We start from the raw sequence: 57671 nt of genomic DNA on the forward strand, positions 1-57671 counted from the left end.
ATTTGGGGTGCCGCGAGGCGGCAATTGATGCACTTAGTAAGTCGTTCTTCCGCCGCTAAGATCGAATGTGGACGCCGTCGTGAACGAGTTTTCCTCCGACAGGAGCCATACCGTCATCGCCGCGATCTCCGTAAGTTCGGCGAAGCGATCTCGCGGAATCCTGACCAGCATGTATTCGATGAATTCCGGCGTCAGGCCGTCGAGTATCGGCGTCTTGGCTGTGGCGGGCGTAATGGCGTTGACGGCAATTCCGGTCTTCGCAAGCTCTTTGCCTAAAGACTTGGTGAAGCCAAGCACGCCTGCTTTGGCAGCACTATAGGCCGCGATATTCGGGTTGCCTTCTTTTCCTGCCACCGATGAGATATTGACGATCCGACCGTAATTTCGTTTCAACATGACCGGCACGACATGGCGGCAGCAGTTGAAGGTGCCCGTCAGGCAAACGTCTACGACACTGCGCCACTCCGAGACATCGTATTCGATCGTCGGTTTGACCTTTCCCGTAATCCCTGCCGAATTCACCAGGCAATCGATCCTCCCGAAGACCTCCTCTGTCGCCGACGCCGCCCTGCCGATGAGCTCGAAATCTGTTACGTCGACCTCGAATGCGCGGGCATTCGGTCCAAGTGTCCGGGCACTATCGGCCAAACGACTGCCATTTGAATCCCAGAGAGCAACTTTCCCGCCGGACTGGATCACCCTTTCGGCGATGGCATAACCTATCCCCTGTGCCCCGCCCGTGATGACGGTCACCCTGTCTTTCAAGTCAATCGAATTCATAAAGCGCTCCTCCAGCACGTTCTGAATACACCCGCCGAATTGAACAGAACAAACCTCATTTCGGTCCCTGCCTTGAAATCAAAACCTGAACGGAAACCCAGTCGGGGCGGATGTGTCACGATCCTAGCGATCTGGCGACATCTCGCCAGCGCAAACTCGACCTTCCGCCGGAAAGCATTCATCGAGTTGTCGGGAGGGAGGGGACCGCCGACATGCTCGAGAGAAAGCGTTGCCCCTCATCAAAGAAATCAGAATAGTTTGCGTGATGCGTGAAAGCTGAGATCCTCGGCGGCCGGTCGAGGAAATCGCGGCGACTGTCCGGGACGCGCGTGGTGCGGATTGGAAAAACTGACGTGCGTGTTGGCGCCTTCAGGCCAGAAGCCTTGATAATGGCTGAGCGTTGGTCCGAACCTTCTCAAGAGCGTGAATTGAAACCTCACCATCAGTTTGACAAACTTTGCCATCAGCACCTATCTTGAGGCAACAAGGAGACTCCAATGGCGACGATGAATGTATCTCTGCCAGCGCCCATGAAAGACTGGGTCGAAGCACAGGCCAAGACGGGTCGATACTCAAACGCGAGCGATTATGTCAGGGACCTGATCCGTAGAGACCAAGCCCGTACGGATAAGATTGCCGAGATGCAGCGCTTTGTCGACGACGGGATTAGAAGCGGCGTTGGGAGCCGTTCAAGGGACGAATTGTTTGCTGAAGCCACCACTCGAGCCGAGATCAGCCGTGGAAGCGCTTGATGCCATTCACCCTTTCGATCCAAGCGGAAGAGGACGTTGTTTCCATTGCAGAAGAAGGCATCCGCATCTTCGGAGTACTCGTTGCCAAGCAATATCACGATGAGCTTTTTGCCTTGCTCGAACTCATCGCCACCAACCCAAGAATGGCGCGCGAACGCTATGAGATTTCTCCTCCTGTCAGGATCCATCCGTTCAAGGCGCACCTTGTAGTGTATCGCATCATTGAAGACGGGAGCATATTCGTGATCCGTATCCGGCACGGCCATGAAGATTGGGCGGGAGACTCTTTCTAATCAATGCCTTCGCCGAATTCATAACGTGCTGGTCGCGAGTGCGAATCCGATCAAGACCGCCAACGCGCCTCAAACTGTGAACCAGTAAAACAGCTCGGGGAGCTCAGACATTGCAATGCTTCGCAACCTCACGGCTTCCGAGGCGTCGATCGATCGGTAAGGAAACCGCAGACGAGTCCCCACGGGTCCCCAATTGCCGATCGCGCTCAGCAATTTGTCGAGCGCGGCGTTCGAGTACCCATGGTTCTGGCGGAAAGGAACGATGTGCCTGTCCATGAACGCACAGATCCGCCGCTCAAGATCGAGAGCGGCGTCGATATCGTCGCGCATTGAAGCCGTCCACGTCTGCGCGCCACGAGGACTGAGGCAGGCGACATTAGAAAACGAGCCTGCCGCCACACCCTCCTTCGTGCCGGTTGCGAGATGATGGCCGGGAACGAAGAGCGATAGCCCCGACAGATGTTGGCGGACTTCGGCATACCATGAGCTGTTGCCATCGGCGAGCTTGATGCCGGCAATACCGGGCACTGCCGCGCAGACGGCGCCCAGTTCCTTGGGCGTGAGGACGCGTTTTGCGTGTGGCGGATTGTAGAGAATGAGCGGGATGCAGTCGGCTATTTCCGCAGCACGGCTCAGAAAATCGATCGCCTCGGCATCGGTGAGCGGCCACCAGTCCGGCAATATTACCTGAATGGCTAGGGTATCGAACTCAGAAGCGCGCCGGACGCGGTTTAGCATGATCAGCGGGTCCGGCTGGCAGGCGCCAATCACGAATGGCGTCGAGGATGCGCCGCAGCGCTCGGCTAGCAACGCTTGTATCCTGTCGAACTCCTCCTCGGTCTGATTGTGGAATTCGCCGGCGGTGCCGTTCGAATAAATGCCGTCGACGCCGGCCTCGATGAGGATATCGATCTCTTCACTCAGCTTGTCGAATTCGATGCTGTCGTCGGCCGCAATCGGCAGAAGCAGGCTCGCCCAGTTTCCGCGCATGGCCGGATGCGACGTCTTCGCGTTCATCTCTTGTTTCCCTGTGACTTCAGTTCAGTTGAGATCGTCGCGAATGCAGGCCTTGAACTGGCCCGGCGCGACTTCCCGCAGTTGAGGAACTGCGTCGGCGCAGGCATCGAGCGCACTCGGACAGCGCGTGCGAAAGACGCAACCGCTCGGTGGGTTGGCCGGACTTGGAATATCGCCCTTCAGGATCTGCCGGTCGCGCCTGGCATCCGGATCCGGCGAGGGAATGGCCGAAAGTAGGGCGCGCGTATAGGGATGCTGCGGTCTCGCATAGAGGTCTGCGCTCGGCGCGATCTCCATGATACGGCCGAGATAGAGCACGATCACCCGGTCGCAAATGTATTCGACGACGGCGAGGTCATGCGAGATGAACAGCATGGTAAGGCCGAGCCGTTGCTGCAATTCGCGGAGAAGGTTGATCACCTGCGCCTGGATCGAGACGTCGAGCGCGGAGACCGGTTCATCGGCCACAATGAATTCCGGCGACAAGGTCAAGGCGCGGGCAATTCCGATGCGCTGGCGCTGCCCGCCGGAAAACTCATGCGCATACCGATTGATCGCATCGGCCGGCAACTCGACCTGGGTCAAGGCTGCTTGCGCTCGTTCTAGCCTTTCGCGCGCCGATCCGATCCCCTGGATCTTCAAACCTTCAGTGAGGATTTCGCCGATCGTCATACGCGGTGACAGGCTGGCGAAGGGGTCCTGGAAAATATACTGCATGCGTGGCCGTTGCCGTCTCAGCGCCGAAGCCGAAAGGTCAGTCAGCTCCTTCCCGTCGAAGCGGATGCTGCCTGATGACGGTTCGACCAGCCGAAGCACGGAACGCCCGATCGTGGTCTTTCCGCTGCCGGATTCGCCGACAAGCCCGACGACTTCACCCTTGCCGATATCGAAGGAGATGCCCTGCAGAATATTCAGCCGCGTGCCGCGGGAAGTATAATGTTTCGAAAGGTCGCGGACAGAGAGCAGTGGTTCGCTCATCTAGATCTCCTGCCATCTGATGCAGCGGCTGCGATGCTGCGAATTGATCTCTTCAAGGGCGGGAACCGCGGCGCGACAGGCATCGACCGCGAATTTGCAACGCGGGGCAAAGGCACACCCGCTCGGCATGTTCATCAGGCTCGGAACCATACCGGGAATGGCAGAGAGCTTTTCACCGGCCTGTTTCATCCGCGACGCATCGCCAAGGCGCGGCATGGAAGCGAGCAGGCCCATCGTATAGGGATGCTTCGGATTGCGGAAAACCTCGCCGACCGGTCCTTCTTCGACGATCCGTCCGGCATACATCACCGCGACGCGATGGGCGATTTCGGCGACGACGCCGAGATTGTGGGTGACGAACAGCATCGCCATGCCACGCTCGCGCTGCAGCTTGAGAAGCAGATCGAGAATCTGCGCCTGGATCGTCACGTCGAGCGCCGTGGTCGGTTCGTCGGCAATCAAAAGCGCCGGATCGCAGGCCAGCGCCATGGCGATCGTGGCGCGTTGGCGCATGCCGCCGGAAAGTTCGTGCGGATATTGGCCGGCGCGGCGCCTGGCGTCCGGGATGCCGACACTTTCAAGCAATGTGACGGCAGCATCCAACGCGGCTTTACGGTTTGCACCGCGATGGATACGGATCGGTTCGGCAATCTGGTCGCCGATCGTGAAAACCGGATTGAGGCTCGACATCGGCTCCTGGAACACCATGCCGATGTCGTCGCCCCTGATCCTGCGCATGCTCTCCTCGTCGAGGGACACAAGATCCTGGACCGCGCCGGAGCGTGTGGTCAGACGGATGCTGCCGGCTGCGATCACGCCGATGTTGCGGGTGAGCAGCCGCATCACCGACAGGCTGGTCACCGATTTGCCGGAACCGGATTCGCCGACGAGCGCAAGCGTCTCGCCGGCGGCAACAGTCAGATCGATATCGTTGACCGCCGTGATCTCGCTGCCGCGGATGCGGAAGATCGTTCGCAATCCCCTGATGTCGAGTACGGGTTCGGCGGTCTGTTTCATCTGCTTGCTCAGTTCAGCAGGCCGGTTGCACGCAGGATCTCGTCGATGCGTGCCGTCTCGGCTTCGTTCAGAGAGGCGCGCGGCCGCGGCATGACGGCGGAATCGATGATGCCGAGGCTGTGCATGGCGGTCTTGAAGGCACCGATGCCTGAAGCGCCCCCGCTGACGCGACCCTGCGCGACCCAAACGATTTCGAAGAGGCGGCAAAGCCGCTCCTGCTCCTTCTTGGCCGCGACCCAGTCGCCACGCTGGGCGGCATCCCAAAGGCGCACATATCCGTGCGGATCGACATTGGCGATGCCGGGAACAACGCCATGGGCGCCCATCAGGAGGGCGTTGTCGACGACAATCTCGGAGCCGGTCATCAGGAAGACATCCTTGTGTTCGGCAAGGTCAAGAAGCGCATAGCGGAAATTACCGTCGTCACCGCTGGAATCCTTGAGACCGATGATGGTGCCTTCCTTGGCAAGGGTCACGACCGTTTGGCGCTGCAGCTTGACGTGCACGCAGACAGGAATGTCGTAGGCGACCAGCGGAACATCCACCGCGTCGCGGATATACCGGAAATGATCGAGGATCTCGGGCTGGCTGGTGACGGTATAGAAGGGTGCCGTCACCACGACCGCATCGGCGCCGGCTGCTTTTGCGACCTTCGAATGAGCGATGACACGATCCGTGGTCGGATCGATGACGCCGACGATTAGCGGCACGCGCCCGTTTACCACCTTGGCGGAATGCTTGATGATTTCCCGCCGGGTCTTTTCGTCATGGAAGATGACTTCACTCGTCGAGCCCAGCACGAATACGCCGTGGCAGCCGGCATCGATCAGATGTTCCAGCACCCGTGTATACGAGGGGTAGTCGACGGTGAGATCCGGATTGAGCGGCGTGACGACGGGGGGAACAACACCCTTGAATTTGGTCATATTCTCTTTCTTTCGATTGTCAGTTCAGTTCGGCACGTGGGTCGAAGGCATCTCTGAGGCCATCGCCAATGAAGTTGATCGCAAGCACGGCAAGAATCAGCGCGGCGCCGGGGAAGAGCCATTGCCACGGGTATTGTTCGAGCACGGCCGTCGAACGGGCCGCATTCAGCATGTTGCCCCAGCTTGCCGCCGGCGGCGCGATGCCCAGGCCGAGGAAGGACAGGCCCGCCTCGAGCAGGATGGCATTGGCGATCTGCAGCGTTGCGTAGACCACAAGGATATCGATCGAGTTCGGCAGGCCGTGACGGAAGAGCAGGTGGCTAATGCCGGCGCCCATGCCGCGGGCGGCCATGACGAAGTCGCGCTCGCGTAATTCCAGCAGTCGAGAGCGGATCATGCGCGCAAGCAGCGGCCATGAAAGCAGCGAGATGACGATCACGGTCGGCCAGATGCCGGTGCCGGCGATCGAGGCAAGCACGAGTAGAAAGATCACGGGCGGCAGGGTCATCACCAGATCGACGAAACGCATGGAGATAGCATCAGCCCAGCGCCCCGCGAGCGCTGAGATGGCTCCGAAGAGAAAGCCGATAACAGCGGAAAGGGCGGTCGACGCGACGGCGACCAGGAGCGAAATCCTGCCGCCTTCCAGCACCCGTGCAAAGACATCACGGCCGACACCGTCGGTTCCGAACCAATGCGTTGTCGTCGGGCCGCTGTTCATCGCCAGGAGATCGATGTCATTCGGCCGGAAGGTCCACCACAGCGGATAGGAGAGGATCAACAGCAGTACCGGGATAGCGATGCAGACGCCGGCAACGGCGGCACGGTTGTGCAGGAAGCGTCCGAGGGCGCGGGCAAGTGGCCCTGGGCTACGGCGCTGAGGAGAACGTGCCAGCATGTCAGCCCACCTTGATGCGCGGGTCGACGACCGCATAAGTGATGTCGGTCAGAAGATTGACGACAATAACGCAAGCGCCAATGATGAGCGTTGCCCCCATGATGACCGGATAGTCGCGGGTCTGCACAGCATCGACGAGCAGGAGACCCATGCCCGGCCAGTTGAAGACACTCTCGATGAAAATGGCGCCGCCGATTGCTAGGCCGATGGTGGAACCGACCAGCGTGACGATCGGAAGAAGCGCATTGCGCAACGCGTGTTTGGTGATCACCCAAAACTTGTGAACGCCCTTTGCGCGCGCCGTACGAACATAGTCTTGATTGAGGACTTCGAGCAGCGACGCGCGCATGTAGCGCATGATCAACGCAGCTTGCGCGACGGACAGAAGGGCGGCCGGCAGGATCAGGTGGTGAAGGAGATCGCTGACGGAGAATTCCTCGCCCGGCGTCAGCATGCCTCCTGAAGGCATCCAGTGCAGCCGCACTGAGAAAATATAAAGGCCGATCAGTGCACTGAGAAATGCAGGGCTAGATATGCCGGCGAGCGCGACCACAGACAGCGAGAGATCGGCAAAAGAATTACGGCGGACGGCGCTGATTACGCCAAAGGCGATGCCGGCGACGATAGCGAAGGCGAGTGCGGTGCCCATCAATAGCACTGTCGGACCAATCCGCGACAAAACAAGACCTAGAACCGGCTGATCGAGACGCTTGATCGAATAACCGAGATTGCCCATCAACGCTTGCTGCAACCAGCCGAGATACTGAAGGGGCAAAGGCTGATCGAGCCCGAGCCTGCTACGCAGATCGGCAAGGTCTGATGGCGACATCGGTATGTTCGGATCGATGTAGGCATCGATCGGATCGCCTGGCGCCAGGCGCAGCATCAGGAAGATCAGCATGCTCAAGGCGATGAGCATGCCTATTCCTATAATCAGGCGTTTGAGACTGTATCGGAGCATCGTAAATCCGTCTGTCAGGGTGGCCGAAGCCACCCTTTAACTTTGCGGAATCGCCTATTCGGCGATCGACCATTTCTGCGGATCGGCCTGATATGGGCCGCCACCCGGCGCGGGCGTCCAGACGAAATCCTTCACCTTGGCCGAGACGACACCGTAGCGGTTTGCCACCCAGAGCGTCGCCCAGGGAAGGTTCGTGTTCATGACCTTGCAGACGTCCTGATAGGCGGCAGCCCGCTTTGCACTGTCCGGCTCGGCAAGTGCGGTATCGAGCGCCTTGCTGAGGTCGGGCATGCGAACCCTGGCGACGTTCGGTCCGGCCGGAGGGATCTGGCTCTCATTGAGGCCGACATTGATGCTTCCCGCATCCGGCCCGTTCTGCAGCCCGGCGTAGACCATCTGAAACTGGGCAACATCCGGCTTCGGGTTAAGGACGATGCTGTTATAGGTCGGTGTATCAACGGCGCGGGGCACGATGTTGATGCCGACCTGGGCGAGCATCGCCTGGACAGCGGCAAGAACGTTGGTTGCAAGCGGTGTCGTGTAATAGGTCAGAAGCGTGATCGGCTTGCCGCCGTTGATCTGCTCCCAGCCCGCTTCAGTCAGAAGCTGCTTGGCCTTTTCCGGATCGTAGGCATAAGCGTCGATGCCCTGCGGGATCAACTGTTCGGCGACATAAGCGCAGTTGGCGGGCTTGGCTGCGCCGCCGTAAAGGCTCTGGATGATGGCATCGCGATTGATCGCATACATCACCGCCTTGCGGACCCGCACATCCTTCCAGATCGGAGAATCGTGGTTGAAGCCGAGATAGTTGACGACGAAAGACTCGCCTTCGATGACGTTGAAGTCCTTGTTGTCCTTGAAGGTCGGAACGTCGTTGGAATCGACATAGGTGAACTGGATTTCGCCGGATCTCAGCGCCGCAATCGCTGCGGCCGGATTGGCGAAATAGCGATTGATGACGCGTTCCAGTGCGGGCTTGCCGCCGCGATAATCGGTGTTGGCTGCAAGTTCGACATACTGATCCGAGACATATTTGGTGAACTTGAACGCTCCTGTGCCGATCGGCGTGGTGGACCACCACGTGCTTTTTGCCAACTGGTCGGCCGGTATCGAAGAGAGAGCGTGCTCCGGCAGCATCATCACCTTGGTCATCGTATCGAGCAGACTGCCGCTCGGCGTGCTGAGCTTGATGACGACAGTGTGGTCATCCGGCGCCTCGACGGACGATACGGCCTTCAGCCGCGCAGCGAGAACCGAGCCGGTTTTCGCATCCATCGCAAGGCCCATCGTGAATTTCGCGTCCTTGGCGGTGAAGGGCTTGCCGTCATGCCATTTGGCATCTGCCAGCTTGAACGTATAGGTCATCTGATCCGGGCTGACCTCGTAGGAGCTTGCCAGCGCACCGACGACCTTTTGCAGCTTCTGGTCATAGGTGACCAGCGGCTCGTAATAGACGTTGAGCCAGGTGAAGCCGGAGGTCGCGGCAAGCGGATTGAAGTTGCCCTGGAAGCCGCCGGGACCGACATCGAAGCCCCCGGACAGAGTGGCGGCCTCGGCCTGGGTTACGACACCCGAAGCGACAAGAGCCGGCACGGCAACCGTCGACAGCATGGCGCCAAGCGCAATAATGGATAATCTAGACAGTCTTTTCATGTGTTCCTCCCACGTTTGAACTTGTCTTGTTGTTGGCAATCACCCGGGCAATCCCCTCGTAGTGACGATCCAGACGCCTGCGCGCCTCCTCCAGATCCTTTGCCTCGATCGCATCGACGATCGCGGCATGATCACGCCAGGTCGCCATTGGATCGGCATTGTCGAGGTTGACGAAATCCGACGCCTTGTAGAAGGCGAGCCAGAAGACATCGATCAGCCGCACAAGCGTTTCATTGTCCTGGCARCGAAACAGCAGCCGGTGGAACAGCTGATCGTCCTCGGCGAAAGTTTCACCGCGCTCCGCATGGGCGCGCATACGATTGACGGCCGCACGCAACTCGGCGATGTCTTCCTCGCCGATCACCTCGATCGTTTTGCCGATCAAGCCCACCTCAAGTGTGCGGCGGATTTCGATCACTTCCTCGATCTGTCGCAGCGCCCCGCCAAGGCCGTAGGCGAGGTTGTCCAGAAGCGGCTCGAAGGAAAAAGCCTTCACGAAGATGCCTACTCCGCGCCGCGTCTCCAGGACGCCGAGTGATTCCAGCGCCTTGATGCCTTCGCGCAGCGAATTGCGGCTAACGCCGAGCTGGGTGGCGAGCTCTCCCTCGGCCGGCAGCAGCGTCCCCGGTGCCAGGCCGTTATCATGGATGTAAGCGCGCAGGCTTTCCTGCACGGATACATGCAGCAGCGGTGCGCGTGTCAGCGGCTTCATCGATTTCAACGCCATGCCTGATCTTCTCTTCGCTTCGCCGATAAGATGAAAACCACATATCCACTTGTAGGATATCTGTCAAATGGGCAAGTTCGGATTTCCGGCTTGGATCCGATCGGCAGCCAGGGAATTGCCCTCGCACTTTAATACCAGTATAGATCCAGACGGGTTGCGCAGAAAAAATTTGAGGGCACCGGAAAAGTCATGGCTACGGATGAACTGATCGACGTGATCGGCAGGGAATTACAGGCATCGGCATCCGATCTGCCGCTCTACAAGCGGCTGAAATTGGCGATGGAAACTGCGATCCTCTCAAATACGCTCAAGGCCGGTGCCGTTTTGCCGGGAGAGCGCGTGCTTGCGGAGACGCTGTCGCTCTCGCGTGTGACGATACGCAAGGCATTGGCGCTGCTTGAGGAAGAGGGCTTCCTCAATCGCCGCCACGGCTTCAAGACCGAGGTCGGATCGCGTGTCGAAAAGTCTCTTTCCACGCTTACCAGCTTCTCGGAAGACATAATTGCACGTGGGCTTACTCCCGGATGTATTTGGCTTTCCAAGCAGATAAGCCGGCCTTCTCCCACGGAAATGATGGCACTCGGGGTTGCTGGAAACAGCAACATCCTACGCATGAAGCGCATTCGCACGGCCGATGGCGTGCCAATAGCAGTCGAGATATCGACTGTCCCGGTCCGCTTTATCCCTTCGGTGAATCTGGTCGGCGACTCCCTCTACCAAGCGCTGGAGGCGCGCGGTTTTCTTCCCCAGCGCGCCGTTCAGCGCATGCGCTCGCGGGCGGCCTCGGCGGAGGATGCGCAATATCTCGATTGCGATGCCGGGGCACCTCTGCTGATGACGGAGCGCCGCTGCTTCCTTGGCGATGGTCAGATCGTCGAATATTGCGAGAGCCGCTACAAGGGCGACGTTTACGACTTCGTGTTCGAGCTGACGCGATGATACCAGTTATAAACTGGTTGTAATCTGGTACTTTCCAATTATCGTGATGCTGAAATGGAGTGTCACGATTGCAGCGCGACGACATCAAGAAAAGCCTTATCGTTTCCTGCCAGCCGGTTCCCGGCGGGCCGACGGACACCGCTGACTTCGTTATCGGATTTGCGAGAGCCGCCGTCGATGCCGGTGCTAGCGCATTGCGGATCGAATCTGTCGGCTACGTAAAAGCTGTACGTCCCGCCGTGAACGTGCCGATCATTGGCATCGTCAAGCGCGACCTCGATGACAGCCCCGTGCGGATCACACCCTTCGTTGCCGATGCCGAAGCTCTGGTCGATGCCGGCGCCGACATCATCGCCTTCGACGCCACGGATCGTGTGCGGCCGGCGTCCGTAGAGGCTCTGGTGAAGGCGGTCAGAGCACGCGGCAAGCTGACAATGGCCGACTGCTCGAGCCTTGAAGATGCGCGTAGCGCCTTGGCGGCCGGGGTCGACTTCGTCGGAACGACGCTTTCCGGCTATGTCGGTGGGCCCGAACCGATCGATCCGGATATCGACCTGATCACCGCGATGCGCACGCTCACACCTTATGTCATTGCCGAGGGCCGCATCCGCACGCCTGAGCAGGCAGCAAGCGCAGCCGAGGCCGGGGCTTTCGCCGTGGTCGTGGGCTCGGCGATCACGCGCACCGAGCACGTCACGTCGTGGTTCCGCGATGCCGTTGCTACGGCCTATGATGCCGAAGGTACGCAAACGACCCTTGCCATCGATATCGGCGGCACGAAGACGATGGCAGCGCTGGTCAGAGGCAGCGAAGTGCTGGATGAAATGACGGTGCCGACAGCACGGGAGGCTGCTCCCGATACATGGCTTGCCGCGATCGCCAGCTCTGCTCAATCATGGGCCGATCGCTATTCCCGCGTCGGCATTGCGGTTACCGGCTTCATCCAAGACGGTTGCTGGTCTGCGCTCAATCCGGCAACGCTCGGAATTCCCGACCGATACCCACTGGTTGACAAGGCAAGGATTGCTTTCGGCAAACCGGCTTTTGCGATCAACGATGCACAGGCGGCGGCTTGGGGAGAGTATCGGTTCGGTGCCGGCGAGGGTGGGGATCTGGTATTCCTCACCATCTCGACCGGCATCGGCGGCGGCATTATCGTCAATGGTCGCGTACTGACCGGGCTTGCCGGCCATTTCGGGCTGATCCGCGGTCCGTCCGCGGGGCAATCGCCGCTTGAAGATCAGACGTCCGGCCGGTGGATGGCTGCCGAGGCCTCAAAAGCAGGGCATCCGGGAACTGCCGCCGAGGTTTTCGAACATGCCAACAAAGGCGAGGCTTGGGCTGCCACGATCGTCTCGCAATCGGCATTTCGTGCGGCTACGCTCTGCCGTGACATCCAGATGATGCTCGATCCGAAACGTATCGTCATCGGCGGCGGTATCGGCCTTGCAGCGGGTTATCTCGATCGCATGCGTGATTGCTTCGTGGGTGTCGATATCAGGCTGACGCCTTCTCTCGTGCCCGCCAAGCTCGGTAACCGTGCAGGCATCATTGGCGTGGCGAGCCTTGCAGTGCTGGGTAACTGATGAATTCCGGAAGACATCGATCCTAACCTAACAAAAAAGAGGGAACTACGATGACATTGAAAAGAAAGACCTTATCCGCGCTTGCCCTGCTTCTGGCAAGCGTTGCTCTACCAGGGACCTCGAATGCGACTGTGACCGTTCTCGGCTGGCCTGGCGGCTCGGAAGAAACGGCGCTCCGCGCAACTGTCGAAACGTACAATAAAACAGCCGGCATCAGCGACGCCGACAAGGTCGAGCTCCTGTTCTTCAATCGAGAAGGTTTCTTCGACAAATTGCAGGCCGACATGGCAGCGGGATCGACCGCGTTTGACATCAACCTCGTTGCCACCTACTCGATCGGCCGCTACGCGCCCTACATGGAGCCTGTCGATCTCGGCGATGGCGCTGCGAAGACGTTCGGCGATTCCGTTCTGAAGACGATGCAGTTCGACGGTAAGCAGTACGGCGTGCCGACGGACCTGTCGCTGCACTTCATGTATTATCGCAAAGATCTGATCGATGCGCTGATGAAGGACGATGCGGCCAAGAAGAAGTATGCAGAAATCGCCAAGCAGTATCTCGGCAAGGAATTGCAGCCGAAGGATCCAGACAGCTGGACCTGGGACGACTGGGCGGCGACGGCTCTCTATTTCTCCAAGCAGGTGAATTCCGAAAGCCCAGTCCGTTACGGCACCGTCCTGCAGATGAAGAACCTGCTTTTCAACATGATGGTGTTTCAGTCCTTGCCACGCTCCTATGGTGGAAACTGGACCGATGAGGAGGGCAATGTCACTGTCGATTCCAACGCTTACAAGACCGGTCTCGAACTCTACAAGAAGCTTTACGACGCTGGCGCTTCGCCTAAGGATTCGTTGAGTTACGAATATGCCGAGACAAATGCGGCCTTCGGTTCCGGGCAGGCCGCAACAGCACTTCAGTGGAACGCTGCTGCCGCAGATCTCACCAGTGCGGAGAAAAACCCTGCCGTTGCTGAAGTCACCGGCATCGTAGCACCGCCGGCCGGGCCGGATGGTCGCGCCGATCATATTCACGGCCTCGGCCTCGGCCTGAACAAGAACGCAAAGAACAAGGACGGCGCAGTCAAATTCCTGAAATGGCTGACGACCGAGGATGCCGCCTTGCTCTATGCCCGACAGGGCGGTTCTCCAGCCCTCGCGCCTGACGTGGTGGCGAAAGTGGCCAAGGAACGACCGGATCTCGTCAAGCTCGGCGAGTTCGCCAGCAAATACGGCTACGTGATGAACGGTGCGACGTCGGCCAACGCACTCTCCGTCTATGAACTGCAGGCGAAGGAGTTCACCGGCTATTGGTCAGGTCAGCAGAACCTCGACGACGCGCTGGCTCACACCAAGGCCGGAATGCAGGACCTCCTGAAGAAGTGATACCCGCCGGACGCCTTGCCTCATTGCAAGGCGTCCGGCCCATCCGGCGGATCGAAATGGCTATCATAAAACGTGCCGAGGCAAGGGCCTATCTCACGCCGCTCGTGGGGTTCCTGTTGCTGTTTCTCGGCTTTCCTGCAGTCATCAATCTCATCTATTCGGTCTCGACCGTCGACTTCCAGACCCTGCGAAGTCCGACGCTGAGCGGCTTCGGCAATTACCTTGCCGTGCTTTCCGACCGAGATTTCTGGCGCGCCACGTCCTTTTCCCTGCGCTTCGGCATTCTCACGGCGCTTATCGAATGCCTGCTCGGGCTGTTTCTAGCAATCTTCCTGGCGCCTCTTCTTTCCAAGCGATCTGTATTGATGGCGCCACTTATGCTGCCGCTGATGGTAGCGCCTGCCATGATCGGCCTAATGTACCGGCTCGTTCTGCACGAATTTGCCGGGCCGGTGCCCTATTATCTCTTCGCGTGGTTCGGCGACAGTCCGGCTTTCCTCGATGTCGCTCATGCGTTCTGGACGCTGATCGTGGTCGAAACACTGCAATGGACACCATTCGCCTTTCTGCTCTTTTACATGGCCTATGTCGCAGTGCCGATCGACGTGCGGGAAGCCGCCGCGCTCGACGGTGCCTCGGCCATCAAGGTTCTCTGGTTCGTCGAATTGCCGCTGATGCTGCCGACGCTGGTGATTGCCTTCTTCATCCGTTTCATCGACGGCTTTCGCGTCTTCGACAACGTTTATGCGCTGACCGGCAGCGGTGCAGGCGGCTCGACAACATCATTGTCGATCTACATCTATCAGGCGTTCTTCAAGGAGGGCGCGATCGGCAAGGCGGTGGCGGCTTCCGTCGTCCTCTTCCTGACGTCGCTGGCCGTACTCTATGGCCTCAACTGGCTTGCCCGCCGCAGGGGGACATAAGCCATGATGAACGCGCTCCGCTGGATCGTCTTTGCTGTCGCCGCTCTCGCAATGAATTTTCCCGTCATCGTCACGCTCGTCACGTCGTTCAAAAGCGCGCGCGAACTTTCAATCAATCCCGGTTTATGGATCAACCAGCCGACCTTTGAAAATTACCTGCGGGTTTTGACACAGACCGATCGTTTCAACATCTATTCCTACCTCTGGAACAGCACCGTCGCTTCCCTGATCGGCACCGGACTTGCGATCCTGCTCGCCTTTCCGGCGGCCTATGCGATTGCAAGGAGCGAGGTGGGCAAACACACGCTGCTGCCGATCGTCATTAATCTGCGTGCCGTACCGCTCATCATATTCGCAATCCCGCTTTATATGATGTACCAGTTTCTGGGCCTGCTCGACACTCAGCTTGGTCTCGGCCTGATCCTGACCATCGTCAACACGCCGCTGGCGCTCGTCATCCTCGTCAATGCGATTTCCGACGTTCCGCTCGAACTGGACGAGGCGGCGAGGGTAGACGGGGCAAGTTCGTGGCAGATCATGCTCAGCATCATCCGGCCGGTTGTGCGGCCTGCACTGGTGACGACTTTCATCTTCGGCTTCATCACCGCCTGGAACGAGTTCCTCTTCGGTTTGATGCTGACCACAAACAAGGCTGTTCCGATGACGGTCGGTGCATCGTTCTTCTTTGCGGCAAGCGGCGGCGGCGTCCAGTGGGGCACAGCGTCTGCGGTCATGGTCCTCGGCGCCTTGCCTCCAGTCTTCCTTGGCCTGCTGATGTATCGGCAGATTTCGGGTTCGATGACGGCGGGGGCTATCAAAGGCTAGGCAAGACATTTGAATGACAAACCGGAGGAATTGCGCGCCTTCCATGGTTGTTTGCCCCGACTTGAGTGAATCAGCATAAAATCCACGCGTGTTCGGAGTTTGAACAACTTCAATAGCGGCATGACATCCCAGTGCCTCGCCAATTGGAGCTGATTGTCAGAATCCTGTTTCCCGACCGATAGAACGACATGGGTCCCTTTCCTGCGTTATTGCGTATTCGAGTTGATGGTCCCTGACCTTAGACGGGGGCGCCAGTTCGTATCTCATCAAGGCGATCATCGCCACGATCGATAAAGCGTCGGAGGTATGGCCTCCCAAAGCCGGTTGACCTTCGAGAGAAACCCGGGTGTCGCCTGCCCTGCAGGAAGCAATTGGGAAATGACAGGTCAATCGTTCAGCAAGACGCCGAGTGGCGTCGGCGAGGTGGAACACTCAACCGAAATTTCTTGAGACTTCGGCCGGTGCTCATCCTACTGGAAGAAGACGGCACACAGACCCAATCGTCGCGATGGCGACATAGCACTTTTGTATAAGCCATTTCGAAATCGCGTCCGTAAAACGTACTAGTCCGAAGGTAAAGAAAGTACCTGTCTTGGGCGAATGGTACGAAGTTGTATTCGAGTCTACAATCGTCTTTATGGTTGTGGGAGATTTTTGATGGATGGTGCGTCTCTGACAAGAACGGCGTGGCTCCGCCCGGTCCTCAGCATAATTTGCCTGTTCGCTATTCTGATCTGCCACCCCGTGAATGCGCAAGCAACCGATGTTCAGCGCATGCGTATTCCGGTCGGGACCTACTGGATTGGGGGTGGGGGAGGTGGAGAGCCTCCCAAAGGCTCGTTTCCGCTCGGACATGGAGAAGGTCCGGATGATTCTTACACATTGCCGGCCTTTTGTATTGATAGAGGCCGTAAAGCCCCGTTCGAGGAGACGGATCTGCGCGCGTTTTCCGGAAACGTCATGGTGTCACGCTATCAGGGAAACAAGAAGATCGACGAGCGCAGTCTGAGTCAGGCGGTGTCGGGTGCCGATCCTTGGTTAGCATTCAGTGGCATAGGTGAGGACGAGGATGACGGATCGGCTCACAGTCTGGCCGTGACGCCGCTTGACCAGACCTATTCCTATTCCCTCGCGGTGGCTGGTCTGGCACTCGCAGGCACTGACCAAAGCGACGTTGACACCATCGCGACACAATGGTCTGAACGTGCGGATCTACAGGAGGCTGCTGCAGCTTTCGATGGGTTGAGGCAGGTTATGCTGGAGACCGGCTCGGAGGGCCAATCGGCAGCAAATGCGCTCGAAAGACAAAGGCAAGAATTCGAATGGAGCATCTTCGGCGACGCGCCGGAAGGAGCCCAGATGCCTTCGGCTCCCATCGATCACGTAAATACGCGAGTTGCTTTGGCATTGTTGCCAGCCAGAGCATTCCGCCTGTCACCTGAGCAGATCGACAACGAACAAATTTTCGACTGGTTCAGGCTTTCCACGGCACTTCTTCCAACGCAACAGCAGCTGAATACGGTTGCTAAATCACTCAAAGCCGTTGGTTTCAATGGTAATTGGCAAGTCAGTGAAGGTGGCGCGACCGCGGCACTGCTAAAGGCCTATCGGAGCGGGAGCAGACAATCGGAAATGGATCCAAACTGGTCAGCCTTTCCCGCTATTCGAGACAGTGCAAAAAGCGATTTTGACGATGCGCTCCGTATCCTCGCCCTATCGGACCTCGGTGAACTGGCGCTGACATCCGGGCGAATCGATATATCTGTCCTCAAGGAGTTGCACTGCGAACGCTTTTCGGGCGCGGACGCCGGTCTTGCGGAAGAGGCCCCTCTCATCGAGGTTTGGAAACAGCGGATCGGTTTGGCGAAAGCCCTTGACGTTGCTCGCCGCGAGGACCGTCTTGTCAAAGTCACCGCGAGCGAGGACAAGCTCTGCTTCCAATGGATTGAAAATGGGGAAATTGAGACCCGAATTCTGGATAAATCGGAGGTTCGCAAGGACAAGCTTGCGCCCATAAGCGGCAGACTTTGGCTGGTTGATGACGAATTGAAGGATACGGACGATCTTCTGGCAGACGCCGGCGTGAAAGCGGAGACCGCACGCGCCCTGGAGTTGCGCCTCGCGGCCGGAGCCCAGGTCAAAGCCAAGAATAAAGAGGACGTGCATATTCGTTCAATCCAACGCCAGGGCGACAAGGGGCTCGATGTCGCGATCCTCAACCTCTCGACCAACGGTGATGCGAACGTTGTGAGCCTGCCCGACGGCAGCTTGATGATCATTGACACCGGTCTTGGATCCGACATCGTCGATAGAGTGAGAGGGTACGTTCGCCGCAACTACAAGAAGGATGAGCCTCCGATCCGATTGGTTGTAACCCACACAGACCAGGATCATTTAGGCGGTTTGACCGCTCTGCTGGCTGCTAAATTTCAAATCCAGGAAGTGATCATCGGAACGTCGCTCGCCGATGCGCGGCGACCGGAGAGGGTTAATCCCGTTAAAGATGCCTTCAATGCAGCAGGCTACAAAGTCGTCTCCACGGACAGCCTTATTCACATCAAACGACCCGAAATCACCCCGTTGATCGACCTCGACAAGCCATTACCTGGGTATTTCGACGGCATTGAGGGATGGAGGCTTAATCTCGGCGATGAGGCAGAAATCTCACTTTATCACGCCACCGATGCAGTCTCGCCAAACGATTCCGGTTTTTTGGTCAAGCTTGCCCATCGCGGTACAAGCGTGCTCCTGACCGACGATCTTAGTGCAACAACCCTGCGGTCAATGATGATGGCCCTCGGCCCGACTGTCCTCAGGGCCGGTTTCTTAAAATGGCCCCACCACCTCTGGTTCCCGCAAGGGTTGACGCATGCGCGCGACGTTTTGGCCGCTTTCTTAAAAACAGTCTCGCCGCACACAGTTGCGTTTTCAGGGGTCGGACACAAGAGTCATGATGAGCAGCGATACAAGGATATCTGCAAATATCTCCGCGGACAGTTGATCGAGAGTGTCGTTTGTCACTGGACACGTGAGGACATGGCAAATCTAGCGTTGGAATTATGAAGGTACGCTTAGTATCGGCGCTGATCTCCGATTGAAGAACAGCTTTCACGCTCATGGGTGGACACGCAAACAACGCTCTCACGACCTCTATGACTTGCCGAACGGGAATATCAGCCGACGAGCAGGCGCGTTCCTCTCGGGTGTTTGCGGGCTTAGTCGATGTAAACGCGTGCGGTCTCCGACGAAAGCGATTTACCAACGCTTACCTTAACGGTCATTGTGTGGCGCGGAAGAATCGTAATGGTAGCGGGCGGTTCGGCCTCTTCGCCAGCCTCGCGCACTTCGTCGATTAGTTCGCGGATGGCCCGTTCGTCCCCGGTGACGATGCGCCTGACGCGATCATTGTCGTGTTCGACGATAGCCGAACCATTCCGTGTCAAGCTGGACCCATGATGGGAGCGCGGCATAAAATGCTCGATGATAAACCAGGTGAACGGCAGAGCCGTACGAAATGCCTCCCCGTGCAGCCCGAATAGGTCCTTGGGCTTGCTTCTTATCGGTCGCAGCCAGATACCAGCATCGATTCCACCGGTGGCTATCAACGTGTCTCTAAGTGCAAGCCCGGTGCTGTAATCGAAGATGTGATCATTCAAATTACGTGTGTGAAGGGCGCGAATTTTGGTGCGGATTTCGTCTGGCACATCCGCGGTTGAGGGGCAATAAAGGCCATAGAGAAGCGCACCTTCGCCGAGGATCGAGGCGAGGCGATCGAGGCGCGTTTGTTGTTCGGCATTGACGGCCTGAAAACAGGAACGCAGGCGTGCCCGGCCGAGACATCACCATTTACGAAGCGGATGAGCACATGGGAGGTGGGCTCTCATTGGACGGGGGCCGCAAAGCGGCTATATCTTGCCGGCCGGTTCCGTCTTCGATGCCGAATTCTGCTGTACCTTCGACTTGCTTGGCAATGTCCCCTCGACACGCGATCCGACGGTTTCCGTCAAGGAGGAATTCTTCGCGTTCAATAAGCAGCGTGCTTTTAACAACAGGGCGCGGCTTCTCGATCGGGATGGCCATCGCATCCACGGTCCGCGTTTCGGGCTTGGCTTGCGCGACGGCTTCGACCTGGCTCGGTTGATGCTTACGCCAGAGGCGAGATCGGAGGACCGACGCATTGACGAGTTCTTTTCCTCGAGGTTCTTCACGACCGAGTTTTGGCTCATGTACTCGACGATTATGGGGTCGTTACCCCAGCATAGCGCCGCAGAACTGCGGCGCTATCTGAACCGCACGCTGCATCAGTTTCCCGACCTATCTGATATGGCCAATATATTGCGCACCCCCATAATCAGTATGAGGCGTTCATCGTCCCGCTGGTCGACTGGCTTCGCAAACACGGCGTGAACCTGCAAAACCGCGCCTTCGTCACGAACATTGGCCTGGCACCATTGCCGGACCGCGTCACCGCAAGCCGCCTCGACTATGAACAGGACGGCGTGCCGACGACAATCGAGATCGCCCCCGACGATCTCGTGCTGGTCACCTTCGGATCACAGGCGACTGACCTTGCTGTGGGATCCATGACAGATCCTGTATTGCCGATGCGCAAGGGCCGATCCTGGGAGATCTGGAAGCGTTTGGCCAAGGAGCGCACGTTATTCGGACGGCCCGAAATCTTCTTCGGGGAGGACCGTGTGGCAGATTCACATTGGTTGACCTTTACCGTCACCACGTCGGATACCGCATTCCTCGATGAGATGTTTGTCCTGACGGGTAGCGAGACAGGGCGTGGCGGGCTGGTGAGTTTGGTAGATTCGAGCTGGCTGCTATCATTGTCGATCTTTCACCAGCCAGAAATCATCGCTCAGCCCGAAGGTAGCCATCTGTGGTGGGGCTACGGCTTGTTTCCGGAGCGCGAGGGCGATTTCATCTTCGACCGAGAGTGCGATCAGCGAATTGGTCGGGCCGGATTGCCTGCTCGTGGCTGCGACCGACCGCGACAGTCAGGGGGAGGCCTATGCTGGTCGATTGCGGTCTGTCGCTGCGGAAATCGAGTGCGGTTTTAAAAGGCTGAAGCCCGCCGGCGTTGACTGGAATGACGATCTCCGTGCCGTCGCCTCAGCGAAGGCTCCGGATTGGTGCCGAACTCGGTCAGGCTCTCCGAAAAGTGGTTAGCCAGCTCTCGCGTTCCCCATATTTGAGCACCCTCGGCGCTGTCGTCATCCCATTCACGGTAGGCTATGCCAGATCTCGGTCGTGAGTAGGCGTCGCGCACTAGAAGCCCGACCAGCTTGGCACGTGCCGACTGAAATTGAGGGTGCGAGAATCCCGCAATAGGGGGATTAGTTCACCAGTACAGCGGAGGTTCGTCGGAGAGTATCTTCATTTTCCTGAAATATTCTCCAGCGCCCTCGCGCATGTTTTCAGGGACTGACGCCGCTTGCGCCAATTTCAACGCGTCATAAAATCGGGGTGCATCAACGAGCTTGATCCTGTATCCACGAACCTTTCCAAGCGCGGTTGTTCTTTTGCCCCCACGCTGGAATGAGGACGTCGTGATGAAAATTCCCTCCGTCATTCCTTTCAAAACAAGCGCTCCGACAAGGCTGCGTATTTGCTCGACGTTGATAGAGCGCTTCGTGCATTTGACTTGTACTCCGATCTGGCGGCTGTCCTTCTCAAGCACCACATCGATGCCTTCGTCACCGGAGTAGGCTGTGACCAAGGCCTCATAACCAAGGCTTCGAAACACGCTGCCAACAGTGTGTTCGAACAACCGGGGATTCATTTCGAAGCGAGATTTATATTTTGCCACGAGGTATTTGCGAACCTCGTCCAGCGGAAGATTGAGATCGCTGAGATCGAGCTCTCTCAGACTGCCAGCTGCGCCCTCCACCACGCGCCTAATTGCGAAAGGCAAGGTCACCCTTATTTCGCGGTCATAGAAATCGGTGGCCTTCCACCAGCCGCACAATCTGCACCACTCGATGGTCCTTAAGCCGCTGACGCGGTCACCGGGATTGGTGTAAAGCATGAAGGTAGGGGGGTCCTCTTCGTGATGCTCCGAAAAGACTTGCGTCATCGGTGATGAGCAGAACCTGCATTTGTGAAACCACATTTCATCACGCGATACGTCGCCATACTGCCAGATGGTCATTGTACCCCCCAGTTACCGCATGGCGAACGCTGCAATGCGACCTCGAAGCGACTATAAAGACTCAACGCTGAAAGTGGATGGAGCGCACCGTGTCTTGCGATCGCATCATAGCGGCTTTTGAAAATTAGCATAATCAAAAGTAGTCGATCTCTCTCGCTAGGAATCAACCATGGGATGCGGCGGATGCTGACAATAGACGATCTATAATCGCTTCTACCGGTGACGTATTCGAAAGCTGGCGTCGATGTATCGTCACCGTCAGATAGGCGGGGTAAAGCTTCCAGGTTGGGTCACATGGATCGGCCTGTCGTAGATCGTCCGTAACGCCAGCTCCGGAAGAATCCGTTGAAAGATTTCATGATAGCCGACGATCAGTGTGCTCGATATTGATCGAACGATCCTTCAATGACTTCCTGCCATACGGCCGGGCGGTATGCGGGGCAGCTGTTTTCGGCAAAATGCCGGTCAGCCGGGGATCGTCCGTAACCTCAACCATAAATGCCTAAGGCACAAAGCCTGCCTCCTGATAGAAGGCGAGGCGTTCGGATGATCATGATGGCAAGTGTGCAGCCAAAGGCGATCGATAGGGTGCGCCCAGGCGGTCGACGACACCCAGGTCGCCGCTCGGCGACCTATTCCGCGGCCGATTTCATCCTTGACCAAACCAAACAACAATTCACATTCGCGCTCCTTTCGAAAATGCAGTTCGACTTAGAATAGATCTCTACCAACGGGTCGCTGATGATCGCAGAGACCTGCTCGTCCTCCACTAACAGCCGGGAGACCCACATCCAGGCTTCGCCAACCATTCGGAAAAGCCAGCGGTAAACCTCCAGCGCAGGACTAACCAACCGTTCGAACGAGAGGTCATCTTCGTGTTCAGCTTCTGGCCGGAGTGGAGGACATTTAAGCATCTCGGGACACGCCACGGCATTGGAAAGTTTTTCTCGCAGAATGTCGGAGTAACCCATCCGCAATTGGGGTGGTCTGTCAGATGTTTTCAGTTGGGCATCGATCTTTTCCCGCGCGAGTTCCTCTGATGAACGGCGAACAGGACCACGATCGCTACGCAGTCAGTGCGTCGCATTTGGTTGTTGCCGCTAGAGAACTATGTCGAGATCGACGATCGCACGTGGAGCGAACTTGTAATAGCGCGGCGGTGAGGTGAGTTGAGTTGACGAGTCGCCTCTTTTGTCGCCTGTCGCCTGAATGAGATAGGTTTTCTCGGGCTCGACGACATAGCCGCCGTTCTGCGGAAACCGGTTGAGGTTGCGCATCAGGAGTTCCTTGAGCGCCGGCCGCCGAAATTTTACGGAACCGGCAAGCGCAAGCGGTGTAATCCCGTCTGGCGCCGGGTCAAGCTTCTGCACGCTGACGAGGACGGGACCGTCAACGGTCCTGCGGGTAACTGATACCGACACCCACGCTTCGCTCTGTTCGGGTTTGGAAGTCGTTTCCGTGTCCCGGTTGCTCCTGAAGCCGAGAGCGTACATCATGTTGTGGACACCGCTGCTGCCGCCGGCTAGCACCAGAGCAGTTATGAGCTTCGACACCGTATCGGATGTCTCCTTGACCTGGCTTTGCAGGCTCGCTGCAACGCCTGCAGCATCAGCGCTCGGATTTGGAACGCTGAAGGCGGCTATCAGGCTCGCAAATACGTCAAGCTTGAAATAGAATACGACGATCGCCGAGATCACGATCATGACGATGGTCTTCACGCCCTTTGTGTCGAAATAGGCGAGAAAGACGCGCCAGTTAAAGATGACCGCAAATGCGCTCTCCAAAACAACGGCGGTCACAAAGAGCATGGTGAGCGATTTGGCAGATGCCGTATAGACCAGGTTCGACAACCCCAGTGCCGGCGTTGCTTCGTCCGCCGCCCATGCGACGTCGGCCATAGCCGCCATATAGAGTACGGCCACTATGAACGCGGCACTCGCAGCATGACGCAGGTATCGTACGTTCATTCTTCCCATCGCAGATTTCCAGGACGCGTCACGCAATGTCGAACTCCACCCAAAGCGGCGATCCGGAACGGACTGCCTGCAACGAGCCGGTGGGGGTCTGCAGGGCAGGGGGGAAGGCACCGGTACCCAACCATGCGTCGTCCGCGCGCACCGTTCGACCGCTCGTCTTCTTCTCAAGTGCGTCGACGATGCCGTGGAAGGGCATCTCGCCCCATCCGACTTTCTTCGCGTCCTTCTGGTTCGTCGGAATGAATGCCGACAGATCAGGACTGGTCATCAGCTCCAATCCCTTGGCTTGTGCGGTTGCGTTTTGGCTGCCGTGATGGCCCACCTTGTAATAGACCGTTCTCGCCAGAAGATCGGACCCGGTCACGGAGTTTGCTCCGATATCCCATTTTAGGCTTTGCCAGCTCAACCAGCTTCCAATCTGCGCATCGGCGGCAAAGAACATAACGCGCCCTGTCTTGGTATTCTCGAAGGCGAGGACGACGCTGGTGTTGTTGGTCTGGTCGTCAAGCTGCATTGCAAGCGTCGAACTCATGGCAAGCCAGTCGTGGTCGATACGCCGCCAGGATTGGTCCACTAGATTGGTATCCACCGGCTTTCGTTGTCGCTTGGTCCGTGGCGGCGCGGGGAGCTGACCGCTATAATGTTGCGCAAGGAAAGATACAGCGGCGCGATCGAGCTCGCCATCCGCTTCAGCCGACATCAGGCTATCGAGAGGAAGTCCAACATTCCAATCGAATGGCGCGGCTGGGTCGTCGACGAATTGATCACCGGCCATGGTCAGAGCGAAGGAGCCTTGCAAGGCAGCTGCAATCGGCGCGGCCGAAGCGCTTGCAAGTGAATACATTTCCGACTGCCGGTCGGTGACCTTCAAAAGAGCTGCATCGCGCGGAGGCCCGAGGACATAGATCCTCAAGTCATCCAGACCGGGGATGGTCGGCCGCAGCGTGCCGGGTTCGAGATAGACGGGGGGCCGTGTCTTGGCGAGTTTTCCCGCCTCGTCGCGCATCCTGCGAACCCGTTCCCCCTTCACGCCAAAATTGAACCCAAGGATACTCTGAACCCCGTCCCGGACGTTCGCCATATATCCGTCATTCCCGCCAACCGCTGAAAGGCGTTGACTGGCTTGGCTGAGCAGGGCAAGCGCTTGCCCCTTGAATTTGTCGAGCTGTCTTGCTTGCGGATCCGCGGAGTTTTCGGTCCAGCCCATCCAGACTTCACCGATTTCTGCGAACTGCGCAAACTTATCGGCGGCTGAGAGAAAGCCGGAAACATGATCGACATGTTCATGCGTCACGACAAGCACGTCGATCTTCTTGGTGACGCTCAAAATGTCTGAGACGATCGCGTTTATCGTTGCGGGGCCGCCGCTGACGGAACTATGGACGCCGCAATCGATCAGCATGAAAAAGTCGTCGAGTTTATCGCGTTTAATGCGGATCAGGTGGCAGTCACCGAGACCCTGGCAATAATGTCTGACCGTCATGACGGGTGCAACGGGATCAAGTGCACCTGCCCTTGTTCCGTCGACGGTCGCAGTCGCCTTGTGTGTTGGTGTCTTAGCCATGGTCGAGCACCTCGTGTTCGGCATGAAGAATTGCGAACGGCTCGGCCTCCGTTCGTCCGAAGTAGAGGCTTCTCAAGGGCGAGCCGATGTTGTCGCGAACGGTCTCCTGTTGCCTCTGATCGCGGGAGGCACTCGCACTGTTTTTCAGGACGATGTAGCGGATGCGCTGCCGGTTGGGGCGTTGCTCGATGATGACCGTGGCGCCGCCGCGGAACCAGTAGAAACCGTTGTCGACATTCTGCCCGTCAAAGGCTTTTGCTTGGCGCTGCGTCACAACGGCAATGATATCGGTCAGGAATGTGCCGTCCGGGCCGAGCCGCCGTGCGGGGCGAATGCTGTGGACCTCAAACGTCGTGGCATCCTTTGCCTCACGGCGTATATGGCCATTTTCCTCATAGCGTGGGACGTCGGTAGCCAAGCCAAACTCCTGCATGACATCGGGATCGGCCGCGAAAATCTTATGCAACCTGTTCCAGACCGCCCAACAATTCTCCTGGTTCTGCTTGAACAACTTGCGGCGGTCTGCCCCCTGGTCCCAACTTAGATCGAGACCCGTAAGAAGCGCAGACAGCCACGCCGGCTGACTGTCGGAGGCAGAATTCCAAACAAGGGACTCCTGAGATATTGTCCTGACGTTCCGAGGTAGGATCCCGCGATTTCGGAATGCCTCCATGAAAGCCGTGCGGTAGCCGAACGGATCTTCCGGGACGACGTCGACATCGGCAGTGATCAAGGCTCTCAAATACTCGCCAAACGTGACATCGACGGGTGGAAGATAGTCGAGCGCCCGAATGCACATCCGCAGAACCTGCTGAGCCGTCTTACAGGTTTCCGTCGTCAGCCTGTCGACAAGATCTGGGTGGAGCGCGCCCTCAGGCAGTATGCCAGTCCCATTGCTCGCAATCCGGAAAAGATCGCTGACACGGCGGTTGACGATGTTGAGAAACGCTTCATAGACGGCGAAGACGAGGATGGATCCGCGTTCGTGGGGTTCCGTCGTGTCCTCATAACGCATCTGCTTTTGACCGTTATCCGCATAGTCGCGAAGCGGCCCGCCTCTGCTCCCACCCTCACCGAACTGTTTTGCCAAGCCGCTCAACAATTCGAGGGCTTCGAACTTGCCTTTGGCTCGTGCTATCTCGAAGCGGACGAGCTCCGCTACGTTGAAATGCTGAAACAGGGCGACGATGTCAGCGAAGGCTTCGTGAAACGCCGGGACGTCGGGGTTGGACGCCTCCTGGAAGCGGCGATGCAGGCCATCCAGGAGGGCATGGGTCGTCTCATGCGCGATGATGTCGCTCGACAGGCACGAAAAGACCATCGATCCCGTCGGCGTGGAATCGCCCTCGCGTGAGTTCGCGATAAAATAGCCGAACAGCAGAGCCTTCTTTTCGGGGCTGTAATAAGCATTCTGGCCACGAAAGGCGTGAGGATAGATCCTGAGTTTTGGAACCTCATACATCTCCTGCCGCTCGTTCTCCTCGCCGACATTGATCTTTGCGAACCGTGGAGACCAGAGCGCGCGCCTGCCGAGGGCAAGCTCGAAATGGCGTATCGTTGTCATCGCGACCGCATAGACCATCTGCTGGTGGAACTGCGGATTGCCTTCAGATGGTGACCACCCGTCCTGTGCAAGCAGGATCTTTGAATTGAGGTCGACGGGCTCATAGAACCGATTGGAGGCGGGGTCGACATCGACCACCTCGATATATTCACCGACCGGGCCGGGACGCAGCGGCTCAATCGTCTCCGGTGCGTCGTCCCACGGGATCGACAGGGTCGTCTCGTTGACCGCAACTGACGCAAGCGACTGGGCAATGCTCGGATCGAGAGCGAAAACGCGAAGCCGCCTGTTGGGCACAGGCGGTCGCCATGCCTTTCGCTTCACCGGCGTTGCGCTGGAGCCCGGCTTCGCGGCGATTGAAACCGTTGAGGATCGCCCGAGCAGGGAAGTGAGGAAGGCTTCGAGCCTGCGCGATGGCTTTGCATCGAGGGCAGCTTCCAGAAAGCGATTACGCGCATCGACCGGGATCTGATCGATTGGAACGTCGGGATCGTCGATCGCGCAATCCACTTCAATGGATCGCTGGCAAAGCTGCGTCAATTCGAGAGCCAGCATCTTTTGTCGTTTGGTCGCGACATCATCCGGCGCAACGGATACGCCGCCGCCAAAGAGGCCGTCCAGCCAGCCGAGTGTAGAGGATGCCGGCGGAAGTTTCCTGTTTTTGAGCTCCGCTTCTGAGAGCGGTTCGATCTTCAGGGCGTCGGCCGCCATCATGATGCCTTGACCGATGGTTTTCCTCGTTTGTTGGGTGTCCATTTTGGCCGTGGTCTTGGTTGCAGCTGTAAACAGCGCATGCCTGACCGCTTCAACGCGCATCCATCTTTCGGAATAGTTCTGCACCTTGTCCCAGTGCTCAGCGAGCCAGAGAGCGGCAGCAGCAGCAATCTGAGGCGTGGCCGCCGAGGTTCCCGCGCCATCCATGTCAACGACATTACCGCAGCTGATCTGCGCCCAGGGAACATTGGGCGTATAGGCGCCAAGGGCGGTGTCCATCTTGCTGTCAGGCCCGTAGTTGCCCTGCATGGTCCCAAGTGCAAGATTGGTATAAGCGCGACCGTCAGCCATCACGCCGCATGCAGCAAGGACCCGTCGAAAGCGGGCCGGGTAAACAATCGAAGGCACTGGCAGGTTGACGAAGTTGTTGCCGGCGGCCGTAACAAGCACCAGACCCGCCTCATAGGCCAGGTTCACGGCGTCTGCGAGCGCTTGTGACGAAAACCCGCCCATGCTCATGGACAGCACGTTCGCATCTCGCTGACGCGCATAATCGAGACCCTGAACGATTGTGCCAGTCGTGAAGCGTACGACCCAGTCGGCGATACGTACCGGCAGGATATTGGCGAGCGGCGCGCCTCCCACGTAGTCACTGAAGGACTTCCAGCCAGGAGAATTGCCGTTCAGCCTATTGCCGGCAAGCAGGCTGAGCGTGCCGGTTCCATGTCCATGATTGGCGAGCGCTGTGTTTGCCGGAATATGGTCGCCTGCGTCATTCGCATTGCCCCCGCCAGACACAAAATTTCTCTGCCATTCCAGTTTCAGGTTCTGCGGCTGGGTAAGATGATGTGAGGGATCGTAGCCTGTATCGAGGTGAGCGATCAGGATCTTGCTCATCTTGACGCCAACAGCCTGCCGGGCAGCCGCGAGTTGGCTGTAGTCGTCGCCGAAGTTCCAGGCGACATCGGGACCGACCGCCTTCCTACCGCCGCCGTCCTGATCATCAAAATTGCAAAGGGTTGCCTGATCGGCTGCGGCCGCGAAAGGGCTTCCTGGTTTTTGGCGATCGACCGGCCACTGTTGCGGAAGGTCGGGTTCGATTGCCTCTACGCCAGGAAGCCCTGAAAACGATAGCGGTTGATCCGCATCGAGAATTGCGTGTGCCTGGTCCCACGGGTTTCCGGCCGTCGAGTCGGCCTGGCTGATGCGCAGCCATGTAGAGGGGCCGGCGGGTGCGGCGGCAAGTGGGGCTCCGGGCGTGCCTGTTGCTGGAACCGTAAGGATCGGTTCTGCCCGCATTGACGCAACACCCTTGGATTGCTGCATCGATTTGATGAACTGACCCCCATCACCGGACACTTTGACCAGTAAAGTTGGAGCGTCTGCCACAGGAACCTCCTCATGTTGCAAGCGGACTGAAATTGGCGTCATTTCATGTATGGAATGCACGGATATGCGTACGCGTGGTCGTGATCACTTCGCGCGTTGGTCGGGTGCATTGGCGCGGAGAGCGTAAAAGTCGAGTTTCCAGCGACGCCCGCCCACTCGCTTGAAGTATTTCAAAGTACCAAGATGCGTCTTAAGTGATTCATAACTCTGAACAACAAAGTTCCACCGCGCAAACTCCAAAGATTGCGCGTCAATACGTCAATTTATGGACATTCCTCTTCCAGCGATATTCGGTTTAGTACATTACGAACGAAAACACAACTATCTGGAGAGGCCAGCTAATCAATACTAAGAATTATTTTTAATACTAAATCCGGCACAGAGTAATATTCTCGCTTCGGAAACTCCGTTAACACGTTAATATGTAGTGGCCAGAAGCGGCGGGATGTCGATGTTGCCGTGCGTGTCATGCGAGGAGAAATATTTCAGATCGCCTTCGCCGCCCGAATCTTCCGCCTATTCGACTGCATTTTGGAATTGCCACAAATACGGCGTCCCAGAAATTTTGGCCAAGACCTTCATGACACTTCAAAAAAAGCCGCTTCTAGTTTAGATCAAGATCTCTCCAGAGCTCGTGTGGAATAGGAAATTCCTTCGATCTGGGAGACGTAGATCCTAGGCCGGATGGATCCAGCAACACCGAAATCAGACTGGCCAAGAGGTTGGATATTGGGCGTCTGCACTGAAATATCGGCCTGCTTATTGTAGAAATACTCCCTAGCGTGTAAATTGCTGACATCTTTTTGCTCAATCTATTGTAATATTGACGCGTGTGATCGTTCGTGGGGGAGGGATTGCCATGGCACGTCACCATCAATTCGACATTTCGGCATCGATCTGGGTAGCGGCTGCGGTTATCGCAGCAGGAGCCGACTTGTCATACGCGGCTCAGAAACCTCTGGCGCCGACGCAAATTCTCCAGGTTCAACCACCGCTGACAGACGCCAAGGAGGCCGAAAACATCAGCGGAGCGGCTTGCGCCTTCATAAGCGAGAAAGGCACGTCTTGTCTGCTGATCGGTGACGAAAAGAAATACGCCAGGTTCTTCACCCTCAAGGGCGACACGTTGGTGCCCGGCAAACAGCTGTTTCTTCTGCCCAAGGAATACACCGAAGGTCAGGAAGCCAAGGAATTCGACGAGACTGATGGAGAAGGTATCGCTTTTTTAAACGGTGCGTATTTCCTGACCGGCTCACATGGGCTGAATAAGAGCGGGGACCTTCAACCCTCTCGATACTTCATCTACCGCGTCAGCGTTGATGCGGACACGGGGCTTGCTGCAGGCTTGGGGTCGAAGGAAAAGCCATCGACCCAAGTAGAGCGATCCGCAAATCTCAAGGCGATCATCCATAGCGATCCAGAACTCTCCAAACATGAGGGGGACATTCCGGACAAGGACGGCATCAACATTGAAGGTCTCGCTGTCTCGGGTGACACCCTATTTCTGGGATTTCGGGGACCGCTCCTTCATGGAGAGGCACTTATCGCATCGCTTAGCGTTTCCGACGCTTTTGACAATCCAGAAGCTAAACTCAAAACCTATTCTGTCGACCTCGGAAAAGGACAGGGTGTTCGCGATATTGCTGCGGCAGGGGAGGGCTTTTTGATCCTTTGGGGTCCCGAGAAAGACATGTCAGGCCCTGCAGGAATATGTTTCTGGAAGCCGGGCGGGGATGCAAAGCTTTGCCGCGAGATCAAAAAAGCCGGCCCGGCCGACAGCAAGCCCGAAGCGTTGACGGTGCTCGAAACCACTGCAGATCATTACAAGGTCTTGATCATGTCCGACGGCGCGAACAACGGGGCTCCCGCAGTCTATGAAGTTCCACGCTAATCGGTGGTATCAAGCGGGCAGCCCGCAATTATGCCCAACTCAGCACTCCTGGACGACAGGGCGGGGGGATTTTTGGCGCAGGGTTAATCCAGGGAACCATCGTCAACAAGTTCCCGGCTGGCTACCGGATCGGATTGAAAGGCTCAAGTACCTAGCTTGCCTAGGCAAATCTAGGGGATGACTTCGCCAATCAAGTTATCGCCGACTGGCAACGAGGGGACGTTGCGTTGGCGTTCGGAATAATAGTTTCAGAGAAGACTATTTCGCGCGATGGGGGAACGTGATGGCTAAGCCGGTGATCGATGAAGACAAATTTGTTGGTGCCGACAAGGGTATCATCCTTCCAGCGCGACACCTCAATGAGGACGGCATCCGCCTGGAACTGAGCAATTTTGATCGCTTCGATCCGCCGAACTACCAGCCAAACGGCGTCCCGCGCGGCGTCGACTTTAACGGAAACGTCCTGGCGATCTCGGCCGATGCCAGGATGCCGGCAATCAAGGTCAACTGCGACGTCGCGGGCTTCACGCCAAGCTCGGCGACGCCGATCTATTGGCGTCTCCAAACATTGCACGTTCTGGCGCGCTTCAAGAATGTCGGCAGTTACCATTACCAGTCACGTGTCGTACCGCTTCAAAGCGAATGGAGTGGCTCGTGCGAGAGCGCGTCGTTTACATTGTTTGCTGATGGTGCGATCCCGGCCGGGCTCGTCTATGACAATCTCGACGACCGTGTCGCTGGCGGACATGCGGTGCTTACGATTGCTGCAAAGCCGAGTGGCTCGTGGCTGCAGGATTATGTTCATCTACGCATCACCGGCACGAACCCGACCGAAGCTGATATTCGGTCGAACGTGAAAAAAATCGTCGCTGGACGGAATGCCGCCCCGCTCGAAAACATGTTGAATGCCATATTCGCTTGGGAAGCGAATATGAAGCAGTTTGAACCGAAACGCCAAACCCAGACGAAATTCGGAGAAGACGGGTTCAAGAAGCTTTTCGACTGGCCCGACGATCCGCAGAACTTTCCCGTCGCCGCATTCGATTTCGGCGTCGGCATTTCGCAATTTACCAATCCGGCAAAGCTGACAACGCCAATGGCTTGGGATTGGAGGTCCAACATCGCGGCTGGAGCCAACGAATTCTTCGATCACCTCAAGGCCGCGTATAAAAACAACATCACTTGGGCGGATTGGGCTTTGGTGGCGTGGCGCACTTACAATGGCTCGGGCGCTGCCGCTGCAGCCTATGCGCAACGGCTCGCCAATTCGCCCGACGGCATGGCCGTTCCCAAGTCCGTCGTTCCGAAGCTTAAAGCGAACGCTCTTGCCGCGATAACTTCCACAGTGCCGCCGCCGTCCAAATGGCCGCTCAGCAGGTCAGTGGCGCTGCAATTGTCGGGCGCCGCACTGTCGGTAGCGTCGAGCGACGAATCCAGCAAGATCATTGGCGATGCAGCAAGCCTGGTCGCCGGGAACCGTGAGACATTGGCCTGGATGTGGCCGCGCGTCCTCGAGAACCTTCACGCCCAGCACGATCACGCAGCGACGGCTGTCATTCCCGGACTGTCGGCTTCCGACCTCGCTGGCGCGGTCGCAGGACTAAGCAAAGGCGGCATTGGTGCACTCGCCGATGCTGCATTTGACGACGCGTGGTCAAAGCTGGCGCCCGCCTCCTCCCTGACTGCGCTCGCCGCGCCAAGTTCATTGACTGCTGAATGGAACAGCCTGTCGGACTTCGTACGTCGAAACATCGGCCAAGGCCGCATCTCAGACTGGGCAAACATGCGTGGCATGATGCTCAACGCCGTTGGTGCGCCGACCAACCCGACGAAGGCCATTCAGCGGATCAACGCGTATTATGGTGCGTTTGTATTGGGACAATTGCAGCAGGGCGGCGCCTCGATGAAGGTTCATGCCAAGATGGCGCAGCGCATGCAATTGGCGCAGTCCCTGATCATAGCCAAGGGGGCCGCTGACAAGCTTGCTGCCGTTTCTGACATTGGTGGTTTCAACATCCGTCCAAACGCCAACGATGCGAGCAAACCGAGCCTCCATTCTTTTGGGATTGCGATCGATCTCGATCCGTCGATCAACCCCAACATGGCGATGTCTGAAACCGAGCTTGCGCGCTGGACCGATCTGGTAGAGTTCCTGACCGGAGTTAGACCCTATGGTGACGAGAGCAAGCGGCTTAGAACACCCCGCAGCTATGACGCTTCACTTCCTGATGTGAACATACTTTGCAGAGCCAGCGCCGACTATGTTGCAGCAAACAAAGGCCTTTCCAATCTTGCTACTGCCGTCTGCGCCGGATTCCAGAGGGCTCTGACGCTGGTGATTTCAACGGCCGATGCCAACAAGCTTTTGGCTTTGGCGGCACCACCACATCCGGACCTTAACGGCCTCAACGACAAGATCGCATCGCTCGGGGTTGCCGCTTCGAAGCGGGCTGCGATGGCCAATCGTCTGGTCTTTGCCATGCAGGTCTTCACCATGTCCCAAAAGCCGAACCTGAAGCCGGCAGTTACTGGCACGGCAGCAACGACCGCCCGCCATGGCTTCATTAATCTGCCCGCGGAAGTGATTTGTGGCCTGGCGGCAGCCGACGGGGGCGGTCTTCGCTGGCTAGGCACATCGACCGGCACGAAAGACTATATGCATTTCGACTTCCGTGATGCTGATCAACCACCGCTTCTCTGACCGCCCATCAAGCGGATTGACTAGCTGGTCGCGATGGCACTTTGCCCGCGGGCGACCAGGTGCAGATCATCATCGTCACCTGAGACCGAATGATCTTCAATGGGTCGCCAATCGATAGCAGTAAATCGAACAGGGATCGAAAAACCGATGACTAAGTGGCTTCTAGTAATGATTTCCTTCGCGGCCGACGGTTCGCCCTCTCTCAGTCAATCTGGTCCGTTTGATAATTATCAAGCGTGCAGTCGGGAGGTTAACTCGATCTAGTAAGCTTTCGGCATGCTGGTTGGATCAGGCCGCTGTCGCGGTGACCGCCTTCCAATGTGCCATCGCCGTGAGGCGATGCAGATGAACAGCGATGGCAGAGTGGTTGGAGCGTGCGGCGACGAAGAGATTTCGGATCGCGGAGAACACACTGACGAAACGTTGCAGCGAACCCGGCGAGCGAAATCGCTGCATGATCCGCTCCCGTTTCCGCAGAGGAAGATGCGAGTTTTCGGCGCGGTTGTTCAGCCCCTTGTGTGATCGATGCTCGACGGTGGGCATCACATGCCGCCGTGCTGCGCCATAAGAGCGAAGCTTGTCGGTGACGATCCGCTTCGGCAGACATTCCTGCTTCTTCACCAACCGCGTTAGCAGACGCTTGGCAGCCTTGGTGTTGCGGCGGGTCTGGTCGATCTCGTCGAGAACGTAGCCGTCCTGATCGACGGCGCGCCAGAGCCAGTGTTTGCGTCCGCCGATCGTCACGACCACCTCGTCCAGATGCCACACATCATCTGGGCTTGGCGCCTTCCGCCGCAAGCGGCGCGCATAATCCGGGCCGAACTTCCTCGCCCAACACCGGATCGTCTCATAGGAAACCACGATGCCGCGCTCCAGCAGCATTTCTTCGACCAGTCGCAAGCTCAGCGGAAATCGGGTGTAGAGCCAGACCGCATGGGCGATCAAAGAGGGCGCAAAGCGATGCCGTTTGTAGCTGACAGGATTCAGGTTCATGGCGGCGAGCTAATAGCAAACGCCTTCAAGGAAAGTTAATCTGAGATCACCCAAAAATCATATCGGGACTCCGCCGCGATGGAGCTGAAGGCGCAGTGATCAGAAAAGCTCGCCACATTAACGGTCTGAGCCAACGCAGCGGCTGATAATTGAGGGTTTTGAGTTCAATTCCCTTCAAGAGCAAGAAAAGCAGAACCAACTGGGCTGACATCGCCTCAAATCAACGGCAAAATCCTCTTTTTCCAGCAGTCCTTCGATGCTTCCCACCGCGAGGAGATCATGTGGCCGATTGCAGCTCTTCGGAATAAACGATCGAGGCTCTCAACAAGCAAGGAAGCCGGGTCGCCGAATCTTCAAAAGGTCTCCACGACGTGAAAGCCCCATTGATCCATGGAATCGATCCAGAAATAATGCTCGCCTGTCGGGTCAGCGGGGTCCCTGAGGATTGCGACACAATTACGCCCGGTGAGCCACCAGTCGCAGAGGCAGTTCTGCTCCACCGTCGCCATGCCGCCGCTCACGGTCTCTCCCTTGTACACATAGCTGGAGACACCGTCGGCGCCGGTCGTCCTCCGGATCACTGAGCCATCCAGCAGGTTGACGCCTTCGACGGTGTGTCCGAGGATCAGACCCCTGATCTCGTCATCCGTTAAAGGCTCAGCGCCCTTGTTGTCAAAGTTTGCTGGCAATCGCCGGATGCCAGCCTTGGCCAGAGCATTGAGAAGCCTGCTACTGTCGGCGGGGTTCTTGTAGGGGAAGGTTTCGAGGGCAAGCAGGAGGTTTGCATCCATGCCATGCATCTCTTGTGCCTGGATGTTTAGCTGGGCGACGGTGCTCGACGCCTGATCCATCCTGTCGAGCTGCGCCAGGCTTGCGACTTTTCGAGACCGGATCGACGCGGTCGGCGGCTTCGGCAAAAGCCAAGGCCTCGCCCGGGCGGGCGGCGAAAGACATGGCGTTGGACATCGCTTCATAGGCGGCGGGATCGCTTGGGTCGAGCGAAATGGCTTTGGCTGCCGCGTCGACGGCCTGATCCTGCCTGGGCTGATAACGGTTACTTACGAGGGGCTGACCCTCAAAGAGGGTGGGCGATTGCTTCTTATCAAAGGCGAGTTCGAATCCGCCGACGAACCCATGAAACTGGTCGCCGAATACACCCAGTTCCAACCTCTCTTCATAATGTTCAGTCGTTTGGATTCTAAAAGCCCCAAGGCGATGCCTGGCAGGACGGTATGCCATGTATCGAAACGGCAAGAGTTACCGCAGTGCCGTCACGATGCCCATCGCGATTAAGGCCGGCCCCGCTACGAGGTGGAGGTGCGTGAGAAGCTGGCTCGGGAGGCGCTGGCGCAAGAGCCACGCTGATCCGCTCATAGTCCAGTACCAGGAGAGCGTGCCGAGGCCCACACCGCAGACGATCAGGATGTGGAAGAGTCCGCCGATTTCATCGGTCAGCGCGAGGGAGCCGGCGAAGGCGAGATAGGGCAGCAGCGTCATAGGGTTCGCCAGTGCCAACCCCGCACCGGCAAAAAATGAACCAAATTCACCCTTGGTTAGTGTCTTGTTGTCCCGGGCACTAGGGTGTCGGAATAGCGTCCATATACCTATCAGCACAAAGACCATCCCGGAGAAGACATGAGATTGCGTTTGAAAGCCGGCGAAGGGTGCGGCCGAGATATGGGCACCAAATACCGCCAAGGTCGCATAGAGACCATGGGTCGTTGCTGCGCCTGCACCACTTGCCAAACCAGGTCCCACCCCTCGCACGAGACTCTGCTCGAGGCACATCATGCTGACCGGCCCGAACGGCATAGCGATCGACAGCCCGAAGACGAAGCTTGAGATAAAATGATCCACACCCACCCCTCTCGGTGTTCCCTGAGAATGCGCTCTTTTAAATGGCACCCTCCTTGGCATTCTTGTTTTGACGATCGACACGTCACAAACAGAAGAAGATCATCCCGATTCCGGCTCTGCATCACCTGAACGAGTAGTGCTTGTTAAAATTTCAGCACCACGTTATCGTCTCACGGCAAGATTAGCGTCGGTCACGCGTCGGGGCGTTTGGATGAAACCTTCAACATCGGAGCTGGACGGCTTATCGGAGATCATCGGCCTGATCTACGATACTGTTCTCGATGAGACGCTTTGGCAGGAGACGCTACAGAAGATCTGCGACTATACTGGCGGCAGCGCTTCTCGCATCTATTGGCGTGATGCGACCAACGGGATGGGCGAGACCGTCTATTCCTGGGGGATCGCGCCAGATTTCCTCCGCTTGTATCGTGAGAAATTCGTCACCCTCAATCCCACTTACCCAGCGTCAATCTTCATCAAACCGGGAGACGTGTTTTCGAGCCGTGATCTCGTTCCGTCAGAAGAGTTTCAGGCCAGCCGTTTCTTTCGTGAATGGGCAGCTCCGCAAGGCTTTCTGGACGCGGCCATCTTCAACATTCAACGCTACGAGGCCAGCGCCGCGGCTTTCACCGTCATTACTGGCGATGGCTATGGTCTCGTGGACGAGAACTTGCGGGTGAGGCTGAAGAGGCTGGCGCCGCATCTGCAACGCTCCGCCCTAATTCGCCGCGAATTTGGCAGACACGAAAAGCGTATTCTCTCGCTGGAAGCGGCGCTGAACCGGGTGGAGGCCGGCGTGTTCATTCTCGATCCAGGCGGCCGAGTGACCTGGACTAACCAGAGTGCGCAATCGCTTCTAGCCATGGGCGACATCGTCCGCGACGACGCGTTCGGCCTAACACTCTCCGACCCAAACGCCCATCGCCTGCTTCGCGAGGTGTTGTCGGGCGATCGTGGGCAGCCGGAGCAACTTCTTCTAGACCGCCCTGCGCTGATCAAGTTGATCGACAGTCAGGGCGGCGAATGGATCGCCTCTCTGATGCAACTGGTGCCGCATTCGCAAACGCAAGCCGCCTTCGAGCGGGTCGGTCGGTCGGCGCGCGCAGCATTGTTCGTGCGCCGCGCGGAGGCCGTGCCGAGATCCGGAGTCGAGGCCTGTGCAAACCTTTATGGCCTGACGCCCTCCGAGATGCGTGTTCTTCAAGCCGCGCTGGACATTCACACCGTCGCGGAGATGGCGAGCGCGCTAGGGGTTTCGCCGAACACCATCAAGAAGCATTTGTCTGCGATCTTCGCGAAGATGGGTGTCAGCCGCCGCGCGGGTCTCATCCGCCTCGTCTTGGCTGCCCGCCCTTAATCCGAACGTCGCACAAAGTGGCTACCGGCCAAGCATAGGTGCCAACCGCGTCCTCGCAAGCGAAGCAGCCGATCTCTGCCAACTCCGCCCGACAATGCCGCAAAACCGGAAAATCGACGAAGCTAACAGCAAGGGCGATCCGTGCTGTACGGGCAGGAAGGATTGGATCGCTCCTCTCCCGCGTGAGCCCAGCCCGCTCAAGACCGTTCGGGCGATTCAGGATGGTCCTTATGTGCTGACTCATACGGTCGCTGACGTCCACGGGGCGCATCCTCGAAATGAATGGGCCGGACGGTTCGTGCTATCGTCATCTATCGGCCTCCCGGCTAGGCGCACTGCGCAGCGGATTGAGGATCTCGATGCCTTCGAAATCCTTCTCGTTGTCCGTGACGACGACGCAGCCATTCGCCTCTGCCACTGCCGCGATGATGGTGTCGAGGCCGCTTCGCGGCCGGCCTTTGGCCTTGCCGTTTGCCATGAGCCTTCCCCATGCGAGGGCTGCCTTTTCGTCAAAGGACAGCACCCGCCCGGCAAAGAGCGCCTGCAGCCCTGTTGGACCAGCAAACCAGGATTCGAGTTGGTCACGCCGCTTTCCGGCTTGCTTCTCCAGAACGCCGCGATGGACTTCGGCGACCGTGAATGAGGCGATGAAGAGGTCGTCGTCCACCTGCTCTGCCATCCAAGCGATCAAGGATTCCGAGGGGACCGGCTTTGTGAAGTTGCTGATGATGTTGGTGTCGAGAAGATACCGCATCAGATGTCGACCCTACGTCCTTCCTCGCGGGGACGGGTCAGGTCGAGTTCGGAGCCGATAAGGGGCGACGCAAGCAAAGCTTTGAGAATGCCGCCCTTCTTGGGTGGCTCGCCCGAGATCGTCTGGTTGACTGCCGCGCGCAGCCGATCGGCGTCAGCGCCACCTTCGGCCAGGCGCTTGGCGACGGAGCGGATCAGTTCACGGTCGTCATCCCGACCGACCACCTCGAAGCGCGCCATGCCTCGCTCCGTCAGGCGGCTCCTGTAATTATCGATTGCTCGGCGCTGAGGACTCTTGCTCATTCTGGTTCTCCGGACTATAACCGGTAATATAACCAGAGTGCCCCGAATCTGCAAGGCCGTCAGGTCGCAAAAGCGGGTTCTGTCTTTGCAGAGGACATGGCGCCCGCCCTTGGTCGGCCAGGGAACGCGGCTGCCCGACTACGTCGTGTTGATCTCGACAGTCGGCGGCATCTCCCTGTTCGGCATCAATGGCTTCGTCATTGGCCCCCTGATCGCCGCCTTGTTTATCGCGGCGTGGTCGCTTTTCGCCGAACAACAGAGCGCTGAAGAGCAAAGTCCAAAAGTATTGGATGAGAATTCACCGGCTTCCCGGCGCTTTAACACCGGACGGGAGTGACGAAGCGCAAGTGATGGACGAGCTGCGAGCCTGTCCGATAGATGCGGCGGATCGTTCCCACGCCGACGCCCGGAGAACTCGGAACAATCATGGCACAAATTGGTATCCACCACCGCACGATCTATCACTACCGCTATGCGGTTAAGCTTAGGCCTCACCGCCTGATGCTGAGGCCACGCGAAGGCTGCGATCTCCGGCTGCTTTCGCATGAAGTCTCGACAACGCCACAAGCCCAGATCAGTTGGGCGACCGATGTATTCGGCAACGCGGTTGCCACCGCGGTGTTCAGCGAAATGACTGATGTCCTGACCGTCGACAGCGTCGCCTTGGTCGACCTCACAGCTGCCGCATGGCCAGTCTTTGCTATTGCAGGCTCCGCCATTACCTTTCCATTCCGCTATTCGGATGAGGAATGGACCGATCTCGGCGCGCTGACGGCTCGGCAGTATGCCGACCCGTTCCAGCAACTTCAGCGGTGGGCACAGGGATTTGTCGCAAGCAATTCGACGGACACGCTGTCGCTTCTCAAGGACATAAGTGCGGGAGTGTCTTCATCGATCTCCTATCAAAGCCGCGAGGCGGAAGGCACACAGACGCCGACCCAAACGCTGGAACGTGGTTGGGGATCATGCCGTGACTTCGCGGTGCTGTTTGTTGAAACTGTTCGTTGTCTGGGCTTTGGAGCCCGCATCGTGTCGGGATACCTGTTCAATCCCGATCGAATATTGCTTGGTTCGCAGGATCAGGGCTCGACCCATGCCTGGGTCGAGGTATTCGTCCCAGGCGCTGGATGGATCACATTTGATCCGACCAATCGTAGCATGGGCGGGGCCAATCTTATCCCCGTCGCCGTCACCCGTGATATCGCGCAATCCGTTCCCGTGGCCGGCAGCTTCGTCGGTGCCTTCGACGCGTTCATATCGATGGGTGTGGAAATCGAGGTGTCTGTGTGAGCTTCGCAGCAGAAACCTCCAACGATCTTTGAACCGAGGAGATGAGGATGCCGCCCTCCAGCGAAGACCGAGGTAGACATGCTCAATATCTACGAGGGCAATTACATCGCCTTCGCTAGGATCGAAAAGGCCGGATCGGGCACGACGATCACCGTCAAAAGCGGAAGCAACTGGGCCAAGCAGAAATATCGACGATATCTGGCGCTAGGCCCCGGGACCAGAAATGCACGCCGGGTTGGATCCTCTAGGCGGATGATGGCAAGCGCCAGTAGTTCGGCGCGCAAAGATGCGATCCACCGTTCAGTACCCTCCGTGGAATACGTATTTCCGGTTCGCGGGGATCGAAGCTTGCCTCCCGATCCCCGCGACGAGGATTCTTAGGAATGCAGCACGATTTCGCCGCAGGCTCGGGATGGCGGGTCGACCAGTAGTCCGACGTCCATTCCCAAACATTGTCGATCATGTCGTGGATTCCGTACCCGTTCGCCGGGAACGACCCGACAGGCGATGTTCTATCGGCACCCGCAGCCTTTGTGCTGATTGTGGGAAACGTGCCCTGCCAGGTGTTGGCCATGAGCTTTCCTTCGGGGTTCAACTCGTCGCCCCAGGCGAATTCGGCGTCCTCGAGGCCACCACGAGCGGCCAACTCCCATTCGGCCTCGCTTGGCAATTCCATTCCCGCCCAGTCTGCATATGCCTTGGGGTCGCGATAGGCGACATGAACGACAGGATGTTCGAGCTTTCCGCGGATATCGCTGCGGCCACCGTAGGGATGTCGAGGGCCTCTGCCTCGGTTGTGAGTTCGCGTGCGCAGCCGCTTCGCCGGAGTAGGCGGAGTCATCGCCGAGCTGACGATCACCTTCAAAGACTTTGAAGATTGGCCCATCGACTTCAACAATTTTGTAGCCGTTCACCTCTTCGTTTTTCGGCGTTTTCCAACCCATTGTGAACTTCCTATTTCGAGGCCCGGTATTTCTCTCGGAAAGATTGTAGCCGACAGCCCACGCTTACCGGGTTATTGGGGCGTCTTTCTGCTTGGGGTCCGGAAATGGTCACGCTAACCTGCAATTGCCAGGTAATTGCATAGAAACCAATTCCCGCTCCTACGAAGCGTTGCCAGTTTCGAGGAAAAATCGCACCATCTCTTTAGTTGCGTTCGGCCCGTGCTTGTCTGCATAGGATCCGCGCGCATCGCCGCCAGACCATGCATGCCCGGCGCCCTCGACAAGCCAGTATTCCAGTGCTGGTTGCCCTTCCGCATTCGTGAAAATTTTCCTCGTATAGGGGCGCTTACCGGCAGAGCAGTTGGTCTCTGTTTGAGTTGTGACGTTTGGGCCCGGCGGAATGGCCATCGCGACTATCCGCTCGGCATTGGAAGGATGGACCGTGCGGTCCGCGCCACCCTGAAACACGATCGTGCGAACGTCACCGGTGGATAGGTGGTGCGGTTTGAGGTGGGATAAATCACTCGCATCGCCTCGCATGACGGAGAAGGCCGACATGACGTCGTTTGCCGAACCGTATGCCAGCCCGGAATGGATGCCCACGGCGCCATAGAGTTCTGGATATGTCTCGCTCATGACCGCGGCCATCGCGCCGCCTGCCGACAATCCCGCAACAAAAACCCGGCTGCAATCGAGGTCGAATTCCGCCATGATCTTCGCGGTAATTCCTGCGATGATCGAAGGCTCGCCAGCATCGCGCTTCTGATCAGCAGGCCTGAACCAGTTCCAGCAGCAGGACGCGTTGTCAGTTCCGGTCTGATGGGGATAGGCAACGAGGAGGCCATGTGCCTCGGCAACGGCGTTCATGCCGGTTCCTGTGGCGAAGTCGTCGGGATTTTGTTTGCACCCGTGGAGCATGACGACCAGTCCACGTGGCTGGCGTTGTGTGGTTGCTGGTATGTAGAGTTTGTAGCCTCGGCTGCCGGCCGCGCATGCATGGGCTCGTGTGAGGAATTGTGCCCCGGATGCCACAACAGGAGAGGCGCTGCGTTTCGCAAGTCCTGGCAGGCCTGTGCTTGGCATTGAGACGAATTCTCCCGATCCCGCCCGTCCTTCGCGCAAGATACGGAGTGTCTCGCCAAGCGGCTTTCGCAGTCGATGAGACCCAACATCGTCAGGCCGTTCCATCGACCCAGTTGTTTCTTCTTTGCCCGGCTCGATGATTTCGGCGTTGGGATCGATCTGAAACGGTTTTGTTTGACGCGCTCGCGGAGTGTTCACGATAGCGGGTTCTGTTGGGGCGCGAGGGTCGGTCATCGGACGGCCCGCAAGTAAATCCTGGATCACGCGGGTCGCCTCGACGAGATTCGAGGCTTTTGTCAGTGACGTTGCCCGCCTCATGGCCATGAGGAAATTGTTCATCGAATGTCCTTGTGGTCGGGCCAAAGCCTAGCGAATACGGTCGGCCAAAGCCGATTTCAGTTCAGCACTGGCGTGAAGGGCGCCGAGCACGGTGATCGATTCGATTGTCGCGAGCGCGAGTTCGGGTGTGACGTCCGGGGCAATGCGGGCCAGCCCAAGCACCCTGATCTCAAGTTTTTCTCCAGAGGCCCTCACCTTTTCCAGATCAGCCTTGGCATAGTCCCTCAAGCCAAGTTCCAGCGTTTGTCTGATGATGGATTGTTTGACCGACTCACCCTCGCTGGCGAGCTGGTTTCGGATCGCTGTCCGTATGAAATCGCTGCGATTGGAATAGAAGCCTTCCTGCACGAGAAGGTCGATACGGCCCAGGTCGACATAGCCGAGATTGATTGTGATTTTTTCCGACTCGCCGGATTTGTCGCGAAGCTTGTAAACATTGTCAGACATGTTTTTATCCATCCTCCTGGATTCCATATGGATGGCGTGGGGATGTTTTTCAAGGGCCGCGGCGCGGAAATCGAAAATAGCCGGGCGTTTCGGCCAGGAGAGAGGGGGATGAGAACATCTTCGTTGTGACGCTCAAGGGTCGATCCGTCCTACCACCCATGGGTCGCGATTGTTCCTTTGAACGAGGTTTGGCCTCTTTTCACCGACAGAAAGAGGCTCACTGCGGGGCCCTATTTTCCAAATTCTCACCTTCTCTCGCGGTTATTTTCGGAATCATATCAAAAGCTTGGAACAAGCACTCGCGGATGGTGTTACCGAGCATGGATAGCGAGAAACTCGACACGGTTCTGGAACCTATCGCACTCGTCGTAGACGACGAACCCTTGATACGGATGGATACCGCTGACCTCATTTCCGACGCGGGATATTATGTCGTAGAAGCCGCAACGGCCGACGAAGCTTTCGCGTTTCTCGAAAAATACAGCTCCCTGCAATTGCTCTTCACGGATGTGCAGACAGGCGGGGACCTTGACGGTTTTGAACTGGCCAGGAAGGTCGTCGAGCGGTGGCCGAACATAGAGGTGGTCGTCGCATCCGGAGCGAGAATACCGAAAGAGGGTGATCTTCGGGGCAACGCGAGTTTTATTCAGAAGCCCTTTTCTGCCGAGACCGTTCTTGAAGCTCTGAAAGCGCACTTTCCCGACGACCAAGCAAGCCCCGAGAGTTCGGCTGAGTGCGCGGGTCGCCCCTCGGTCAAGGCAGCAGTGCCGGCTAGACTATAAGGGCATCGTCAACGTAAAGCGGGTCTCGGATTCGTCCGAGTGCACAGAGAGTTTTCCGCCGTGCACTCTGGCGATCTCGCTCGCTATGTAGAGACCCAGACCCAGACCCTGCTGGCTGCTTCTGACTTCGCCTCGGAAGAAGGGCCGAAACAGGGTCGGCTTGACCTTTTCTGATATCGGCTCGCCACTGTTGGCGACCCAGAGTTCCAGGTGGCCTCCAGTCGTCGTTGCCCCGATTTCGATCGGCTTTGTGCGGTCGCCATGTGTCACGGCATTGCCGATCAAGTTCGAAAGAAGCTGAGATATGCGGGGATGGTCGCAGCGGACGTCCCGATCGAGTTCGAAATCAGTCCGTATATCAAGATCTGGATGCACGGATCGGATCTCCTCGGCAACATTTTCCAAAACGGGCCGCAGAGGCGCTTCGGCCAAAACGTCCAGCCTCAGTCCGTCGCCGAGACGGGCTCTTGCGAAATCGAGCACGTTGTCGACGAGATCGCGCATGCGAATGGCGCTCGACTGCATGAGAACAACAACGTTGCGGCTTTCCGCACTCATCTCTGCCGTCCTACCTAAGCGTCGGATGCCCGCCATCATGGAAGCGATCGGATTGCGCAGATCATGACCAAGGACCGCGACGAACTGCTCTCGGACGACTGCGAGCTCACGCTCCTCGGCAAGGTCGATCTGCGCCTGAACGAGATCTGCATTGCTATCCAGATTGGCAGCAATCAGCTTTGCGAAGAGCTGAAACATGCCAATCGTCTCGGGATTGTCGACCTTGTGAGGTGCTCGGTCGATGGCACAGAGCGTTCCGAAAAAGCTGCCGTCGCGACGAATGATTGGGACGGAGATATAGCTCTTCAGACCATAGATCGCCGGCGTGTGGTGGACGCGGTACTGAGGGCTTTCGTCGACGTCATCAATGACAACGAGTTCGTGACTTTGCCAAATCTCGTGGCAAATGGTAGACTCTACCTTCAGCTCGCCGCCAGCTTTCAGTCCAAAATCAACATTGTCGAGAACGGCGCAGGCAACCCAGCGATCGTCAGTGACACGAGCGACCGCGGCAAAGCCCATCCCGGTCGTCTTGCAGATGACTTCGAGAATCGTTGGCACTTCGGCCATCCGGCCGATCGCCTGGACGTCTACCTGGATGTCATCGATGGTATCGCTCCTTCTGTAGCTGTGATCTTACAGCTTCGAAGCTGGGAAGTCATTTCAATAAGACATGGGCGGCATGACGCTGAGGTGAGGACGACAAACGAGAAATGCCTGCGTCGAGCGCCTCTGTCCTTAGTCGTATTTCAGGGTAGCCTTCAAATGCTTGAGATCGGCATCCTGTCGGGCTGTCGCCTGCTCGACACCATCTCGATAGGAAGAATTGGTCTCGGCGATAATCTTGTTGAGTTCCGTGATCTGGCTCTGCAGCTCATAGGGCATGCAGGCCGAGGTGATCGTGTTCCCGGAAGCCGTTGCGGCTCGTCTCATCACGGGTGCGCGGCCTTTCCATCTCTCGTTGAAGGCGTTTGACCAGGCCTCGGGCGTAACGTCCGAAAGCTGCAGGACCATTGTCGTGAGCGGCCCTACGGAGGCCCCGGATGCGCCCTCGTTCAAGTCGATGATGCTGATATCCTGAAATTCGGTCATTGATGCGTTCCTTCTTTTGGCTTTCCGCGTTGGCCGGTCACTGCGGTGGTGAGCGGTGACCGGACCTCACGCGGCTGCGTCAGTGTCAGGCAGCCTTCTCGGCATTCTGATTGACGACCTTCGTCGCAATGGACGTCAGGGCGATGTCGGTCGCCTGCTCCTCGTCGAGCGTCGTCTGAAGGAGCTTGGCGGCATCTTTCATGCCCAACTCCAGCGCCCATGTGCGCAGGGTGCCATAGCGCGACATCTCGTAGTGTTCGACCGCCTGGGCTGCGGCAAGAAGGCCGGCGTCAAGGGCTGGTGCGCCGGCATACTCTTCCATGATCTCAGCGCCTTCCTTGACGATGCCCATCATAGCGTCGCAGGTCTTCTGTTCGGGTTTCTTTCCGATGATCTTGAAGACATCTTCGAGACGGGTGACGTGCACCTTGGTCTCGGCGAGGTGCTTCATGAAGGCGTCTTTAAGCAGCTTGCTCGTGGCCGCTTCATGCATCTTCGGGAGCGTCGCAACGATCTTGTGCTCGGCGAAATAGACATCCTTCAAGGTATCGTGGAACAGGACGTCGAGTGTTTTGGTTTGCTTGGCCATGATTGGCTCCTTTGTTTTGGAATAATTTATGTATGGGATCAGATTTCCGCTCACGCTCACGGCTGCCATGTATTGTGATCAGGCCGCCGGAGGGCGACGGTAGCGGTCACGTTCCTGTTCGATCTCCTCTGGCCCGTACGGGTCGAGCGTTTCGTCGAAACGTGTCCAGCCCTGCTCGTTGTAAACGGCCTTGCGTTCTGTCGGATCGACCCAGTTCGAACGCTTCAGGATTGCTTCGGCTTCGGGCGCAAGAGCATCGTCTACCTTGGCAGTGACCAGGGTGCCGCCGCGACGCACGCCTTCCGCGTAAAAATTGGCGTCGTCCTCGGAGACACCAGAGCCCGTTAACGCCCCGATCAATCCGCCGGCCGCCCCGCCCGCTACGGCACCTGTAACGGCGCCAATTGCGGTCGCCGCAAGCCAGCCGGCAGCAACCACGGGACCGACGCCTGGAATCGCCATGATACCGAGACCGGTTAAAAGACCGCCCGCGCCGCCGACAACGGCCCCGAGGCCCGCGCCGGATTCTGCTCCGGTCGCAGCTCCCGACTGCTTGTCGGAATGGCGCTCGTCCGCGTTGTTGGAAACGATGCTGATGTCATTCGATGGAACGCCGGTTGCTTCAAGCGCGCTGACGGCGGAGCTTGCATCGGTGTAGTCGTCGAAAAGTCCAGTAATGGTTTTCATGAAAGTATCCTTCGGATTTGAGGAGGGGTGTTACTTCGCCACGACGTTGCCCTGATAGTCGAGGGCGACCATGACGGCCTTGCCGTCCTTCATGCCGGCCGCCATCCAGATGCCACTGTCATCCTTCTTGAGGTCCTTGACTTCGGTAAAGCCGGCCTTCTCGATGCGGTCCTTGGCCTGCGCCTCGGTGAAGCTGTTCGCGCCTGCGACGGGTGCAGCCGGGTTCTTCGTCTCTGGCGTCGCGACCGCCGGCGTCCCGGCATCGCTGGAGGGGGCGGGGGCCGTCTGTGCGGCAGCCGTCAGGACCGACGCTCCAAGGAGCGCCGCGGCCAGGATTATATTTTTCATTGAGGTTCTTCTCTTTCTCAGACCGGGTTCACACGGCCGTGACCAGACAACCGGTTCAGAAGGTTTAAGTTCCTTGGCGGACCTGGGTATCTCTCGCGCCAGGTGAGGGCCGGTCCCCGCCTTTCACGGCGCTTGCTGTCAACGAGCAGATATCGCGCGATGAATGTTCGGTTTTCTCTCGACCGCTAGCGCGTGACGCGGAGCGTTTGTAGAGCGAGAAACAAAATAAAGCTCTTGCTAATGCTGCCGGAAGGGCAGCTTGTGCATATTCATTGAGGAGATTGACATGATCAAATTCAAACAGATCGACGGCAGCAAAGAGCGATCAGCGGAAATCGGTGAGCAGCTCAAGAAGATCGATGCCGAGATGGCATCGCCCAATATTAAGGAAACGAAGCACGCCGAACTCAATGCGCTTCATCGCAAGTTGAGCGCCGAACGTGAGGCCTTATCCTCACAATAGTCACGGCAAGATGCGGATATGGAGCTGACAAGCCTCCGCAAGAACGATGACGGAAGCGGGCAGGTTAGGCTTTCTCAGAAATCGATCGGCGAGAGGCTGCGGTTTAGTCCCCTGTGGGAAATGTTCACGGGTCAACCCGTCAAAGACAGCGTGGGAATGGGATGGTGGGCGCTTGTCCGACGACCGGGACTCGGTAATAGACGGCATTGGAGGTCGCCAAGGCGAACGGCGGTCTCCAATGCGCGTACAGAATTCGTCGAGCTTCGGACGGCGAGTACGTCTGGCATCATAGCCGCTTTCTACCCCCAACGGCGACGAGACGGAGTGGCTCGGGACCTGCACCGACGTGCAAGAGCTTAAGGAGTTGCAGAGCCGCCAGGACGTGATGCTTTCCGAGTTGCAGCACCGGACGAAACCTCATCGCCGTTATTCGCTCGGCCTCCGCCAAGACCCGGGATGCCAGCATTTTACTCGACGAGTTCGCGGAGTCCTTCGACAATCGGCTCGCGGCCATCGCTCGAGTCCAGGGGCTGCAGAGACTGAGAGGGTATCTTTCGACGAACTTCTCAACGCCGAGCTCGCCGCGCATGTGGGGGATCGCTCTAAGGTTGCCGTACTTGTGTGGTGATCTTCTGCACAAAATGCGACCTCAGTGCTGGACGCGAATGGTGCGAAAAGGGGGCCGATGAACGGGTCGCGGCACGGAATGCTGAAACTAATGGTGAACTGGCCGACCATCCGCGGGACTTTGCAGGCTCAGATCGGCCGGTCGCTGATGCGCAATTTTACGATCAACGAACATTGCGAGCGGTGAGCGTGAAATTATCTCCGCGTCGATTTGCATAGCCTCTGGAGGCGGCTTCCTGAATTGCAGAGCGTGCGGCGCAAAGTCCTGGTGCTTTGACCGTCCTAAACGCGACGCAATTCGGGAGTAATGATAATCGGTCGTCGTTTGGCCGCTATGGCTTTCCGCGGTGTCAGAGACCCTTGACCCGCCATCCTCCCGAATTCCGATAGCAACGCCCGGTGCTGCTGGCCGGATGAAGCGATTAACCCGCTTTTCATCAGCCAGTAGTCAGATCGTTTTTGGAGATTATCGCGATGTCAACGCGCACAACGAATACCATCGTTCACTTTTCTCAACCGTTTGAATTGCCGGATATCGATGGAATCAATCCGGCAGGTGATTACAAGATTGTACAGGATGAGGAATTGATCGAAGGGCTTTCACAACTGGCCTATCAGCGTGTCGCAACATTCATTCATCTGCCGCCGATTTCTGCCGATAACCGGAGGCGGCAATTCGTCAAAATAGATCCTACTCTTCTCGAACATTTATTGAGTGCGGCGCCTTCACATGGAGAGTCCACACCATGAATGTGCTGGAAAATCGGAAAAGAGCGCTCGAGGAAAAATACTTCCTGGACGCCGAGATGGCGTTCAAGGTGAACTCTCGTCGAGACCGGTTTCTCGCCCAATGGGTGTCGGAAATGATCGGCATTACCGATATCGAAGCCTACGTCGCCGAAATCATCGACGTTCGCTTCACAGCAGCGGGAGACGACGGCGTGGTGGCAAAAATCCTCGCTGATGTTCGATCTGCAGGTAAGGTTATGGATGAGAACGAGCTTCGAGACAGTATGGACAAGATGATGGCGAGTGCAGAGGAGGCAATCGCCGTTCGCCCTTGAGATGCCTGGGTTCTTAAGTCCGGCTCATGCGCGCGTTCAAGCTGCGCGGCTTGAGCGATAGTGCGCGTTCCTCCTCAGGCGCGGGCGACTTTGTGTCACTGCGTGTGGCGCGCCTTGCTTAAAATCCAATCGGCGCGCATTATGAGTAATCGGCAGCATTTGAAGCGGGCGCTGCCGTAAAAGGCTATGCCCTTCGCCCCAACCAAAGGAGGGCGTGATGTCTTCCGTAATCAACCATATTCGCGACTACGGCCACGACACGGCGATCAGAATTTTGCTCGTTCTAAGCTTCCCCGTCGTTCTATATGTGATCCTGGAGGGCTGGCTGTGGTGACGATTCCCTCCCTCGGGGAGCGCACCATAAACAGCGAACGCTCGACACTCCGGCGAGTTCTCAAGCGCGCCGACTACGCCACATCCGACATGCAAGCCGAAAGTCCATGCCTGAGCACTTCTTGAAACTATATGGGATCAGCACAAGATGCGCGCACATTCGTTCACCGCTCCCTCAGCGGCGTATTAGCATCTGCGGAAGATACTGTTTGCTTTGTCACCGACGACGGCGCATGGTCCCGCCTCCAGCAGTAATCACTACGAGCGCAGCTGTTGAGGGCCTCCAGACCATAGCCCGACCAAGAGCAGGACCTCATTTCCTTAGGAATTTCGTTGGGTATCTGACGAGCCAAGACCTTACAATGGTGCCGCGGGTGCGGGAGTGATGCCGACTACACCGGCGATACTCTTCTGGAACGGCGTCAAGCCATTAGCCTTGCGATCAAGTGATGGTCCGCCTCTTCCAAGAGGGAATGACGGATCCTGCCGACCTAACCGTCCAATTCGAGGGACATTTCGGCAAACCCAAGAGGGCCTGCAGCTTCACGCCTCAACCCGAGGTCTTCCAACAAGACTGCCGGGCTACAGTTCACTGAGAATGCACGCAAAGGCGCTAGATAAAGATGAAGCCACCAATTTATGATGTCGACGACAATCAACGCATCGGCGAGTGTAGACGCATTTTCGATAATTTGACCAAAGAAATCATACTTCGGGCGGTGGAGGCCGGCTGGCGCGAAAGCGAGGCCTCGATAGCTCTCGCAGACGCCGCGGAACGGTACGTCATCTACGTCGCTACCGCTCCGCGCGCAGTCCGTCAGGCTGCGAATGGCAACTTGATATCCGATGCCTGAGGGTGGATTGATGTGATGAACGAAGTGGTTGCGGGGGGCGGCCAGGGCGCGTGGAGGAGTCGGAACTCGTGGCGGCGCGCTCAAGCGGCCGGAAAATATGATGGCCAACAAGTATTACCTCAGGGGTCTGGAGCACCGAGTTGTCGGCGTTTCCGACGATCATAGGCGTGGGCGCATGTGGAAACAGCAAGTCTCTTCCACCTAAGCCAGCGGCATCTGATCCGGAAAAGGGACCGGTGGGTTGGGTAGGTTCAGCCTGATGCGTTGACCCGACGCCCAAGCGAGAGCTTGCGTTTCGAACGAAAACTCGCGCTCGATCATGACGCCGTGCTCAACAACGCGAACGCTCCATCGTTCAGGAGATACCAGGATAGAGACGAAGTTGTGAAAGGTCATGATATCCATGTCTTGCTCGGCGAAAGCCGTGGAAGCGACAGTAACAACCGCCGGGTTCAACGTCTATCTGCCCGCATCTCTGAGGAGGAGGTCTCTTTCATTGGCGATGGGGCCAAGTCGTTTCCGCAGTCGGTTCTCCTCGACCTCATCTAGCCGCAAGCTTTTTGCGAATTCGCTGACAAGCGCGGTTTTCGCCGTGGCTGATTGGACCGGCGGATCTGATTTGGTCGGATGATGCACGGTCGTATCCTTTCAGGAATTACGGTATCATCAACGACAATGCCCAAGATCCAGCGTGATGGCGCTGTTTTTGGTGTTGGTATAGGCAGATCTCGCGGCCCACAGAATCCTTGGCCGTAACGCATCGAAGGATGTGAGATAATCACCCTCGCTAGCACTGATGCGACTTCTCGCAGCCAGAACTTCGGTCGCCAAGTAGAACTTAATCTCGAACACCCCGTCACATCCGGTAAAGCGGACACACCGATTCCTGTCGCCAAAACAGCGAGCCTTGTTCGGAAACCAATGCCAGTCAGCGGCCACCCTCATCCTGCCACCGATCCACAGCACTGTCCTTAGGTAGTCGATTAAAGCGCGCGCCTTGCGTTGCCCGTTTGCGGTTGGCGAGAGAATTCAGGAGAGCTGATTTGGGCCTTACACCACCCCAGCACTCAGAGGAAAGGAATGTCGAGGCGTCGCGTTTCATGTCGGACGTCGCGTCGGAAGCAGAACCCTGGAGACCGGTCGTCCTCAAAACGTCTCTGACCAGTTTGAAACCGGTCAGCTCGACATGCGATGCTGCTATATTGGAAGACATGTCGTCCTCCTTTGTTGGGGCAAGGTTTTGCTCCCTTGATGACAGCGCCCTGAAGACAAGCCGCCACTATTGTATAGCTCGTGCCAAAATACCGGATTGCAAGGGATGATCGTCGTGTGCCGCCGGCTGGCGGTCTTCTTGAGGATAGAACGATAATCATCCCGCGCTCTGCCTCGACGGCGCGGTGACCGCCAAGCTTGTGCAGAACTGTTGCCATCACTGGCCTAGCCCAGTCAGTGGGACCATGTTTGAATGCCGGTTGGTAATCGGACTTAAGTATCGGCAATTGAAGATCGCTATTGCTGGCTGAGTCCGTTAAATACCCCGACCGTTGAATTTCTGAAATTTCATCCGATATATATTTAGTGCAGGCTATTCAGCCGCAACTATTTGTTTCTAGCATTCCCTATCTCCGGCCCCGCCGACGAGGCGCATCCCGGCGCCAGTTGTCTCACTTTCGCATTCGGTCAGCCGCAGACGATGGCCTGACATTCTTAGCAGCATACTCCGACCTCAGATCGCCCCGGTCTTAGCGGCACGGTCAAGGAGTTGCATCATGGTCGTCGAGCAAGCCTCACTGCGGATTGCATTCAAACCCTGGGGCCGCCGCGATCTTCGACCCTGGGCTGCCGCGCATCATGGTGATGCGGTGGGAGAAATCTGGTTCGAGCGCAAGCATACAGTCGGGCCCGATCCTGCGCTGCTTCTGAAGCTGCTCTTCACCGAACAAGCGCTGTCGATTCAGGTTCATCCCGACGATCGTTTCGCGCAATCGCTCGGCCTTCCAAATGGCAAGACCGAAGGCTGGTATGTTCTTTCAGCGGAACCGGATGCTCGGGTGGCCGTAGGTCTAAAGCGAGAGCTGACGCGCCCACAACTGCGCCAGTCAATTCTCGACGGATCGATAGCCGAGATGGTGGAATGGCGCTGTGTGGTGGCGGGAGAGGTCATCTTCATTCCCGCAGGGACCATTCACGCGATCGGGGCGGGGCTAGTGATCGCCGAGATCCAGCAGAGAAGCGATACAACGTTCCGGCTTTTCGACTACGGGCGGGACCGTGAGCTTCATGTGGATCAGGCTGTCGCCATCGCTGATCGATGGCCGGCACACGCCCTAGCTGATCCCGTCGATCTCACGCAGATGCGGCGACAGTTGATCTCCTGCCCATACTTCACCTTTGAACAGGCCAATCTTTCTGCCTGTTCGAGGTGGGAGCTGATCGCCGAATGCGAGACGTGGGCGCTCGTCATCTCGGGCGATGCGACCATCGGGTCGACGCATGCGGTCATCGGAGAAGCGTTCCTCGTCGATAACGCACGGATCCCTATTGTGGCCGGGCGCGGCGGCCTGACGCTTCTCCTCGCCTATGCCAGCGCAGAGCCGAGACCCGGTCTGTTGCGCGATCTCAAAATGGAACAGGTCGAACCGGCAGCATCGATCATCGACCATGCCATCTTTCATCATCAACAATCGGCAGGCTTGCCAGTCCTGTTACCGGAGACACGCCCATGACCGAACTCAAGACCATCGCCTTTATCGGCAATTCGCTGCCGCGGCGCTGCGGTATCGCGACCTTCACCACGGATCTGCAGCAGGCAATCTCCAGATCGCCCGCGAACATCGGTACCATGATTGTGGCGATGAATGACCACGGCCACGCCTATGACTACCCCGCCAGTGTCTCGCTTCAGATCGGTGATGAGACCCTGAGAGATTATATCCAAGCGGCAGAGACGCTGAATGCCAACCGGGTCGATCTCGTATGTCTCCAGCACGAATTTGGCATCTTCGGGGGCGAGGCCGGCAGCCATATCCTGGAGTTGCTGAGCCGGCTGGACATGCCGGTCGTCACGACGCTGCATACCGTGCTCGCCGAACCCAATGCCGCCCAAAGGCATGTTTTTGCCTGGATCATAGAGGCATCAGCGAAGGTCGTCGTCATGGCCGAAAAGGCACGCGCGCTGCTGACCGAGGTCTATGATGTCCCGAAAGAAAAAATCGAAGTCATTCCCCACGGCATTCCAGATTTGGCCTTCCTGGAACCCGATCTCGCGAAGGCAAAGCTCAGCTTTGAAGGCCGATCGGTTATCCTGACCTTCGGGCTGCTTTCACCCAATAAAGGCATCGAGGTGATGATCGACGCCATGCCGTTGATCCTTCAAAGCCGCCCGGATGCAGTCTATGTCGTGCTCGGCGCGACCCATCCCAATCTCATCCGCCATCAGGGCGAGGCCTATCGAGAAAGCCTCGTGGCACGGGTCAAGGCCTTGGGCGTCGAAGACCACGTCGTTTTCCTTGATCAGTTCGTCGATCAGGCGACACTGCTGGACTTTATCTCTATGTGCGATGTCTACGCCACGCCTTATCTGAACGAGGCGCAAATGACCTCAGGGACCTTGGCCTACAGCTTCGGCCTAGGAAAAGCGGTGGTCTCGACGCCCTATTGGCATGCGCAAGAGCTCCTGGCCGAAGGACGCGGCATTCTCGTTCCGTCCGGCGATGCTCAGGCCATCGGCACCGAGATCGCCGGATTGCTGACAGACGACGTCCGGCGAACCGCCATGCGGACACGCGCCTATGCCAGTAGCAGGTCGATGACCTGGCAGAGGACCGCGGACCGTTATCTTGCCACTTTCGAGGCTGCGCAGCATCGAATCCCTACTGTCTGGCGGGTGCCCAGCAGCGGCAAATCCTCCGTAGGCACGCCTCTGGTGTTGCCGCAGACGCAACTCGCCTATTTCCTGTCCATGTGCGACGACACCGGATTGTTCCAGCATGCCGTGCATTCAGTGCCGGACCGGTCGCATGGCTATTGTGTGGACGACAATGCGCGAGCCTTGCTGCTGGCAAGCGCGCTCAATACGCCGGGCGAGAAGCCACTGGCAAACGCCCTGACGAACCGTTTCGCGTCATTCGTGCAGCATGCTTGGAATCCCGACGAAAAGCAGTTTCGCAACTTCATGGGGTTCGATCGCTGCTGGCTGGAGGACAAGGGGTCGGAGGATAGTCACGGCCGGACGCTCTGGGCTTTAGGAGAATGCGCGCGCAGCGACACCAATGCGTCGCGCCGCAGTTGGGCGGCCGCGCTTTTTGCTGACGCCTTGCCTAAGGTCGAAACGTTTCGGTCGCCACGTGCCTGGGCATTCGTTCTGATCGGCCTTGATGGCTATTGCGCCATCAGAGCAGAAGATCTCATCGCCAAACGACTTCGCCGTCTTCTGGCGGAAAGGCTGCTGCGCCTTCTTGCTCAGGTCGAGACGGCGGATTGGGTCTGGTTCGAGGAGGGGCTCTCCTATGACAATGCACGCCTGCCTGAGGCCTTGATCCTGACCGGCCTTGCCAGCGGCTCGTCTGCCTATGTCGATGCCGGTATCCGCACCTTGCGGTGGCTGATGCTGAGGCAGACGGCGCCGGCCGGTCACTTCCGGCCGGTCGGGACCGAAGGCTTCGGCGACAGACGTGCAGCGCCCAAGAAATTCGATCAGCAGCCGCTTGAGGCTGCAGCGACTATTTCCGCCTGCGTGACTGCGTGGCGTGCCGATCAGGGTGCGGAATGGATAGCCGGTGCTGCAAGCGCATTCGGCTGGTTCCTTGGTGCCAACGATCTGTCCCAAACGCTCGTCGACGTCGATACAGGCAGTTGCCGCGATGGGCTGCACAAACTGYGCGTCAACGAAAACAGGGGCGGAGAGTCCGTGGTTTCCTATCTGCTGGGGCTCATCGAGTTTCGCAGGTTTTCTCGCATTTTCGATCAAACCGTCAGGCTCTCCGATCTTCACGCGCAACGCGCCTGACGGACGTCTTTCTGAAAGCATCAGCAATTCGGTCGAGGTTATTTTGTCAAACGCCACGTTCATAAACCGGCAGGCCCTGTTCCTGCGCCCCGACGCATCGCGCGTCGTCGTCCGCCCGTTCAAACCGGCAACCGAACCGCGGGATCTCAATCCGACCGACAAAACACGGGCAAATCATATCGTCGATCGAGTTCTGGCGCTCCATCCGGAGGCGGCGGAAAGCCTGCTTGCGGAGATCCTGGAGAATTTTGAAGGCCGCCACCGAAACCTGCTCGCGACCTTCGAAAATCGAGCTGCGGAGATGGAAGAGGCATTCGCACCGCATGCCGGCTTCTCCCAAGCGCAACGACGGCTGGTGGGCGCCTATTTCCTGCACGAATATTCCTTCGAGGCATCGGCGCTGTTTAATCCCAGCATCGTTTCGCATCCGGATCAAAGCGGTCTTGAGAAGGGGACCCGGCGCTTCATCGTCAGCTTGCGGGCGGTCGGCGAGGGACATGTGTCTTCCCTTACATTTCGATCCGGCGTGATCGCGCCCGACGGCAGCGTGGACATCGAACCGACCGCGAGGCTCGCCTCGACGCCGACCATCACCTCACGCGCGTCCGTTTTGACCGGCGAGCAGATCGACGTCAGCTTCAGCCCTGAACAGTCGATCAGCGAGCGGGTCATTTTTCCCATCACGCCATCCCAGTCCAACGGCATCGAGGACGCCCGGTTCGTCGTGTTCGAGGACGGCGATGAGAAGACATATTATGCGACCTATACGGCCTATAGCGGAACCGGCATCCGCTCGGAGCTGATGGAAACCAAGGATTTCATGTCGTTCCGCATGACCCCGCTATCGGGCACCGCCGCCCGCAACAAGGGCATGGGCCTGTTTCCCCGCCGGATCGACGATCGTTACGCGATGATCGGCCGGCAGGACAACGAAAACCTCTATCTCATCCAGTCGGACGACCTCTACACCTGGAACGGCGGCCAGCTGATCCTCGGCCCCAAGTTCGCATGGGAATTCGTGCAGATGGGAAATTGCGGCTCGCCGATCGAACTGGATGAGGGATGGCTGCTGCTGACGCATGGCGTCGGCCCCGTGCGCAAATATGCAATCGGCGCCGCACTTCTCGACAAGAATGATCCATCTAAAGTGATCGCGCGCTCACGGGAGCCACTAGTGCGGCCGGAACCGTCGGAGCGCGAGGGATATGTGCCGAACGTCGTTTATACTTGCGGCGCGATGCGCCATAATGGTCACATCATCTTACCTTACGCCGTCTGCGATACGTTCTCGAACTTCTCGAGCATCAAAATCCCGGACCTTCTAAAAATGCTTGATGGTTGAAGCTTGCCCCTGTGCTGGATAGCCTTCGATCCCAGGTCTATTAAGGACGCCTCCTGATACATGGGGGCCATGAGTTCGGATGCCTTCAAGGCTGTTTCACATCCCGCAGCCATAATGATCGGTGAGCCTATTTGCGGCTTTTCCACCGGTTCGCACCGACACCGGGCGGCTTTCGATAATCTGGCGATCACCTCCATCCCCGGTTGGCGGCTGGTTCAACATCGGGGTCCTACACACCTCTATGACCGGAAGAGACGGGCATGAATCCTATGCGCCATGTTCGGTCGATGATCTGCGCTCCAGAGCCTACGACTATTGGGCGCTCCGCCACCTCCACGAATTCGAAATCGTCTCTGGCGACCGCTGATCGTCTATCCGGGAAATCTTCAGGGGCGTGCCAGCGAGCCTATGAAGATCTCTGGATCGAAAAACTTGAGCTGAAGCTTTCCTTGCCAACCTCCGTCGAGACCATCGCTCCAGCCGCATTTGAATTTTCCGCGATCGCTGAGGGCGATGATGCGCCAAAGTTTGCAGAGATCGATGCCGTTGTTGCAGAGATCGTCACGAAATGCCCGGTGGCTTAGCAACGCAAGATCTGCCACTCGGGATATCGAACGGCGATTTGCTCAAGGAGGCGCGCGAGCTTCTTTTGGCTCGAATGTCGTCTGCAGGTGAGACATGCGCTTCGATAGACTGGATCTGCTGCGATACGGTCTCTGTCCGCCCGTTCTCTGTCGTTTCGACCGGGCGCCAAACTTCATATCGTCTACGGCACGAACGAGGCCGGCAAATCCACGGCTCTGCATGCCCTGTCCGATCTACCGTTTGGGTTTGCCGCGGCTCTGTACCGGTTTGAGCCGCCGCACCTTTGCCGTTGCGTCTGAACCGACAAAGAACGAACAAATCCGCGCCGCGCTTCTCAAGCGGCGGCCCACTCGTTGA

The 57671-nt window shown here is 57.7% G+C and carries 51 protein-coding genes and 3 pseudogenes; 25 read left to right on the forward strand and 29 right to left on the reverse strand.

Annotated features, from left to right (window positions below; all coding sequences use genetic code 11):
- Positions 1–33 precede the first annotated feature (33 nt).
- Entirely contained in the window at positions 34–780 is a 747-nt protein-coding gene (locus AC1DUP_RS21480) for an SDR family NAD(P)-dependent oxidoreductase (protein WP_477834497.1), read from the reverse strand.
- A 497-nt stretch (positions 781–1277) separates the two neighbouring features.
- Here AC1DUP_RS21480 and AC1DUP_RS21485 point away from each other — a divergent pair, with 497 nt between their 5' ends.
- Complete coding sequence (locus AC1DUP_RS21485) at positions 1278–1532, forward strand: type II toxin-antitoxin system ParD family antitoxin (protein WP_113310470.1); 255 nt, start codon at positions 1278–1280, stop codon at positions 1530–1532.
- The gene (locus tag AC1DUP_RS21490) at positions 1532–1825 is read left to right on the forward strand and encodes a type II toxin-antitoxin system RelE/ParE family toxin (protein WP_113310469.1); all 294 of its coding nucleotides are present in this window, start codon (positions 1532–1534) and stop codon (positions 1823–1825) included. The genes AC1DUP_RS21485 and AC1DUP_RS21490 overlap by 1 nt, the downstream gene beginning before the upstream one ends.
- Positions 1826–1894: 69 nt before the next feature.
- Here the strand turns inward: AC1DUP_RS21490 and AC1DUP_RS21495 are convergent, their stop codons facing one another.
- Genes AC1DUP_RS21495 through AC1DUP_RS21530 form a run of 8 tightly spaced genes read right to left on the reverse strand, consistent with a single transcriptional unit; the run spans position 1895 to position 10002 of the window.
- Positions 1895–2842: a dihydrodipicolinate synthase family protein gene (locus AC1DUP_RS21495; RefSeq protein ID WP_477834271.1), complete on the reverse strand. Its 948-nt coding sequence runs from the start codon at positions 2840–2842 to the stop codon at positions 1895–1897.
- Positions 2843–2866: 24 nt separating this feature from the next.
- Entirely contained in the window at positions 2867–3820 is a 954-nt protein-coding gene (locus tag AC1DUP_RS21500) for an ABC transporter ATP-binding protein (protein ID WP_113310467.1), read from the reverse strand.
- Complete coding sequence (locus AC1DUP_RS21505; protein WP_113310466.1) at positions 3821–4837, reverse strand: ABC transporter ATP-binding protein; 1017 nt, start codon at positions 4835–4837, stop codon at positions 3821–3823.
- An 8-nt stretch (positions 4838–4845) separates the two neighbouring features.
- Positions 4846–5763: a dihydrodipicolinate synthase family protein gene (locus tag AC1DUP_RS21510; protein ID WP_113310465.1), complete on the reverse strand. Its 918-nt coding sequence runs from the start codon at positions 5761–5763 to the stop codon at positions 4846–4848.
- A gap of 19 nt (positions 5764–5782) precedes the next feature.
- Positions 5783–6661 carry an ABC transporter permease gene (locus AC1DUP_RS21515; RefSeq protein WP_477834274.1) on the reverse strand — a complete coding sequence of 293 codons (879 nt, stop codon included), beginning with the start codon at positions 6659–6661 and terminating at the stop codon, positions 5783–5785.
- A gap of 1 nt (position 6662) precedes the next feature.
- Positions 6663–7622 carry an ABC transporter permease gene (locus AC1DUP_RS21520; protein WP_113310509.1) on the reverse strand — a complete coding sequence of 320 codons (960 nt, stop codon included), beginning with the start codon at positions 7620–7622 and terminating at the stop codon, positions 6663–6665.
- A 54-nt stretch (positions 7623–7676) separates the two neighbouring features.
- Complete coding sequence (locus tag AC1DUP_RS21525; RefSeq protein ID WP_477834276.1) at positions 7677–9275, reverse strand: ABC transporter substrate-binding protein; 1599 nt, start codon at positions 9273–9275, stop codon at positions 7677–7679.
- A complete protein-coding gene (locus AC1DUP_RS21530) occupies positions 9259–10002 on the reverse strand; it encodes a FadR/GntR family transcriptional regulator (protein ID WP_113310462.1) in 744 nt (247 codons plus the stop codon). The genes AC1DUP_RS21525 and AC1DUP_RS21530 overlap by 17 nt, the downstream gene beginning before the upstream one ends.
- 189 nt (positions 10003–10191) lie before the next feature.
- Between AC1DUP_RS21530 and AC1DUP_RS21535 the strand changes: the two genes are divergently transcribed.
- The 6 genes from AC1DUP_RS21535 to AC1DUP_RS21560 all read left to right on the forward strand — a co-directional run bounded on the left by AC1DUP_RS21535 (position 10192) and on the right by AC1DUP_RS21560 (position 18720).
- Positions 10192–10941 (forward strand): GntR family transcriptional regulator, encoded by a 750-nt coding sequence (locus AC1DUP_RS21535; protein WP_113310461.1) that lies wholly within the window; start codon positions 10192–10194, stop codon positions 10939–10941.
- Between the two features lie 68 nt (positions 10942–11009).
- Positions 11010–12527 (forward strand): putative N-acetylmannosamine-6-phosphate 2-epimerase, encoded by a 1518-nt coding sequence (locus AC1DUP_RS21540; RefSeq protein ID WP_113310460.1) that lies wholly within the window; start codon positions 11010–11012, stop codon positions 12525–12527.
- 50 nt (positions 12528–12577) lie between these two features.
- Positions 12578–13909, forward strand: a complete 1332-nt coding sequence (locus AC1DUP_RS21545; RefSeq protein WP_477834279.1) for an extracellular solute-binding protein — start codon at positions 12578–12580, stop codon at positions 13907–13909.
- Positions 13910–13965: 56 nt separating this feature from the next.
- Positions 13966–14832: a carbohydrate ABC transporter permease gene (locus tag AC1DUP_RS21550; RefSeq protein WP_113508822.1), complete on the forward strand. Its 867-nt coding sequence runs from the start codon at positions 13966–13968 to the stop codon at positions 14830–14832.
- Between the two features lie 3 nt (positions 14833–14835).
- Positions 14836–15657: a carbohydrate ABC transporter permease gene (locus AC1DUP_RS21555; RefSeq protein ID WP_113310457.1), complete on the forward strand. Its 822-nt coding sequence runs from the start codon at positions 14836–14838 to the stop codon at positions 15655–15657.
- Positions 15658–16314: 657 nt separating this feature from the next.
- On the forward strand, positions 16315–18720 hold the full coding sequence (locus AC1DUP_RS21560) for an MBL fold metallo-hydrolase (RefSeq protein ID WP_477834282.1): 2406 nt from the start codon (positions 16315–16317) through the stop codon (positions 18718–18720).
- Between the two features lie 152 nt (positions 18721–18872).
- Here the strand turns inward: AC1DUP_RS21560 and AC1DUP_RS21565 are convergent, their stop codons facing one another.
- Positions 18873–19361: a hypothetical protein gene (locus tag AC1DUP_RS21565; protein WP_477834284.1), complete on the reverse strand. Its 489-nt coding sequence runs from the start codon at positions 19359–19361 to the stop codon at positions 18873–18875.
- Between the two features lie 208 nt (positions 19362–19569).
- Here AC1DUP_RS21565 and AC1DUP_RS21570 point away from each other — a divergent pair.
- Both AC1DUP_RS21570 and AC1DUP_RS21575 read left to right on the forward strand, forming a co-directional pair.
- Positions 19570–20726 (forward strand): annotated as a pseudogene (locus AC1DUP_RS21570) (oleate hydratase).
- Entirely contained in the window at positions 20641–20835 is a 195-nt protein-coding gene (locus AC1DUP_RS21575; RefSeq protein ID WP_477834286.1) for a toprim domain-containing protein, read from the forward strand. Before AC1DUP_RS21570 ends, AC1DUP_RS21575 begins: the two are co-directional and overlap by 86 nt.
- Before the next feature lie 172 nt (positions 20836–21007).
- Here AC1DUP_RS21575 and AC1DUP_RS21580 read toward each other — a convergent pair whose 3' ends face one another.
- From AC1DUP_RS21580 to AC1DUP_RS21595, 4 genes are all read right to left on the reverse strand, one after another.
- Positions 21008–21817, reverse strand: coding sequence for a restriction endonuclease (locus AC1DUP_RS21580; protein ID WP_477834288.1), 810 nt, complete (start codon positions 21815–21817; stop codon positions 21008–21010).
- Between the two features lie 1100 nt (positions 21818–22917).
- Complete coding sequence (locus AC1DUP_RS21585) at positions 22918–23793, reverse strand: hypothetical protein (RefSeq protein WP_477834290.1); 876 nt, start codon at positions 23791–23793, stop codon at positions 22918–22920.
- Positions 23794–23812: 19 nt separating this feature from the next.
- Positions 23813–25357 carry an MBL fold metallo-hydrolase gene (locus AC1DUP_RS21590; RefSeq protein ID WP_477834292.1) on the reverse strand — a complete coding sequence of 515 codons (1545 nt, stop codon included), beginning with the start codon at positions 25355–25357 and terminating at the stop codon, positions 23813–23815.
- Positions 25350–29024, reverse strand: a complete 3675-nt coding sequence (locus tag AC1DUP_RS21595; RefSeq protein ID WP_477834294.1) for a S8 family serine peptidase — start codon at positions 29022–29024, stop codon at positions 25350–25352. The genes AC1DUP_RS21590 and AC1DUP_RS21595 overlap by 8 nt, the downstream gene beginning before the upstream one ends.
- An 859-nt stretch (positions 29025–29883) precedes the next feature.
- Between AC1DUP_RS21595 and AC1DUP_RS21600 the strand changes: the two genes are divergently transcribed.
- Entirely contained in the window at positions 29884–30915 is a 1032-nt protein-coding gene (locus AC1DUP_RS21600) for a DUF3616 domain-containing protein (RefSeq protein WP_477834296.1), read from the forward strand.
- Positions 30916–31198: 283 nt separating this feature from the next.
- The gene (locus tag AC1DUP_RS21605) at positions 31199–33616 is read left to right on the forward strand and encodes a hypothetical protein (RefSeq protein ID WP_477834298.1); all 2418 of its coding nucleotides are present in this window, start codon (positions 31199–31201) and stop codon (positions 33614–33616) included.
- 288 nt (positions 33617–33904) lie between these two features.
- Here AC1DUP_RS21605 and AC1DUP_RS21610 read toward each other — a convergent pair whose 3' ends face one another.
- From AC1DUP_RS21610 to AC1DUP_RS21620, 3 genes are all read right to left on the reverse strand, one after another.
- The gene (locus AC1DUP_RS21610; RefSeq protein WP_477834300.1) at positions 33905–34609 is read right to left on the reverse strand and encodes an IS6 family transposase; all 705 of its coding nucleotides are present in this window, start codon (positions 34607–34609) and stop codon (positions 33905–33907) included.
- Positions 34610–34962: 353 nt separating this feature from the next.
- Positions 34963–35526 carry a hypothetical protein gene (locus AC1DUP_RS21615; protein ID WP_477834302.1) on the reverse strand — a complete coding sequence of 188 codons (564 nt, stop codon included), beginning with the start codon at positions 35524–35526 and terminating at the stop codon, positions 34963–34965.
- A 340-nt stretch (positions 35527–35866) separates the two neighbouring features.
- Entirely contained in the window at positions 35867–36466 is a 600-nt protein-coding gene (locus tag AC1DUP_RS21620) for a LysE family transporter (RefSeq protein ID WP_162747227.1), read from the reverse strand.
- Positions 36467–36677: 211 nt separating this feature from the next.
- Here AC1DUP_RS21620 and AC1DUP_RS21625 point away from each other — a divergent pair, with 211 nt between their 5' ends.
- Positions 36678–37823 (forward strand): LuxR C-terminal-related transcriptional regulator, encoded by a 1146-nt coding sequence (locus tag AC1DUP_RS21625; protein ID WP_113300479.1) that lies wholly within the window; start codon positions 36678–36680, stop codon positions 37821–37823.
- A 307-nt stretch (positions 37824–38130) separates the two neighbouring features.
- Here AC1DUP_RS21625 and AC1DUP_RS21630 read toward each other — a convergent pair whose 3' ends face one another.
- Together AC1DUP_RS21630 and AC1DUP_RS21635 are read right to left on the reverse strand one after the other, a co-directional pair.
- On the reverse strand, positions 38131–38577 hold the full coding sequence (locus AC1DUP_RS21630; RefSeq protein WP_113310453.1) for a type II toxin-antitoxin system VapC family toxin: 447 nt from the start codon (positions 38575–38577) through the stop codon (positions 38131–38133).
- Positions 38577–38879 (reverse strand): hypothetical protein, encoded by a 303-nt coding sequence (locus tag AC1DUP_RS21635; protein ID WP_113128850.1) that lies wholly within the window; start codon positions 38877–38879, stop codon positions 38577–38579. Before AC1DUP_RS21635 ends, AC1DUP_RS21630 begins: the two co-directional genes overlap by 1 nt.
- Positions 38880–38979: 100 nt before the next feature.
- Between AC1DUP_RS21635 and AC1DUP_RS21640 the strand changes: the two are divergent.
- Both AC1DUP_RS21640 and AC1DUP_RS21645 read left to right on the forward strand, forming a co-directional pair.
- Positions 38980–39216, forward strand: a pseudogene (locus tag AC1DUP_RS21640) (AI-2E family transporter); the annotation flags it as partial.
- 89 nt (positions 39217–39305) lie between these two features.
- Entirely contained in the window at positions 39306–40169 is an 864-nt protein-coding gene (locus AC1DUP_RS21645; protein ID WP_477834305.1) for a transglutaminase family protein, read from the forward strand.
- A 262-nt stretch (positions 40170–40431) separates the two neighbouring features.
- On the opposite strand, the pseudogene AC1DUP_RS21650 reads toward AC1DUP_RS21645, so the two are convergent.
- From AC1DUP_RS21650 to AC1DUP_RS21660, 3 genes and pseudogenes are all read right to left on the reverse strand, one after another.
- Positions 40432–40947 (reverse strand): annotated as a pseudogene (locus AC1DUP_RS21650) (SUMF1/EgtB/PvdO family nonheme iron enzyme); the annotation flags it as partial.
- A gap of 325 nt (positions 40948–41272) precedes the next feature.
- A complete protein-coding gene (locus AC1DUP_RS21655; protein WP_477834307.1) occupies positions 41273–42535 on the reverse strand; it encodes an extracellular catalytic domain type 1 short-chain-length polyhydroxyalkanoate depolymerase in 1263 nt (420 codons plus the stop codon).
- A gap of 27 nt (positions 42536–42562) precedes the next feature.
- A complete protein-coding gene (locus tag AC1DUP_RS21660) occupies positions 42563–42982 on the reverse strand; it encodes a CopG family transcriptional regulator (RefSeq protein WP_113310449.1) in 420 nt (139 codons plus the stop codon).
- 320 nt (positions 42983–43302) lie between these two features.
- On the opposite strand from AC1DUP_RS21660, the gene AC1DUP_RS21665 reads away from it, so the two are divergent.
- The gene (locus AC1DUP_RS21665; RefSeq protein WP_477834309.1) at positions 43303–43764 is read left to right on the forward strand and encodes a response regulator; all 462 of its coding nucleotides are present in this window, start codon (positions 43303–43305) and stop codon (positions 43762–43764) included.
- Here AC1DUP_RS21665 and AC1DUP_RS21670 read toward each other — a convergent pair.
- From AC1DUP_RS21670 to AC1DUP_RS21690, 5 genes are all read right to left on the reverse strand, one after another.
- Positions 43759–44892, reverse strand: coding sequence for a GAF domain-containing sensor histidine kinase (locus AC1DUP_RS21670; protein ID WP_477834311.1), 1134 nt, complete (start codon positions 44890–44892; stop codon positions 43759–43761). The genes AC1DUP_RS21665 and AC1DUP_RS21670 overlap by 6 nt on opposite strands.
- 168 nt (positions 44893–45060) lie before the next feature.
- Positions 45061–45414, reverse strand: coding sequence for a hypothetical protein (locus AC1DUP_RS21675; protein WP_477834313.1), 354 nt, complete (start codon positions 45412–45414; stop codon positions 45061–45063).
- An 85-nt stretch (positions 45415–45499) separates the two neighbouring features.
- Complete coding sequence (locus tag AC1DUP_RS21680; RefSeq protein ID WP_477834315.1) at positions 45500–46003, reverse strand: YciE/YciF ferroxidase family protein; 504 nt, start codon at positions 46001–46003, stop codon at positions 45500–45502.
- A 78-nt stretch (positions 46004–46081) separates the two neighbouring features.
- Positions 46082–46690: a general stress protein gene (locus AC1DUP_RS21685; protein WP_113300487.1), complete on the reverse strand. Its 609-nt coding sequence runs from the start codon at positions 46688–46690 to the stop codon at positions 46082–46084.
- A gap of 30 nt (positions 46691–46720) precedes the next feature.
- Complete coding sequence (locus AC1DUP_RS21690; RefSeq protein WP_113310446.1) at positions 46721–47038, reverse strand: PepSY domain-containing protein; 318 nt, start codon at positions 47036–47038, stop codon at positions 46721–46723.
- A gap of 286 nt (positions 47039–47324) precedes the next feature.
- Between AC1DUP_RS21690 and AC1DUP_RS21695 the strand changes: the two genes are divergently transcribed.
- The 4 genes from AC1DUP_RS21695 to AC1DUP_RS21710 all read left to right on the forward strand — a co-directional run bounded on the left by AC1DUP_RS21695 (position 47325) and on the right by AC1DUP_RS21710 (position 49192).
- Positions 47325–47501 (forward strand): hypothetical protein, encoded by a 177-nt coding sequence (locus AC1DUP_RS21695; RefSeq protein ID WP_477834317.1) that lies wholly within the window; start codon positions 47325–47327, stop codon positions 47499–47501.
- A gap of 419 nt (positions 47502–47920) precedes the next feature.
- The gene (locus tag AC1DUP_RS21700) at positions 47921–48190 is read left to right on the forward strand and encodes a hypothetical protein (RefSeq protein WP_477834499.1); all 270 of its coding nucleotides are present in this window, start codon (positions 47921–47923) and stop codon (positions 48188–48190) included.
- Between the two features lie 412 nt (positions 48191–48602).
- Positions 48603–48878: a hypothetical protein gene (locus AC1DUP_RS21705; RefSeq protein WP_477834319.1), complete on the forward strand. Its 276-nt coding sequence runs from the start codon at positions 48603–48605 to the stop codon at positions 48876–48878.
- Complete coding sequence (locus AC1DUP_RS21710) at positions 48875–49192, forward strand: DUF1476 domain-containing protein (RefSeq protein WP_113335032.1); 318 nt, start codon at positions 48875–48877, stop codon at positions 49190–49192. Before AC1DUP_RS21705 ends, AC1DUP_RS21710 begins: the two co-directional genes overlap by 4 nt.
- 1388 nt (positions 49193–50580) lie before the next feature.
- Here AC1DUP_RS21710 and AC1DUP_RS21715 read toward each other — a convergent pair.
- A complete protein-coding gene (locus AC1DUP_RS21715; protein ID WP_162747229.1) occupies positions 50581–50784 on the reverse strand; it encodes a hypothetical protein in 204 nt (67 codons plus the stop codon).
- A gap of 261 nt (positions 50785–51045) precedes the next feature.
- Positions 51046–51324: a DUF1488 family protein gene (locus AC1DUP_RS21720; protein WP_113508829.1), complete on the reverse strand. Its 279-nt coding sequence runs from the start codon at positions 51322–51324 to the stop codon at positions 51046–51048.
- Positions 51325–52148: 824 nt separating this feature from the next.
- On the opposite strand from AC1DUP_RS21720, the gene AC1DUP_RS21725 reads away from it, so the two are divergent.
- The 5 genes from AC1DUP_RS21725 (at position 52149) to AC1DUP_RS21745 (ending at position 57613) form a co-directional block, all read left to right on the forward strand.
- On the forward strand, positions 52149–53105 hold the full coding sequence (locus tag AC1DUP_RS21725) for a class I mannose-6-phosphate isomerase (protein WP_477834322.1): 957 nt from the start codon (positions 52149–52151) through the stop codon (positions 53103–53105).
- A complete protein-coding gene (locus tag AC1DUP_RS21730; RefSeq protein WP_477834324.1) occupies positions 53102–55387 on the forward strand; it encodes a glycosyltransferase family 4 protein in 2286 nt (761 codons plus the stop codon). Before AC1DUP_RS21725 ends, AC1DUP_RS21730 begins: the two co-directional genes overlap by 4 nt.
- 43 nt (positions 55388–55430) lie before the next feature.
- A complete protein-coding gene (locus tag AC1DUP_RS21735; RefSeq protein WP_477834326.1) occupies positions 55431–56729 on the forward strand; it encodes a glycoside hydrolase family 130 protein in 1299 nt (432 codons plus the stop codon).
- 260 nt (positions 56730–56989) lie between these two features.
- Entirely contained in the window at positions 56990–57313 is a 324-nt protein-coding gene (locus AC1DUP_RS21740) for a hypothetical protein (RefSeq protein WP_477834328.1), read from the forward strand.
- Positions 57314–57490: 177 nt separating this feature from the next.
- On the forward strand, positions 57491–57613 hold the full coding sequence (locus AC1DUP_RS21745; RefSeq protein ID WP_477834501.1) for an AAA family ATPase: 123 nt from the start codon (positions 57491–57493) through the stop codon (positions 57611–57613).
- Positions 57614–57671 lie beyond the last annotated feature (58 nt).

Source organism: Rhizobium sp. 01L419 (assembly GCF_056400025.1).

Bases quoted from the DNA above. Each gene is read 5' to 3' on its own strand.
- AC1DUP_RS21480 (WP_477834497.1), bottom strand. From the start codon at position 780: ATGAATTCGATTGACTTGAAAGACAGGGTGACCGTCATCACGGGCGGG.
- AC1DUP_RS21485 (WP_113310470.1), top strand. From the start codon at position 1,278: ATGGCGACGATGAATGTATCTCTGCCAGCGCCCATGAAAGACTGGGTC.
- AC1DUP_RS21490 (WP_113310469.1), top strand. From the start codon at position 1,532: ATGCCATTCACCCTTTCGATCCAAGCGGAAGAGGACGTTGTTTCCATT.
- AC1DUP_RS21495 (WP_477834271.1), bottom strand. From the start codon at position 2,842: ATGAACGCGAAGACGTCGCATCCGGCCATGCGCGGAAACTGGGCGAGC.
- AC1DUP_RS21500 (WP_113310467.1), bottom strand. From the start codon at position 3,820: ATGAGCGAACCACTGCTCTCTGTCCGCGACCTTTCGAAACATTATACT.
- AC1DUP_RS21505 (WP_113310466.1), bottom strand. From the start codon at position 4,837: ATGAAACAGACCGCCGAACCCGTACTCGACATCAGGGGATTGCGAACG.
- AC1DUP_RS21510 (WP_113310465.1), bottom strand. From the start codon at position 5,763: ATGACCAAATTCAAGGGTGTTGTTCCCCCCGTCGTCACGCCGCTCAAT.
- AC1DUP_RS21515 (WP_477834274.1), bottom strand. From the start codon at position 6,661: ATGCTGGCACGTTCTCCTCAGCGCCGTAGCCCAGGGCCACTTGCCCGC.
- AC1DUP_RS21520 (WP_113310509.1), bottom strand. From the start codon at position 7,622: ATGCTCCGATACAGTCTCAAACGCCTGATTATAGGAATAGGCATGCTC.
- AC1DUP_RS21525 (WP_477834276.1), bottom strand. From the start codon at position 9,275: ATGAAAAGACTGTCTAGATTATCCATTATTGCGCTTGGCGCCATGCTG.
- AC1DUP_RS21535 (WP_113310461.1), top strand. From the start codon at position 10,192: ATGGCTACGGATGAACTGATCGACGTGATCGGCAGGGAATTACAGGCA.
- AC1DUP_RS21545 (WP_477834279.1), top strand. From the start codon at position 12,578: ATGACATTGAAAAGAAAGACCTTATCCGCGCTTGCCCTGCTTCTGGCA.
- AC1DUP_RS21550 (WP_113508822.1), top strand. From the start codon at position 13,966: ATGGCTATCATAAAACGTGCCGAGGCAAGGGCCTATCTCACGCCGCTC.
- AC1DUP_RS21555 (WP_113310457.1), top strand. From the start codon at position 14,836: ATGATGAACGCGCTCCGCTGGATCGTCTTTGCTGTCGCCGCTCTCGCA.
- AC1DUP_RS21560 (WP_477834282.1), top strand. From the start codon at position 16,315: ATGGATGGTGCGTCTCTGACAAGAACGGCGTGGCTCCGCCCGGTCCTC.
- AC1DUP_RS21580 (WP_477834288.1), bottom strand. From the start codon at position 21,817: ATGACCATCTGGCAGTATGGCGACGTATCGCGTGATGAAATGTGGTTT.
- AC1DUP_RS21585 (WP_477834290.1), bottom strand. From the start codon at position 23,793: ATGGGAAGAATGAACGTACGATACCTGCGTCATGCTGCGAGTGCCGCG.
- AC1DUP_RS21590 (WP_477834292.1), bottom strand. From the start codon at position 25,357: ATGGCTAAGACACCAACACACAAGGCGACTGCGACCGTCGACGGAACA.
- AC1DUP_RS21600 (WP_477834296.1), top strand. From the start codon at position 29,884: ATGGCACGTCACCATCAATTCGACATTTCGGCATCGATCTGGGTAGCG.
- AC1DUP_RS21605 (WP_477834298.1), top strand. From the start codon at position 31,199: ATGGCTAAGCCGGTGATCGATGAAGACAAATTTGTTGGTGCCGACAAG.
- AC1DUP_RS21610 (WP_477834300.1), bottom strand. From the start codon at position 34,609: ATGAACCTGAATCCTGTCAGCTACAAACGGCATCGCTTTGCGCCCTCT.
- AC1DUP_RS21625 (WP_113300479.1), top strand. From the start codon at position 36,678: ATGAAACCTTCAACATCGGAGCTGGACGGCTTATCGGAGATCATCGGC.
- AC1DUP_RS21630 (WP_113310453.1), bottom strand. From the start codon at position 38,577: ATGCGGTATCTTCTCGACACCAACATCATCAGCAACTTCACAAAGCCG.
- AC1DUP_RS21635 (WP_113128850.1), bottom strand. From the start codon at position 38,879: ATGAGCAAGAGTCCTCAGCGCCGAGCAATCGATAATTACAGGAGCCGC.
- AC1DUP_RS21645 (WP_477834305.1), top strand. From the start codon at position 39,306: ATGGCACAAATTGGTATCCACCACCGCACGATCTATCACTACCGCTAT.
- AC1DUP_RS21655 (WP_477834307.1), bottom strand. From the start codon at position 42,535: ATGAACAATTTCCTCATGGCCATGAGGCGGGCAACGTCACTGACAAAA.
- AC1DUP_RS21660 (WP_113310449.1), bottom strand. From the start codon at position 42,982: ATGTCTGACAATGTTTACAAGCTTCGCGACAAATCCGGCGAGTCGGAA.
- AC1DUP_RS21665 (WP_477834309.1), top strand. From the start codon at position 43,303: ATGGATAGCGAGAAACTCGACACGGTTCTGGAACCTATCGCACTCGTC.
- AC1DUP_RS21670 (WP_477834311.1), bottom strand. From the start codon at position 44,892: ATGGCCGAAGTGCCAACGATTCTCGAAGTCATCTGCAAGACGACCGGG.
- AC1DUP_RS21675 (WP_477834313.1), bottom strand. From the start codon at position 45,414: ATGACCGAATTTCAGGATATCAGCATCATCGACTTGAACGAGGGCGCA.
- AC1DUP_RS21680 (WP_477834315.1), bottom strand. From the start codon at position 46,003: ATGGCCAAGCAAACCAAAACACTCGACGTCCTGTTCCACGATACCTTG.
- AC1DUP_RS21685 (WP_113300487.1), bottom strand. From the start codon at position 46,690: ATGAAAACCATTACTGGACTTTTCGACGACTACACCGATGCAAGCTCC.
- AC1DUP_RS21690 (WP_113310446.1), bottom strand. From the start codon at position 47,038: ATGAAAAATATAATCCTGGCCGCGGCGCTCCTTGGAGCGTCGGTCCTG.
- AC1DUP_RS21695 (WP_477834317.1), top strand. From the start codon at position 47,325: ATGATCAAATTCAAACAGATCGACGGCAGCAAAGAGCGATCAGCGGAA.
- AC1DUP_RS21705 (WP_477834319.1), top strand. From the start codon at position 48,603: ATGTCAACGCGCACAACGAATACCATCGTTCACTTTTCTCAACCGTTT.
- AC1DUP_RS21710 (WP_113335032.1), top strand. From the start codon at position 48,875: ATGAATGTGCTGGAAAATCGGAAAAGAGCGCTCGAGGAAAAATACTTC.
- AC1DUP_RS21715 (WP_162747229.1), bottom strand. From the start codon at position 50,784: ATGGATATCATGACCTTTCACAACTTCGTCTCTATCCTGGTATCTCCT.
- AC1DUP_RS21720 (WP_113508829.1), bottom strand. From the start codon at position 51,324: ATGAGGGTGGCCGCTGACTGGCATTGGTTTCCGAACAAGGCTCGCTGT.
- AC1DUP_RS21725 (WP_477834322.1), top strand. From the start codon at position 52,149: ATGGTCGTCGAGCAAGCCTCACTGCGGATTGCATTCAAACCCTGGGGC.
- AC1DUP_RS21740 (WP_477834328.1), top strand. From the start codon at position 56,990: ATGAATCCTATGCGCCATGTTCGGTCGATGATCTGCGCTCCAGAGCCT.